We start from the raw sequence: 56,530 nt of genomic DNA, 5'->3' as shown, positions 1-56,530 counted from the left end.
GACGCGGTCGCGGGCCTCCTGACGGTTCTGCGCGAGCAGGATGAGCGGGGCCGCGTACGACGCCTGGAGCGACAGGATGAGCGTGAGGAAGATGAACGGGTACTCGTCCCAGCGGGGCCGCTCGGGACCCCACGAGGCGTTCCAGATCACCCACACGACGATGAAGATCGTCATCCAGACGAGGAACGTGGCGGTGCCCATGAAACGCGCGAAGGACTCGGCGAAGCGGCCGAACCGGTCGGAGTCGTAGCTGCGCCCGCGCAGCGTGCTGCGCAGGGTGCGGTGCCGGTCGCGTGGCTGGTCGAGACGGGAGACGCGGTCGCGGTCGTGCCGCTCCTGGCGGTCCTTGCGCTCAGCCATCGTTGGTCTCCACGGTGCGCTCGCGCCAGCCCTCGGGCAGGAGGTGGTCGAGGACGTCGTCGATGGTCACGGCGCCCAGGAGGTGGAAGTTCTCGTCGACGACGGGCAGGGCCACGAGGTCGTAAGAGGCGAGCAGGTTGGCCACGTGCTCGAGGGAGGCGTCGGGGCGCGGCCACTCGATGTCGTTGTCGGCGAGGCCGCCCACGAGGGTGGACGGCGGGTCGCGCAGCAGCGCCTGGAAGTGCACGACGCCGAGGAAGCGGCCGGTGGGCGTCTCCACGGGCGGGCGGCACACGTAGACCATGGAGGCCAGGGCCGGGCCGAGCTCGGGGTCGCGGATGCGGGCCAGGGCCTCGGCGAGCGTGGCGTCGGGGGGCAGGATGACCGGCTCCGACGTCATCATGCCGCCGGCCGTGCGCTCCTCGTACGTGAGCAGGCGGCGCACGTCCTCGGCGTCCTCGGGCTCCATGAGGGCCAAGAGGTTCTCGGCCATGGCCGGGGGGAGCTCGCCGAGGAGGTCGGCGGCGTCGTCGGGGTCCATCTCCTCGAGCACGTCGGCGGCGCGCTCGGGGTTGAGCACGCCGAGGATCTCGACCCGAGCGGTGTCGGGGAGCTCCTCGAGGACGTCGGCGAGCCGCTCGTCGTCGAGCTCGCGGACGAGCTCGGTCCGACGCTTGGGCGGTAGGTCAAGCAGGGCGTTGGCGACGTCGGCCGGCCGCATCTCGTCCATCGTGGCCAGCAGGTAGGTGGCGCCCTGGCCGGCCTCCTCACCCACGAGACCGCGGGCCTCGTCCCACTCGAGCACGTGGGTCTGGCCGCGACGGCCGAAGCGCTTGGAGCTCTCGTGGACGGCCACGTGGCTCACGAACCAGTCGCGGCGGCTGTCCTGCTCCATGGCGAGGTCGTAGACCGTGCCGGCCTTGTCGTCGGGCGTGGTGACGCTGCGGTCGAAGAGCTCGTGGATGGCGAGGGTCTCGCTGCGCCGCTTCTCGAACTTGCGCAGGTTGAGCACGCCGGTGGTGATGATCTGGCCGGAGTCCAGCGACGTGACGCGCGTGATGGGCAGGAAGACGCGGCGACGCCCCAGGACCTCCACGACGAGGCCGACCACGCGGGGGCGCTGGCGGGCCGAGCGCACGCCCACGACGACGTCGCGGAGCTTGCCGACCTGGTCGCCCGCGGGGTCGAAGACGGCCTGCCCGACGATGCGGGACAGGAAGATGCGTCCGGGGGCGGTGCTCACGACTGCACCCTACCGGCCGCGGTGCGGCCCGGTTCAGGCCTCGACGGTGCCGACGACCGGGCCTGCCGCGGCAGCTGCCGTGCGGGCCGCGGCGCGGCGCCGGGCCGGCTGCGGGCGACGCTCGGGCGCCTGCTCCTGCTCGGCCAGTGCCTCGATGAACTCGCCGATCTCGGTGATGGCGGCGCGGCCCTCAGGGACCCAGGAGGCGGCAGCCTGGAAGACGTGGACCTGGCGGTCCCACACCTGCAGGTCGCACGGCACGCCGGCAGAGACGAGACGGTTGGCCATGTACTCGGCGTCGGCGAGCAGGATCTCGTGCGAGCCGATCTGGATGAGCGCCGGCGGCATGTCGGCGAGCGGCATGTCGACCGGGCAGAGACGGGTGCCGTCGATGCCGCGACGCGTGTCCATGCGGAGCGAGACCTTGCTGAAGCGCTCGAGCGCGTGCAGCGGGAAGGTCTGGCAGCGGTCGGCGTTGCGGTGCGCGGCCTTGCGCTCCGACCCGACGTCGAGCAGCGGCGAGAGGGCGACGACGCCGGCGGGTCGGCCGAGCTCGAGGTCGATCACGGCGCGGGCGACGCTGAAGGCGAGGTACCCGCCGGCGGAGTCGCCGGCGATGGTGATGTCCTCGGCCGCGTAGCCCTGCTCGAGCAGCCAGCGGAAGCCCGTGACGCCGTCGGCGATGGACTCCGTGATGGGCTCGTGGGGCATCTGGCGGTAGCCGACGTTGAGGACGGGCTGGTCCGCCGCGTAGGAGATGCGCGAGACGAGACGGCGGTGGGTGTTGAGGCCGCACGTGAGGAACGCGCCGCCGTGGAAGTAGAGGACGGCCTTGCGGTTGCCGTGGTGGATGTCGTGCACGCCCTTGGCCATGAGCCACTCGGCCGGGCCGTCGGCGAGCTGCACCGAGCGCCAGCTGGTGCCCTCGTGGACGGGCAGCAGGCGGGCCGCGTGCTCGAGCAGGTTGGGCGGGAAGAAGTCGAACGGAAGCCGCGCCCAGGCCCCGAGGATCGGGCGTACGCTGTGCCGCAGTCCGGCACCCAGGAGACGGGACTGCAGGCTCGTGCCACGGAAGTAGCGCGGCTCTGCGGCCAGCGTGAGATGAGCACCCATGCGGGGCCTCCTGGGGGGATCAGTTGATCGTGTGTTCACAATGATGTCACTCCGAGTGACTTGCGCCACACGGAGTCGTTAGCGTACTGCCACCTCGTCCTCATCCGCAGGAGTACCCCTTCATGGCCTACATGCCACCCACGGACTCGATGTTCTTGTTCGCCGAGAGCCGTGAGCACCCCATGCACGTGGGAGGCCTGCAGCTGTTCCAGCCGCCCGAGGGCGCGGGACCCGACTTCGTGCGGGAGATGGTGGAGAACTTCCGGGGCAACGACTACGTGTCGCCCACGTTCCGCAAGCGCCCCAAGGAGCCGGTGGGCACGCTCGGCAACACGTGGTGGTCGCAGGACGACACGATCGACACCGAGTACCACGTGCGGCACTCCGCCATCCCGCAGCCGGGCCGCATCCGCGAGCTGCTCCAGATGGTCTCGCGCTGGCACGGCTCGTTGCTCGACCGGCACCGCCCGCTCTGGGAGGTCCACGCCATCGAGGGGCTCAAGGACGGCCGGGTCGCGGTCTACAGCAAGATCCACCACTCCATGCTCGACGGTGTCTCGGCCCTGCGGCTCATGCAGCGTGCGCTGAGCGAGGACCCGGAACGTCGCGACTGCGTCGCGCCCTGGTCGCTGCCGCCCCGCTCCGGAGGCGGCGGCAGGAGCCGCGGGCTCGATCCGCTCGGCCTCATGCGGGGCGGGCTCGACACGATGGGCGAGGTCGCCGGCCTGCTCCCCGCCTCGCTGAAGATCGCCAACCAGATCGTCCGCGAGGGCGACGTCACGCTGCCCCGTGCGCCCAAGACCATCCTCAACGGCCCCGTGGGCGGCGCCCGGCGCTTCGCCGCGCAGTCGTGGGAGATCGAGCGGATCCAGCGGGTCGCCAAGTCGTCGGCCACGACCCTCAACGACGTCGTGCTGGCGATGGTCTCCGGTGCGCTGCGCGAGTACCTCATCGAGCAGCACGCGCTGCCCGACGAGCCTATGACGGCGATGGTCCCGGTCTCGCTCGCGCTCCGGGCGGAGTCGGCCGGGAAGACGGAGGCCACCGGCAACTCGGTGGGCGTGATCGTCGTCAACCTCGCCACCGACCGCGAGAACGGACCCACCCGGCTCGAGGAGATCTCGTACTCCTCACGGCAGGCCAAGAAGCTGCTCGGCGGGCTCACTCCCATGCAGATCCTGGCGTTCTCGGCGTTGCAGATGGCCCCGCTCGCGCTCACGCCCGTGCCGGGCTTCGTGAAGTACACGCACCCGCCCTTCAACGTCGTGATCTCCAACGTCCCCGGCCCGAGCCAGGAGATGTACTTCAACGGGGCGCGTCTGGACGGGATGTACCCCGTCTCCATCGTGCTCGACGGACAGGCCGTCAACTTCACGCTCACGAGCCGTGCCGGCTACCTCGACTTCGGCATCATCGGGTGCCGCACGAGCGTGCCGCACCTCCAGCGTCTGCTGACCCACCTCGAGAACGCGCTCGCCGAGCTCGAGACCGCCTGGGGCTGAGGTCCGGTCGGCCGCCCGACCGCCTCGGTCGCGGGACGGGCAGACTGGGTCGGTGAACGCGTTCCTGGCCATGGTGGCCGTCCTCGGGGTCTCGGCCTCCGGACCGCTCATGGCGGGGACGCACGCGCCGGCCCTGGCCATCGCGTTCTGGCGCAACGCCGCCGCCACGGTGGTGCTCGCCCCGGTGGCCGGCGTGCGGTGCCGCGACGAGTACCGCGCGCTCGACCGCCGGCACCTCGTCCTCACGGTCCTGGCGGGAGTGATGCTCGCGGCGCACTTCGCCACGTGGGTGTCCTCGCTCAAGCTCACCACGGTCGCGGCGGCCACGGCGCTCGTGACGACCCAGCTGCTGTGGGTCGTCGCGTTCGACGCCGTCCGCGGCGTGGGGGTGCAGCGCTCGGTCGTCGTCGGCTCCCTGCTGTCGGTGGTCGGCGTGCTGGTGGTGTCGGGGGTCGACGTCTCCGTGTCGTGGCGCGCCGCCGCGGGCGACGTGCTGGCCGTCGCCGGGGGAGCGTTCGCCGCGGCCTACCTGCTGATGGGTCAGCAGGTGCGCGGCGTCCTCTCCACGACCGCCTACACGACGGCCTGCTACGGCACGTGTTCCGTGGTCCTGCTCGTGGTCTGCGTGGCCGGGGGCGTCGACCTCGGTGGGTACGCCGCTCGGGACTGGCTGCTCATCGCGGCGGTCACGGTGTGCGCCCAGCTGCTCGGCCACTCGCTCCTCAACCACCTGCTCGCGGTGATGAGTCCACTCGTGATCTCGCTGCTGCTCCTGCTCGAGGTGCCCGGGGCAGCGCTGCTCGCCGGTGTCTGGCTCGGGCAGACCCCAGCCTGGGGCGTCTACGTGGGGCTCGGGCTGATCCTGGCCGGACTGGCGGTCGTGCAGGTCACACGGGCGGACCCGGCAGCAGAGAGTACTGGCCGGTAGAGTCGGCCCGGCGCCGCCACCGGCGGCCTCGACGCAAGGAGCATTGATGGGACGTCTTGCCAGCACCGAGGGCCTCAACGAGGAGCAGACCGAGATCCTCAAGGTCATCCGAGAGTTCGTGGACGAGAAGATCATCCCGGTAGCGCAGGAGCTCGAGCACAACGACGAGTACCCCACCGAGATCATCGAGGGCCTCAAGGAGCTCGGCGTCTTCGGCCTGACCATCCCCGAGGAGTTCGGTGGGCTGGGCGAGTCCCTCCTCACCTACGCGCTCGTCGTCGAGGAGATCGCTCGCGGCTGGATGAGCGTCTCCGGCGTCATCAACACGCACTTCATCGTCGCCTACCTGCTGATGCAGCACGGCACCGACGAGCAGAAGCAGAAGTACCTGCCCAAGATGGCCGCCGGCGAGGTCCGCGGCGCCTTCTCGATGTCCGAGCCCGGACTGGGCTCCGACGTGGCCGCCATCTCCACGAAGGCCACCAAGAAGGACGACGGCAGCTACTCCATCACCGGCCAGAAGATGTGGCTGACCAACGGCGGCACGTCCACGCTCGTCGCGGTGCTGTGCAAGACCGACGAGGGTGCCGAGTCGGTCTACAAGAACATGACGACGTTCCTGGTGGAGAAGGAGCCGGGCTTCGGTGAGACCGCCCAGGGCGTCACCGTGCCCGGCAAGCTCGCCAAGATGGGCTACAAGGGCGTCGAGACCACCGAGCTCATCCTCGAGGACCACCAGATCTCCGCCGACCAGGTCCTGGGCGGCAAGCCCGGCCAGGGCTTCTTCCAGATGATGGACGGCGTCGAGGTCGGTCGCGTCAACGTCGCCGCCCGCGCGTGTGGCCTGGCCATCCGCGGCTTCGAGCTGGCCATCGCCTACGCCCAGCAGCGCAAGACCTTCGGCAAGCAGATCGCCGACCACCAGGCCGTGCTGTTCCGTCTCGCCGACATGGCCACCAAGGTCGAGACCATCCACACCATGATGGTCCGCGCGGCGCGCCTCAAGGACACCGGCAAGCGGCTCGACGTCGAGGCCGGCATGGCCAAGATGCTCGCCTCCGAGTACGCCAACGAGGTCGTCGAGGACTCCTTCCGGATCCACGGCGGCTACGGCTACTCCAAGGAGTACGAGATCGAGCGCCTCATGCGCGAGGTCAAGTTCATGCTCATCGGCGAGGGCACGTCCGACATCCAGAAGATGATCATCGGACGCGCGCTCCTCAAGGACTACAAGCTCTGATGACCGGTCGCGAGGACGTCTCCTTCGTCTCCGGCGGCACGACGTGCCGGGCCTGGCTCTACCGACCGGCCGCACCGGCGGGGGACGTCCCCGTGATCGTCATGGCGCACGGCCTCGGCGGGGTGCGCGAGATGCGTCTCGACGCCTTCGCCGAGCGCTTCGCGGCGGCGGGCTACGCCTGCCTCGTGTTCGACTACCGGCACTTCGGCGCCAGCGACGGCGAGCCGCGCCAGCTCCTGAGCGTGCGACGCCAGCGCCAGGACTGGAAGGCGGCGGTCGCGTTCGCCCGCGGGCTTCGCGACGTCGACGCCGAGCGTGTGGTGCTGTGGGGGTCCTCCTTCTCCGGCGGTCACGTCATCGCCATCGGGGCCGACGACCACCGGGTGGCCGCGGTCGTGTCGCAGTGTCCGTTCACCGACGGTCTCTCGTCCACGCTGGCCGTCCCGCCCCTCACGTCGCTGCGCCTCACGGTGCGCGCCGTGGTCGACCTCGTCGGCTCGTGGTTCGGGCGCAAGCCCCTGCTCGTCCCTCTGGCGGCGGAGCCCGGAGGACTCGGGCTGATGTCGGCGCCGGACGCGCTGCCGGGGTACGTGGGGCTGGTGCAGGAGGGGTCCACCTTCCGCAACGAGGCGTCCGCCCGGACCGCGCTCGGCATCGTCAGCTCCTACCCGGGTCGGCGCGCCAAGGCCCTGGCGGCCCCGGCGTTCTTCGTCGTGTGCGACACCGACACCGTCGCCCCCGCCAAGGCGACGCTGCGGCACGTCGCCAAGGCCCCGCGCGGTGAGGTGCTGAAGTACCCCGCCGGCCACTTCGACATCTACCGGGGCGAGCACTTCGAGCAGGTCGTCTCCGCCGAGACGGAGTTCCTCCAGCGGGTCGTGCCGGTCGCCTGAGGGCGGTGAGCCGTCCCGGGCGCCGGGACGGCGGCCCGCCCCGGGGTGCCGTGGCTACGCTGGAGGCATGCCTCCCGTGAACACCCGCACCTCCGGTCTCTTCGAGCTCGAGTTCCCCCAGTCCCTCGGGGTCTTCGACGACTACGCCTCGGCGCAGAAGGCCGTCGACTTCCTGTCCGACGAGCAGTTCCCGGTGCAGAACGTGCTGATCGTCGGCACCGACCTGAAGCAGGTCGAGCGCGTGACCGGCCGCCTCACCACCGGCCGCGTCGCTGCCGCCGGCGCCGCGTCCGGAGCCTGGTTCGGACTGTTCGTGGGGCTGCTCATCGGAGCGTTCTCCAACGAGGGATCGTGGATCGCCACCGTCCTCGGCGGACTCGGCTTCGGGCTCGTCTTCGGCACCGTGTGGGCCCTCATGGGCTACGCCGCCACGCGTGGCCAGCGCGACTTCAGCTCGGTCACCAAGGTCGTGGCCACCAAGTACGAGGTGCTCGTGGAGCACAAGTTCCGTGCCCAGGGCCTGCAGCTCCTCGCCAGGCTCCCCGGCGCGCAGGCCAACCCCTTCGCCTGACCCCCGAGCGGGGGACGGGCTGCGGTCCGGAATGATGGGCGCGCACCCGCCCGCCTCCCGAGGAGACGCATGAGCAAGACGAACGCCGGAAACTTCTTCGAGGACTTCTCGGTCGGGCAGGTGATCGAGCACGCCACGCCGCGCACCATCACCGAGGGCGACCGCGCTCTCTACGGAGCGATCTACCCCACCCGGTTCTCCATCCCTTCCTCGTCGCAGTTCGCGGCGTCCGTCGGTCTGGACCCGCACCCCGTCGAGGAGCTCATCGCCTTCCACGTCGCGTTCGGCAAGACCGTTCCCGACGTGTCCCTCAACGCCGTCGCGAACCTCGGCTACGCCGAGCTGCGGTTCCACCGCCCGGTTCTGCCCGGCGACACGCTGAGCACGCGGTCCGAGGTCATCGGCCTCAAGCAGAACTCCAACGGCAGGAGCGGCGTCGTGTACGTGCGTTCCACCGCCACCGACCAGCACGGTGAGGTCGCGATCGACTGGGTCCGCTGGGTCATGGTGCACAAGCGGGACCAGTCGCTGCCGGCGCCCGAGACGGTCGTGCCCGACCTCGCGCCCGCCGTCGAGCCGGCTGCCCTCGTGATCCCCGAGGGCCTGGACTTCACCGGCTACGACGTCGTGGCCGCCGGAGAGCCGCACCGCTTCGACGACTACGCCGTGGGCGAGAAGATCGACCACGTCGACGGCGTCACCCTCACGGACTCCGAGCACGCCCTGGCCACGCGGTTGTGGCAGAACACTGCCAAGGTCCACTTCAACGCCGAGGCCCGCCCCGACGGCAACCGCCTCGTCTACGGCGGCCACATCATCTCCCTGGCGCGCGCGCTGTCGTTCAACGGGCTGGCCAATGCGCAGCTGGTGGCCGCCGTGAACGCGGGCTCGCACGCGGCACCCGCGTTCGCCGGAGACACGATCTACGCCTGGTCGGAGGTGCTCGACAAGGCCGAGACCTCGGCACCCGGTGTGGGCGCCCTGCGGCTGCGACTCGTGGCCACGAAGGGCCGCGACGAGACCATGACCCTGCGCGGCGAGGACGGGAAGTACGCCGCAGGCGTCCTGCTCGACCTCGACCTGTGGGTCCTGGTGCCGCGTTGACCGCTCGGCTGTTCCTCGTCCGTCACGGTGAGACGGAGTGGAGCCGTGCGGGCAAGCACACCTCCACGACGGACCTGCCGCTGACGGCGGACGGCGAGCGCAGTGCCCTGGCGCTCAAGGAGGTCCTGGCGCGCGAGACCTTCGAGCACGTCCTGACGAGTCCTCGGGTCCGGGCCCGGCGCACCGCCGAGCTGGCCGGGTTCCCGGACGCCGAGGTGGAGCCCGACCTGGCCGAGTGGGCCTACGGCGACTACGAGGGCGTCACGACGCCCGAGATCCGCGAGACGGTGCCGGGCTGGACCATCTGGACCCACCCCACCCCCAACGGCGAGACGTCGGACCAGGTGGCGGCTCGCCTCGACCGGGTCGTGGCGGCAGCGCGCTCGCGCGACGGCGACACGCTCGTCTTCGCGCACGGCCACAGCCTGCGCGTGCTCGTGGCCCGCTGGCTCGGCCTCGAGGTCCAGGAGGGCCGACACTTCCTGCTCGACACCGCCACGCTGTCCCGTCTGGGCGACGACCGCGGGCAGTCGGTCGTCGAGGAGTGGAACGTGCCGGCGCGTCCCTGACTCCGCGCGACCTGCAGCGACATGCGGGCAGGTCTCTGCCAGAGTGGCCGCATGCGATCCTCGGGGAACTGGTCACGTCCGCTGCTGCCCGCGCTCCTCGCGGTCCTCGCCCTGACGCTGACAGCGTGCGGCTCCTCGGGCGAGAAGGGCGACGAGCCGGCGGCGAAGGCCTCCAAGACGACCAGCTCGCCGAAGGCACCGGCCGAGCTGACGGAGCAGTCCCTGGCCGACGCGCTTCCGGACGACGACTACTTCCCGAAGGGCAGCCTCGTCACGGTGCGGTGCCCGGGCGACGCCCCGTGCGACACCCCTCCGTACCAGGCCACCGCGGCCCTCGTCGTGAGCCCCAAGCTCCCGGCCGGGGCACAGGCGGACACGTCGGGCCTGGACGAGCGGGCCAAGTACCGCGTCGCGGGCGGCGAGTGGGACGAGGAGATCAAGCTGCGCGCCTGGCTCTACTCCACGGACGCCGAGCCGGCCGCGTACATCCAGCAGTACAGCGGTGAGCTCGAGAAGCTGGGCCGGACGGTCGACGTCGCACCGAAGAAGACCGACAACGGCTACAACTACGGGTCGCGGGGCACCCGGGAGTACAAGCCCCTCACGATCAACGGCTGGAAGGGCTTCTACCAGGTCCAGCGCGTCACCTACATCCACCTCGGCGGCCGGCAGACCGAGCCGCGGTTCGTCGTCTACGCAGCGCTCGCCAAGGGCAAGGTGTACACGCGGGTCGACACGTCCAACACCGTGCAGGGCCGGGACCAGGCGGATGCGGTGAGGGCGGTCACCGACCTGCTCGAGGACTACACTGCTCGCATCGACGGCTGACGTCCAGGCGTGTCCTAGCCTGATCCCGTGCGTATCGACCTCCACACCCACTCCAACCGCTCGGACGGCACCGACAGCCCGGCCCAGCTGGTCCGCAACGCTCGCGAGGTGGCGGGTCTCGACGTCGTGGCGCTCACCGACCACGACGCCACCACGGGCTGGGACGAGGCGGCCGCCGAGGCGGACCGGGTGGGGATCCGGCTCGTGCGCGGCATCGAGATCTCCACGACCTTCCAGGGTGAGAGCGTCCACCTGCTGGGCTATGAGCTCGACCCGACCGATGCGGCGCTCACCGCCGAGCTGGACCGCGTGCTGGGCGGTCGCGACGACCGCCTGCCGCGGGTGCTCGAGAAGCTGGCCGAGCACGGCATGCCCATCACGCTCGAGGAGGTCGCCGCACAGTCCGGGAACGCCGCTGCGTCGGGTCGTCCGCACATCGCCGACGCCATGGTGGCCAAGGGATACATCAAGGATCGCGACGAGGCGTTCGACGGCTGGCTCAACACGAACGGCCGGGCGTACGTCGAGCGGTACTCGGCTCCGCTCGTGCGCGCGGTCCAGCTGGTCAAGGCGGCCGGCGGGCGCGCGGTGGTGGCTCACCCGTGGTCGCGGGGGAGCGACCGCGTGCTCACGCCCGCGGTCTTCGGCCAGCTGCAGGAGGCCGGCCTCGACGGCATCGAGGTCGACCACAACGACCACTCCGACGCCACGCGCGCCACGCTGCGCGGCATCGCGCAGGAGCTGGGGCTCGTCGTCACCGGGTCGTCGGACTACCACGGCACCGGCAAGAGCGAGCAGTTCCGCCTCGGCGCCAACCTCACCGCGCCCGAGGAGCTCGAGCGCCTCCTCGGCTGACCCCGCTCCGCGCGAGGACCCATGACGAGGGCCGCCCGTCTGCCAGGATGTCCGGCGTGACGGAACGATGGCTCGCTGCGGCGACGGTCCTGCTGGTGCTGGCGGGGTGCTCGGTCTCCGACGCCGACGAGCAGGAGTCCTGGGACTCCCTCGACGTCGCTGCGGTCACCCGCGACAGCGTCGCCGCGGTGTACCTGATCGATCCCGACGTCAAGAACGCCGACCAGCAGAGGGGCGGCTCCATCGCGTTCCTCGACGCGCAGGGCGACGTCACGACGCTGCAGACGGGCTGGGCCGACAACGGCAGGATCGCCATGAGCGCGAGCGGTGACGTCGCGTGGGCCTCGGAGGACGACTCCTTCCTGCTGCGCGGCGAGAACCGCTATCGACATCGGCACGGCGGGGTGATGTACACCGAGGCGATGTCGATCGTCGACGGTCGGGTGGTGCAGGTCCTCGACGACGTCGAGACCACCGACGACGGCCGGACCTGGACGCGGAGCTCGCTCCCTGCCACCGGTCAGGTCGGGCTGGACGGCACGGCGGTCCTCGGTGCGAGCGACTGGGGACCCCCGGGGACGCCGCGGCGCACGCTGTGGTCGGTGGTACCGGGTGGGAGCCCGCGGAAGGTCGCGACGTGGAAGACCGCGGGAGACCCGACGGGTGAGCGGCTCTCGATGGTGAGCCGCCTGTTCGCCTCCGCCGGGCGTGCCTGGTTCCTGGAGGACGTGCGGACGTCGGACGGCTCGCGGCTGAGCCTCGCGAGCGTCGACCTGAGGACGGGGAAGTACCGCAGCACCGTGGTGCGGCGGTGGGCCGCCTCCTCCCAGTCCGAGGCCCCTCGCGGGGGAAACCACCCAGCGGGCTTCTACCAGCGGGGCCACCTCCACGAGGGTCGCCTCTTCTTCGTCGACGGCACGGGCCACGTCTGCGGAGCGAGCCTCGAGACCGCCAGGCTCTCCTGCGCGCCTCGTGTCCTCCCGGACCCTTCCGACACCGACGAGGACGCCGGGGTCGAGACGACGTGGTCCGGCGGCGAGCTGGTCATGCTCACGACGGGCGGCAGCCCTGCTCTGGAGAGGTTCGACATCGTCACGGGGAAGCGGACGAGCCGCATCGACGTGCCGGGGCTGCAGGAGTTCCTCGACGCCGAGCAGCGGAACGTGGCGTCCCTCGCGGTCCGCTAGCCGGACCGTCCGACGCCCTCAGGCGCGGAGGTCGGCGATGCGCCAGGCCAGCTGCTCGTGCATGTTCTGGGCCCACCCGGCGGACGAGAGCCGGGAGCCGAGGTGGCGGCTGACGTCCGACATCGCGCCGAGGCGCTCGGGTCCGGCGCCCGAGATCCGGCTCATGGCCGCGGCGAGCCGGCCCGCGTCGTCGCTCGGCACGGTCCAGCCGTTCTGGCCGTCCTGGACGAAGAACGGGGCGGCGCCGACCTGGTAGGTCGTCACGATGGGCAGTCCGCTGAGCGCCGCCTCGTGGAGCACGACGCCATAGGGGTCGATGCGTGAGGGGAGCACGAGGCACGACGACGTGCGCAGCAGCTCGGCCAGCTCGGCGGGCTGCTGGAAGCCCAGCATCCGTACCCCCTCCAGCCCGTCGTAGTGCGGAGCCATCTCTCCGAGCCCGGCGACGTCGAGGTCCCACGGCTCGGGCGTCGACTCGCGGTAGGTGCGGTACGCCGCGGCCAGCACGTCGGCGCCCTTGTGGTGCACGAGGCGCAGAGCGGCGACGAACCGGCGTCGACCGGCGATCTCCTCGCCCGTCCGGGGCTCCGACCCGAACACCGAGGTGTCGGCGCTGAGGGAGCCGCGGATGACCTCCCCCTCGTCGAAGCCGAGCCGCCGGGCGAAGAACTCGGTGCGGTCGCTGGGCACCATGACGGCCTCGAAGATCGAGCGCACCCACCACGGTGCGACGGCGCGGCCGATCCACTGCTTCGGGACGTTGCGCCAGACGTTGTCCATCCACAGCACGCGCAGGGTCCCGGCCGGCACGGCCTTCATGGCCTCGCGGTAGGGGCCGTAGTGCCAGGAGTGCATCAGCACCGCGTCGGGGGCGAACTCGGTCAGGAGCCGGGTGATCTCGCCGTCCGCCGGCGCGCCGCGCCAGACGTGCGAGCGGGCGTACTCGTCGACGGTATGGCTCTCGTAGGCGGTGTCGGCGACGTCGCCCTCGGTCACGACGAGCAGCTCGACGCCACGGGCGGCGAGCTCGCGGCAGGCCGCGTCGTTGAAGCCGGCCCAGCCGGAGGCGAGGATCGCGACGCGCATCGTCAGCGGACGGCCTCGACGGCCATCTGTGCGCCACCCTCGGCCGCGCGCAGGTCGAGCCCGGCCAGCTCGGCGTGGGGGCTCTCGTTCAGCTCACGCCGCGAGACGTCGGTGAAGCCGGCCCGGCGGAGCTCGGCCTCGAGGGTCTCGTAGTCGTAGACGTAGCCCATCCAGTGCTCGAACGACGCGATCGGGATGCGGACCCAGTCGAGCGGGTGCTCCACGGTCAGGCCGCTCTCCTCGTACACGGCGGCCTCGGGATCGCCCTTGGGCGCCTTGCCGGAGAGGTAGCGGTCCACGTGGGCCCGGAGGTCGGGGGTCACGAACCGGATGGCGCCGCCGGGCTGGAGGCAGCGGTAGGCCTCGGCGAACAGGGTGCGGGCCGGCTCGAGCGGGATGTGCTCGATGACGTTGTCGGAGTAGATGTACGAGACCGAGGCATCCTCGAGCGGCCACGTCGCGGTGGCGTCGAGGTAGTGCTTGGTGAACGGGCCGACGTTGGTGACGAACCACCCGGCGCGAGGAGCGTTGCCGCCGATCTCGAGCTTGAGCGGCCGCGGCTGGGTCTCCAGCTCGCGGAGCGCACGACGTCGGGCGATCGGGGTGTTGGCGGCGAGCACGACAGGGCGCGCGACGGGCTTGACGAGGGCGCGGAGGCGGGAGTTCACGCGCAAACCCTAGCCCGCCGTGACGCCGATCGTCACGACATCGCGCCGGTCGTGCGCAGGAACACCCGCCCTGGCGCGGGACGACGGCCCGGGAGGCCCTCGCACGGGGTGTCCGACACGCCCGGCCTGCTGCAGCGTGACGCTTTCGTGACGATCGGCCCGTCACGCTGGCAGGAGTCGCTCGTTGTTGAGACCATGCGTCCTGTGTCGTCCTCCGCCTCCGCGCCTGCCGCCGTCGTGCCCTCGGCCGACGCGCCGGTCGCGCTCGTCACGGGCGTGGCCGGGCAGGACGGCATGTACGTGTCGCGCCTGTTGATGGAACGCGGCTGGCGGGTCGTCGGCACCATCCGGCCCGGGTCGCGCAGCGTCGACCGGATGAGGGCCTACATCGGGGGCGTCGAGATCGTCGAGCACGACCAGCGCGACGTGGAGGGCTTCGCGGCCCTGCTGCGGCGCCACCGCCCCCGCTCGATCTACAACCTCGCCGGCTTCAGCGCGGTGCAGGCGAGCTGGCAGGCCGCGACCGAGGTCATGATGACCAACAGCGTGGCGGTCGTGGAGATGCTCGAGGAGGTCGTGCGCTTCCGAGACGAGGTCGGCTTCGCGCCGCGGTTCCTCCAGGCCTCGAGCGCGGAGATGTTCGGCCCGGAGACGGTCGGCCGGCTGACGGAGGGCATCGCGCACGACCCGCGCACGCCCTACGCGGTCTCCAAGAGCGCCGCGCACTACGCGGTCAACGCGTACCGCGACCGCCACGAGGTCTTCGGCTGCGGCATGATCCTGTTCAACCACGAGAGCCCGTTCCGCGGACGTCAGTTCGTGGCGGGGCGCATCGCGCGGCTCGCGGCGGAGGTCTCGCTGGGTCGTGACGCCCGCATCACGCTGGGCTCCCTCGACGTGGAGCGCGACTGGGGCTCGGCGAGCGACGTGGCCACCGCCCTCGTCGCCGCCCTCGACCACGAGGCGCCCGCGGACTACGTCGTGGCCACGGGGGAGAGCCGCACGCTGCGCGACATGCTGCAGGTGGCCTTCGCGGCGGTCGGTCGCGACGACGCGCTCGACCACGTCGACCTGCAGCCCTCCATGTGGAGCACCATCCAGGCCTCGAGCCTGCTCGGCGACGCCGGCCGGGCGAGGGAACGGCTCGGTTGGCAGCCGATGGTGGACTTCGAGACCCTGGTCAAGGACATGGTCCAGACCGACCTGCGTCGCCTGGCGACCGGGGTGGAGGAGTCGGCCGACTACCTCTGACGACCTTCGCCGTGACGGGCCGCACGAGTTCTGCGTGTCGCCTCCAGCAGCGATCGAGATCGATATACTTCGACCCGGCGTGCGAGCTCTCGTGACGCCCTTCCCGCGGCTTCGTCCGCGACTGATCTGTGAGGTGTGGGGACATGGCGAGAGGCACGCAGCTGGTTGCGCGTCGGGTGCGACAGACCGTGGGGAGCTTCTCCAACGGCGTGGGCGTGCTCAGCGCCATCGCTCGTCACGCGGTGACAGGCAGCCCGGCGGAGATCGAGTACAAGATCAAGGACGGCGTCAACGTCGTCATCCCCAACGAGCCAGGCGCCCGCGTGCCGGTCTACGAGATCCTGGTCGAGGACGAGTACCGCCTCGACTGGCTCACCGAGGACCTTCGTGCCGATGCCAACGTGCTCGACATCGGCGCCCACGTGGGCTGCTTCTCCGTCGCCGCCGCGCACCTCCTGCCGCAGGCTCGCGTCGACGCCTACGAGGCCTCGCCCACGACGTCGGGCTACCTGACGCGCAACATCGAGCTCAACGGCCAGACCGCTCGGGTCCACGGCAACAACCTCGCCGTCCGCGCCGAGGCCGGCACGCTCGAGATCGCCGATTACGGTGCCGCGAGCGGCCACAACGGCGTGCTGCACCTCGACGAGGAGGACGTCCCGCGCGTCTCGGTCCCCGCGGTCTCCATGCGTGAGGCCCTCACGGTGAGCGGCCGCTCGGCCGACATCGTCAAGATCGACACCGAGGGCGGCGAGTACGACATGGTGCTCGGCTCCGACCCGGCCGACTGGGCCGACGTGAGCAAGGTCGTGCTCGAGTACCACAACCTGCCGGGCCACTCCTGGGCCGAGCTGGAGGACTTCTTCGGCCGCGCCGGGCTCACCGTCGTCGACCGCAAGCCCTACGCCGACAACCTCGGCCTGGCCTGGTTGTCGCGCGGTGGGACGACCGGTCCCGCTCCCCGTCCGTGACACGGCGGCGCTGACGCCTTCGTGAGCAAGCTGCCACCGCGGCTGCAGCCGCTCTGGCCCTACGCCAAGCGCGCCCACCGCATCCTGACGTTCGCCGTCGGCCTCGTCGCGCGTCGGTTCCGTCCGTTCCTGGGTGAGCGGGCGGTGCCGCGGGGCGCCGTGACGGCGGTCGAGGGCTGGTCCCAGGTCGCCGACTCCGGCGTGGTCGTGCACGGGCTGGTCCCCGAGGCCCCGCTGGTGCGGGAGCCACCTGCCGGCGAGCCCGCGGGGCACTGGGTCTTCGCGCGGGCCGACCGCGCCGTGGTGCCGCCGTCGTTCTGCCTCGAGATCGCCGACGGCACCGTGGTGGGCGACACGGGCGCCGTCATCAGCCGTTCGGGGCTGCTCGACGCCACCACCAGCCCGTACTTCGGCACGCCCACGTGGCGTGAGCACCCGCTGTACCTCAAGGGGCGGCTGCCGCAGGTGACGCGCGTCGAGGGCGACCTCCTCGTGCTCGCGACCCGGGGAAGCGCCAACTACTACCACTTCCTCACCGACGTCCTGCCGCGCCTGGGCGTCTACGCCGACTCGGTCCCCGGCGCCGAGGAGGCACCGACGATCCTGGTGCCGCTGGCGCGCGGCTGGCAGCGCACGCTCCTCGAGATCGCGGGCTACGGCCATCTCCCCGTGGTGGAGGACGGACCCGACGTCGCGGTGCGGGCCGACCGGTTGTTCGTCCCGTCGATCCCCAACGTGCTCGAGATCGCTCCCCAGCCGGTCGTGGACTGGGTGCGGCAGCACCTGCGCCCGAGCCCCGCCGCCGACCCACGGCCGCGTCGCCTCTACGTCACGCGCGGCACGCAGCCCAACAGCCGCCGCGTCGTCCGCGAGGACGAGCTCTGGGAGCTCCTCGAGGCCCGTGGGTTCGAGAAGGTCGAGCCCGGCGGGCTCTCTCCGCAGGAGCAGATCGACGTCTTCTCCGCGGCCGAGATCATCGTCGGCCCCCACGGAGCGGCCCTGACCAACGTGCTCTTCGCGCCGGCCGGCGTCACGGTCCTCGAGCTCTTCACGGCCTCGTACGTCAACCAGTGCTACTGGTCGATCACCCGGTGCATCCCGGGCGCCCGGTACGAGTACCTCGTCGACGGCGACGTCTCCCGGTACGGCCCCGGCTCGCCCATGAACGCGATCCTGGCCGACATCGAGATCGATCCCGCCCGAGTCGTGGCCGCCGTCGACCGGCTGCTCGCGGAGCGCGACCGCGCCTGAGGAATCCGCGTCCTGCGTCAGTGCGACACGAGGAACGGGAGCCAGGCCTCGGCGAGACCTTCGGGGTTCTCGACGCCGGGGGAGTGCGCTGCGTCGAGGAGCACGACGGAGGTGCCGAGACGTTGGGCCATGCGGTCCTGCTCGTCGTGGGGCCAGGCGTCGTCGCGCTCGCCGCGGGCGACCCACGTGGGCAGGCCGACCGACGCCACGGCGTCGACCCGGTCGGGCGCGTCGACGAGCAACTGGGTGATGGCACGGATCGAGGCCCGGGCGTTGTTGGTGAAGCGCTCGGCGAGGAAGGCCTCGATGCCGGGCGGGTACGCACCGAGGGCGTCACCCTGGCGCGCCTCGTGGATCTCGAGCATCGGCCGGTCCTCGTCGAACGCCTCGACCATCCGGACCAGCGGCCGGACGGGGGAGTCGCCGAGCGCGCCGGGCCCGGTGCACAGCAGGCTCAGGGTGCGCCACGCCGAGGGATCGGCCAGGACGGCCCACTGGGCCACGAGCCCGCCGAACGAGTGCCCGAGCAGGTGTGCCGGGGTCGAGGAGACCGCGCGGCCCACGGCCACCGCGTCGGCACCGAAGCCGTGGAGGGAGTAGTCGTCGTGGTCGGTCCCGGGCGTCTCGTGCTGGCCCCTCTGGTCGTAGGCCGTGGCGTCGAGGCCCGCGGCGGCGAGGAGAGGGAGGACCTGCGTCATGTCCTCCTTGCTGCCGGTCCAGCCGGGCACGAGGAGCACGTGGCCGCGCGGCTCGGCCACGCGGACGGTGTGGGCGGCGAAGGAGCCGCGCGAGGTGTCGACGGCGGTCGGCACCACGCCGTCGGGCAGGGCCAGGGTGGTGGGCGTGCTCATCGACCGCGCTTGGCGACCCGAGCGACGAGCGGGGCGGGGGCGTAGCGCGAGATGGTGCTCAGCACCTTGTAGCGCTTGCTGGGGATGGAGAGTCGCTTGCCCTTCGCGAGGTCGGAGAGGGCGTCGCGCACGAGCCGGTCGGACTTCAGCCACATCCAGCGGGGGACGCCCGAGACGTCCATCTCGCCGCGCTGGTGGAACTCGGTGCGCACGAAGCCCGGGCACAGGGCCATGACGCGCACGCCCGCGTCGGCGTAGTGGATGTCGGCCCACTGGGAGAGGTTGACGAGCCACGCCTTGTGGGCCGAGTAGGCACCACGGGGCGTGAACGCGGCGACGCTGGCCACGTTGATGACCTGCCCGTGCCCGCGTCCGCTCATGACCTTGATGGCGGTGTCCATGAGATGCATCGGGGCGCGCACGAGGAGGTCGAGCTGACGGTCCTCGTCGGCGATGTCGGTGGTGCCGAACCAGCCGGCGAGGGAGGCGCCGGCGTTGTTGACGAGCAGGTCGACGGGCTTGGCGGTGCTGGCGAGGGCGTTCTCGACACGGCTCACCGCCTCGGGGTCGGTGAGGTCGGCCACGACCACCTCGACGTCGATGCCGTGCTCGGCGGAGAGCTCGGCGGAGATGGCCTCCAGGCGCTGCTCGTCGCGGGCCACGAGCACCAGGTCGTGGCCTTGTGCGGCCAACGCGCGGGCGAAGGAGTGGCCGATGCCTGCAGTGGGTCCGGTGATCAGGGCGCGCGTCATGGTCGCCAGCATGCCACGGGTCGGAACGATGGCATGATGGCCCCGTGACGACGACGATCAGTGTGGTGAACCAGAAGGGCGGCGTGGGCAAGACGACCACGGTGGCCTCCCTCGGCGCGGCGCTGACGGAGCGTTCGCAGCGCGTGCTCCTCGTCGACCTCGACCCCCAGGGCGGACTCACGTTCTCGCTCGGCATCGACCCCGAGGACGTCGACGTCACGGTCGGCGAGGTCCTGCTCGGCAAGGCCAAGCCCGACGACGCCATCGTGGTCACCGACGACGGCATGCACCTGCTGCCGAGCAACATCACGGTCACCCAGGCCGAGGAGGCGCTCGTCAACCGCACGGGCCGCGAGCAGCGGCTCCGGGTCGCGCTCGACAAGGTGGCCGACGACTACGACTGGATCCTCATCGACTGCCCGCCCACGCTCGGCGTGCTCACGGTGGGTGCCCTCTCGGCGTCCCAGAAGGTGCTCATCCCACTGCAGGCCGAGACGCTCGCGCACCGCAGCGTGGGCCAGCTGCTCGACACCGTCCACGACGTCAAGCAGTTCATCAACTCCGAGCTCGAGATCTGGGGGGTGCTCCCCACGATGTACGACGGGCGCACCAACCACGCCCGCGCCGTCCTCGAGGCCATCCAGGAGACGTACGACCTCCCGGTGCTGGAGCCGGCCATCCCCAAGTCGATCCGGTTCGCCGAGGCCCCGGCCATCGGTCGCAGCATCCTCGGGACGAGCCGCACCCACAAGGGTGCCGACGCGTACCGTCAGCTGGCCGCCGGACTCCTCGGCGACTGACCGACGTCGCCGGGTCCCTGACAGACCAGCGCCGCTCGGTAGACTCGACCCGTGGCACCCCGCACCCGTCCTTCGCACCGCCAGGTCCGCGCCAACCGGCGCCGGGCCGGCGCACTGGCGGGCGCGTTCGCGCTGACCCTCGTCATCGGGTCGGTCGCGCTCGTCGGCCAGGTACGCGGCGGCGCTGCCGACGCCAGCGTCTCCGGCACCTCCGCGCTGGAGTCCGTGCGGCTCGAGGCCCAGACGCAGGCCGTCGCCACGGCCGTCGCCGACCGTGCGCTGCAGGCCGAGGTGGCCAAGGCCGCCACCGCCCTGCCCGAGGGCTCGGGCGACGGGCGTCGGATCGTGTTCTCGGAGTCCAAGCAGCGCGTGTGGCTCATCGGTGACTCCGGCAAGGTCGAGCGCACCTACCTCGCCTCGGGGAGCAGGTACGACAACCTCGATCCCGGCACGTACGCCGTCCAGTCCCGCACCGAGCAGGCCACGGCGTTCGACTACTCCGGCACCATGAAGTGGTTCGTGCGCTTCACCCAGGGCAAGAACGCCCCCATCGGGTTCCACTCGGTGCCGCGCGACAACGACGGTGTCCTCGAGCAGACCAAGGCCCAGCTGGGCACCCCGCTCTCGTCGGGGTGCGTGCGGCAGTGGCCCGACGACGCCAAGGCGCTGTGGGACTTCGCTCCGGTGGGGACCAAGGTCGTCGTCACGGCCTGACCCGCGGTCGGGCACAGAAAAAGGCCTCGGCAGGCTCTGTCTGCTGAGCCTGCCGAAGCCTCCGTGTCTGGTGCCTACTCGGCGGGCTTGACCGTCTCGCCGCTGCGCGTGCGGCTGCGACGACGGCGGTTGCGGCTCTTGCTCGCGCCGCCCTCGCCGTTTTCGGAGGCCTTGACCGCCTCGCCCTGCGGTCGGTCGCCGCCGGAGCGACGCTCGGCTCCACCCTGGCGCTCGCCACCGGAACGGCGCTCGCCGTTGCGCTGGCCGCCCCCACTGCGCTGACCGCCGGAGCGGCCACCGCCCTGGCCCTCGCGAGGCTTGTCCTCCTTGGGCGACGGCGGCTTCAGGCGACCCTTGACGTTGCGGTCGATGCCGAGGTCGTGGAAGAGGTGCTCGGAGGTGGAGTACGTCTCCTGCGGCTCGTCGAACGGCAGGTCGAGCTCCTTGTTGATGAGCTTCCAGCGCTGCAGGTCGGCCCAGTCGACGAACGTGACCGCGATGCCCGAGGCGCCGGCGCGACCCGTGCGGCCGATGCGGTGCACGTAGGTCTTGTGGTCCTCGGGGCAGTTGTAGTTGATGACGTGCGTGATGCCGGCGACGTCGATGCCGCGGGCCGCGACGTCGGTGGCCACGAGGATGTTGATCTTGCCGTCGCGGAAGCGCTGGAGCGCCTTCTCGCGGGCCGTCTGCGCCATGTCGCCGTGCAGCGGCGACGCGGGGAAGCCACGGTCGGCGAGGTCGTCGGCCACGCGCTGAGCGGTGCGCTTGGTGCGCGTGAAGACGATGACGCGTCCGACGTCGTCGGCCTGCAGGATGCGGGCCACGACCTCGGGCTTGTCCATGTCGTGGGCCTGCCACACGAACTGCGCCGTGGTGGGCACCATCTGGGTGTCCTCGTGGGACTCCGCCCGAATGTTCATGGGGTGGCTCATGTGCTTGCGCGCGAGGCTCACGATGGCGCCCGGCATGGTGGCCGAGAAGAGCAGCGTCTGGCGCGAGTCGGGCGTCTTGGACAGGATGGACTCGACGTCGGGCAGGAAGCCCAGGTCGAGCATCTCGTCGGCCTCGTCGAGCACGACGGACTTCACCTGCGACAGGTCGAGCGCACCGCGGTTGGCGAGGTCGAGCACGCGGCCGGGGGTGCCCACCACGATCTCGACGCCGGTGGACAGCGCCTCGAGCTGCGGCTCGTAGGGCACGCCGCCGTAGATCACGAGGTTGCGGGTGCCGCTGTTGGCCGACGCCGTCTGGATGTCGCGGAAGACCTGGATCGTGAGCTCACGCGTGGGCGTGATGATGAGGGCCTGCGGCTTTCCGGGGCGTGCCATCTCCTGGAACGCCGGGTCGTGCGGCGCGACGGTGCGCTGGATGACGGGGATCGCGAAGGCGAAGGTCTTTCCCGTCCCGGTGCGCGCCTGGCCGATGAGGTCGGTGCCTGCGAGGGCGACCGACAGCGTCATCTCCTGGATGGGAAAGGGTTCGGTGATGCCGACGGACTCGAGCGCGTCGGCGATCTCAGGCTGCACGCCGAGATCTCTGAAGGTAGTCATTGGGGGTCAGTCTATCCGCAGGGCCACCGGGATCCCGCGCTACGCTGCGCGACATGGCCGATGACGCAGCTCGCACCCCCTCCGCGCTCGACGACCCGACGTACCGGACGGGCATCGTCGAGCTGCTCGGCGTGCTCGCCTACGGCGAGGTCACGGCCTGCTACCGGCTCGTCGAGGACGCCATGATGGCGCCCGACCTGAGGTCTTCGGTGGAGGTCGGTGAGATGGCCAACGCGGAGTTCGACCACTTCGTGAAGCTGCGCGACCGGCTCGTGGAGCTGGGGGAGGACCCCTTCGAGGCCATGGAGCCGTTCCGGCGCACCTTCGACGACTTCCACGCCAAGACCCGGCCGGCCGACTTCCTCGAGGGACTCGTCAAGGCGTATGTGGGCGACGGCCTCGCCGCCGACTTCTACCGCGAGGTCTCGGCGTACCTGGACCCCGACACCCGCACGCTCGTCGTGGAGACCATGAGCGGCACCGGCCACTCCGACTTCGTGGTCGACGCGGTGCGCTCGGCCATCGTGGCCGACCACCGCGTGGGTGGGCGGCTCGCGCTCTGGGGCCGGCGGCTCATGGGCGAGGCCCTCAGCCAGGCGCAGCGCCTCGTGGCCGAGCGCGACGCCCTGAGCGCCGTGCTGGTGGGCGGCGTCGACCACCCCGGCATGGATCTCACCGCCATCGGGCGCATGTTCACGCGCATCACCGAGGCCCACACCGAGCGCATGGAGCGCCTCGGCCTCGCGGCCTGAGCCAGGACGACGAAGGACGACGCCCCGAGGTGGCCGCGGCCACCTCGATGCGTCGTCCTGCGTGCCGTCCGGCTGCTGCTGGTCAGCTCTTGCTGGGGACGAGCCCGAAACCGACCTTGCGGCCCGCGTCGGCGGTGAAGTACAGGTAGGCGACCTTGTCGGCCGGGACCGCGACGGTGCGGCCCTTGTCGTCGGTGAGGCTGAAGACGACCTCGTCCTTGATGGACTGCTGGAGCTGCTCGAGCACCGTGTCGGGCTCGGCGTCGGTCTCGACGGACAGCTCACGGGCGGCGTTCTGCACGCCGATCTTGACCTCCATGGTCACTCTTCTCCTTGGTTCGTGTCGTGCTGGGGCTGGTCTTCTCGCGGGAACCCGCCGATGCCCCGCCAGGCCAGGTTACCGACCAGGCGGGTGGCGTCGTCCTTGCTGAGCGAGGAGGCCGACGTGAGCCAGTTGCGGGCCCCGAAGTGGCCCATGCCCACGAGGCCCAGGGCGAGGAGGTGGGCCGCCTCGGTGGGCAGGCCGGTGTCCTCGCCGATGACCTCGGCGATCGCGGCGGCGGACTCGTTGATGACCCGGTCGACCTGCTCACGGACGGTGGGGTCGTTGGTGAGGTCGGACTCGAAGACGAGGCGGAAGGCCGCACCCTCGTCGGCGACGTAGGCGAACCACAGGTCCATCACCGCGCCGACCCGTCGGCGGTTGTCCGACGTGGAGGACAGCGCCTCGCGGACGCCGGTGACGATGGTCTCGCACGAGGTCTCGATGAGCGCCAGGTAGAGGTCGAGCTTGCCGGGGAAGTGCTGGTACACGACGGGCTTGGAGACGCCGGCGCGCTCGGCGATCTCGTCCATGGAGGCGGCGTGGTAGCCCTGCTCCACGAACACCTCGAGGGCCACCTCCAGCAGCTGGGCCCGACGAGCGCTGCGCGGGAGTCGGCCGGGACGCTGCCGCTGGGGAAGGGTGTCGCTCACCTGGTCAGCCTAGTCGGCGCCGACGACGGCGCGCGGGGCGCCGTGCCCAGGCCGTCAGGCGTGGCGGCCCGTGGCCGCGACGCCGAACTCGCTCGGCGGGTCGAGACGTTGGAACATGCGCTGGAAGACCGGGCTCTGGGTGGACCAGTAGGTGAACAGGTCGACGTCGTCGAACAGCGGTCGCAGGGCGGTCTCGACGGCCAGCTCGTCGACCCCGTCGCGCACGACGTGGTACTCCACGAGGTCGGAGGCCTCCGTCTCGGACCACTGTCCGCGCAGGCGGCGCCACCGCGTGGCGAGACCGCGTCGGACCTCGCCCTGGGCGAGTCGCCACACGAAGTAGGTGCCGCGGTCGAGGACCCGGGTCACCCACGAGCGCCGCGGGTAGTAGGTGGGGTCCTGGACGCAGTAGAACCAGCCGTCGGTGGCCACCATGGTGGCGAGCCGCTCGACGAAGGAGACGTAGTCGGGGATGTGGTGCAGGAGCGCGATGCAGGTGACGGCGTCGAACGTCCGGTCCAGGTCGAAGACGGACTCGCCCGTGGTGTCGTGGAAGACCTCCACGGTCTCGACGTCCTTGTAGCGGGCGGTGAGCAGCTCGGCGCTCGCCTCGCTCACCTCGGTGACGGTGACGCGGGCGCCCGCGGCCACGAGCGTGTCGGTGAAGGTGCCGTGCCCCGCGCCGATCTCGAGGACGTGGCAGGAGCCCGTGCGCTCGATGGTGTCGCGCACCAGACGGTCGAGCCGGTGCTCCACCATGTGCCGCAGCCGGTCGTGCCGCAGGTGCGGCGAGCCCTTCACGTAGTCGTGCCCCACGCCGTGGGAGGTGTCCTGCGATGCGACGACCTGCGAGCGTTCCAGTGCCATGGCGGCTCCGTCCGAGTGGAGTGATTCCGGACACCGTAGCGGGCGCGGGCGGGGGGCCGCTGGACGACGCGGGGATGAGGGGTGTCCGCGCAGTGAACAGCCTCGGCCGGGTTCCGCGGGTCCGGGGAACAATGGGAGGCAGCAGTGGCGTTGTGATCGGTACACGCCTGACCCGACTTCCGAGGAGAACACCGTGGTCGCCCCCCTGGTTGAACCCGCCGACGAGCTGACGATCGACGAGGTCCGTCGCTACAGCCGGCACCTCATCATCCCCGACGTCGGCATGACCGGCCAGAAGCGCCTGAAGAACGCCAAGGTCCTCGTGATCGGCGCCGGCGGCCTCGGCTCGCCCGCGTTGCTGTACCTCGCCGCGGCCGGCGTGGGCACGCTGGGCATCATCGACGACGACGTCGTCGACGAGTCCAACCTGCAGCGCCAGATCATCCACGGCCAGTCCGACATCGACAAGCCCAAGGCCGAGTCGGCCGCGGCGTCGGTGGCCGAGACCAACCCGTACGTCAAGACGATCGTGCACAACGAGCGTCTCGACAACGACAACGTGCTGGAGATCTTCAGCCAGTACGACCTCATCGTCGACGGCACCGACAACTTCGCCACGCGCTACCTCGTCAACGATGCCGCCGTGATCCTCGGCAAGCCCTACGTCTGGGGCTCCATCTACCGCTTCGAGGGCCAGGTCAGCGTCTTCTGGGCCCAGGAGGGCCCGCAGTACCGCGACCTCTACCCCGAGCCGCCGCCGCCGGGCATGGTCCCGTCGTGCGCCGAGGGCGGAGTGCTGGGCGTGCTGTGCGCGTCCATCGGCTCGATCATGGTCACCGAGGCCATCAAGCTCATCACCGGCATCGGCGACCCGCTCATCGGCCGCCTCATGGTCTACGACGCACTCGAGATGCGGTACTCCACGCTCAAGATCCGTCGTGATCCCGAGGGTGTGCTGCCCACGGAGCTGCTGGGCGACTACGAGGCCTTCTGCGGCGCCATCAGCGAGGAGGCCGCCGACGCGGCTGCCGACTCCACCATCTCGGTGGCCACGCTCGACCACTGGCTCAAGGAGCGTGCCGACGGTGGCCGCGACTTCGTCCTGGTCGACGTCCGCGAGCCCAACGAGTACGAGATCAACAAGATCCCCGGCTCGGTGCTCATCCCCAAGGGCGACGTCCTCAACGGCAAGGCCTTCGACCAGCTGCCGCAGGACAAGCAGGTCGTGCTGCACTGCAAGTCGGGCGTCCGCTCGGCCGAGGCGCTCGCGGTCCTCAAGGGCGCCGGCTACACCGACGCCGTGCACGTCGGTGGCGGCGTGGTGGCCTGGGTCAACCAGATTGACCCCAGCCAGCCCACGTACTGAGCCGGCCCCATGAGCGACTTCGGGGAACGGGTGCTCGACGTCGTCGAGACCGTTCCCCGGGGTCGCGTCGTCACGTACGGGCTCATCGCCGACCTGCTCGGCGAGGGCGGTCCGCGCCAGGTCGGCCGGGTGATGGCCACGGACGGGCCGGCCGTCACGTGGTGGCGGGTGGTGCGCGCGAACGGCACGCTGCCGCCGCACCTCATGACCGACGCGCAGCTGCACTGGCGCGAGGAGCGCACCCCCGTCGTGCGGGGCCACGTCGACCTGCGTCGGGCGCTCTGGAACCCGCGCGACCCGTGATGTCCGACCGGTCTGCTGGGATGTAGTCGTGCCCCCCGAGTACCGACTGCGACGGCCCACCGCCGAGCGCGTCACGCCTCCCGCGCTGGACCCCTCCCAGCGTGCCGTCGTGGAGCACGTGGCCACCCAGGGTGGCCCCCTGCACGTGCTCGCCGGACCCGGCGCCGGCAAGACCACCACGCTCGTGGAGCTGGTGGTGGACCGCATCGAGGCCGGCGGCCTCTCGCCCGACCAGGTGCTCGTCCTCACCTTCAGCCGCAAGGCCGCCCAGGAGGTCCGCGCGCGCATCGCGCGGCGCCTGGCGCGCACCACGGCCACCACACCGGCCATGACCTTCCACTCCTTCGCCTACGCCCTGCTGCGCTCGGAGCAGGACGCCCAGGACTTCACCGACCCCATCCGGCTCCTCAGCGCGCCGGAGCAGGACGCGGTGATCGCCGAGGTCCTGGCCGGCGTGGACCCGGAGCAGTGGCCCGCCCCCCTGCGCAGCGCGCTGAGGACGCGGGGGCTCGCCACCGAGCTGCAGCGGCTCCTCGCAGCGGCTCGGGCCCAGGGACTCGACGCGCTCGACCTCGAGGAGCTCGGCGCCCGGACGGGGCGCGACGACTGGGCGGCTGCGGGCCGGTTCTTCGACGAGCTCACCTCGGTCGCCGCCCTGGCCAACACCATCGACCACACCGACCTCATCTTCCAGGCCGTCGCCCGGCTCGACGACCCGGCCGTGCGGCAGCGCTGGCGCGAGCGGCTGCGCCTGGTCGTCGTCGACGAGTACCAGGACACCGACCCGCTCCAGGTCCAGCTCCTGCAGGCCCTGGCGGGCGACGGCCGCGACCTCGTGGTCGTGGGCGACCCGTACCAGTCCATCTACGGCTTCCGCGGTGCCGAGGTGCGGGGCATCATCGACTTCCCCGGAGCCTTCCGCGACCGGCAGGGCGAGCCGGCCCGCACCATCACCCTGGAGCGCACCAACCGCTACGGCCCGGTCGTGGCGGCCGCGGTGCGCTCCGTCGTCGAGAACCGGGGCGCCCTGGGTGCGGTCGACGGACCGCAGTTCGAGCAGCTGCGCTCGCCCCGGTCCACCGTCGAGGACCCCGGTGCGGTGCAGGTGCGGACGTTCGTCTCGCCCACGGCCGAGTCCGAGAACATCGCCCTGCTGCTGCGCGAGCAGCACCTGCGGCACCAGCGCCCGTGGTCCGACATGGCGGTGCTCGTGCGCTCCTCGGCCCATCTCAGCCGTCTGCAGCGAGCCCTGCAGGCCGCCGGGGTGCCGGTCGACGTCGCGGGAGACGAGCTGCCCCTCGCGGTCGAGCCCGCGGTCCGCACGCTCATCGCCGCCCTGCACGCCGCCGACACCCTGCACGAGGGCGGTCCGCTCGACCCGGCTGAGGCCGAGGCCCTGCTCACCGGTCCGCTGGGCGGGCTCGACGCAGGCTCCCTGCGGCGCCTGGGCCGGGTGCTGCGTCGGCACGACCACGACACCTGGCCCCGGCCGTCCCGGGTGCTGGTGGCCGAGGCGTTGGCCCAGCCCGGTCTCCTGCGCACGCTGGCCGAGGACGGGCCGGCCGGGGAGGCCGTCGCCGCCGCGGGCCGGGTCGCGGTGCTGCTGGCCCGCGCCGCCGAGCAGATCGGTGCCGGCGAGTCGGCCGAGCAGGTGCTGTGGACGCTGTGGTCAGGCACCTCCTGGCCGCGGCGCCTCCAGGAGGAGGCCGAGGCCGACGGCGAGGGCTCGGCGCGGGCCCACCACGACCTCGACGCGTTGTGCGCCCTGTTCGCCGAGGCGGCCAGGGCCGAGGAGCGCCAGGCCAGGCGGTCCGTCACCGAGGTCGTCCTTGCGCTGCAGAGCCAGGAGATCCCGGCCGACAGCATCGCCCAGGCGGGCGACGCCGGCTCGGCCGTCCAGCTCATGACGGCCCACCGGTCCAAGGGGCTGGAGTGGCCGCTCGTCGTCGTCGCCGGGGTGCAGGACGGCGAGTGGCCCGACGCCCGGGTGCGCAGCAGCCTGCTCCAGCCCGACCGCATCACGCCGCAGGGCATCGGGCCGGCGCCGTCCCCTCGCTCGGCCGTGGCCGAGGAGCGTCGCCTCTTCTACGTCGCCTGCACCCGCACGAGGTCGCGCCTCCTGGTCACGGCCGTCCGCACCACCGCCGACGACGGCGACCAGCCCTCGCGCTTCCTCGCCGAGCTGCACGCCCACGTCATCGGCTCGCCCACGCTCGCCCTGCCCGAGGCGGAGGGCCGTCCCCACCGAGCGCTCTCGCTGCGCAGCGCCGTGGCGGCCCTGCGTCGACTGGGCGAGTCCACCTCCGACGACGCCGTGCAGCAGCGCGTGGCCTCGCTCCTGGCCCGGCTCGCCCAGCACCCGGCCGGCCGCCCGGCCCACCCCGACCGCTGGTGGGGCCTGGCCGAGCGCACCGAGTCCGCCGTCCCCGTGCGGGACCCCGACCAGCCCCTACGGCTCTCGGGCAGCCAGGTCTCCTCGCTCACGTCCTGCCCGTTGCAGTGGTTCCTCGACCACGAGGCCCGCGGTGGCCGCGGCACGTCGTCGGCCCAGGGCTTCGGCTCCATCGTCCATGCCATCGCGGCCGACGTCGTCGCGCACGGCGTCGATCCGGAGCCCTCCCACCTGGCGGCCCACCTCGAGGACGTCTGGAGCCAGCTGGAGTACGCACCCTGGATCGGTCGCCGGGAGAAGGCCGCCGCCGTCGAGGCTCTCGGCCGCTTCGCCGACTGGCACCGGTCCAACCCCCGCACGGTGCTCGCCGCCGAGCACCCCTTCGAGGTCGACCTCGAGGTCGAGGGCCGCGCGGTCCACCTGAGCGGCTCCATGGACCGGGTCGAGGTCGATGCCGACGGTGCTGTCCACGTCATCGACCTCAAGACCTCCAAGAACCCGCCGTCGGACAAGTCCATCGCCGAGCACGCCCAGCTGGGGCTCTACCAGCTCGTGGTGCAGCACGGCGCCGTCCCCGACGCGCCCGACGGCGGACGGCCCGGCGGCGCCGAGCTCGTGCAGCTGCGCGAGGCGGACAAGAAGAACCCGAGCCGCCCCAAGGTCCAGCCGCAGCTCGCCCCCACGCCCGACGTCCCCTTCTTCGCCGTCGAGCACCTGAGCTCCAGCGTGCGCACCATCGTCGACGAGCGCTTCGTGGCCACGGTGTCCGAGACGGCCTGCAAGTACTGCGCGTTCACCCACGTGTGTCCGGCCAAGGACGAGGGCTCGAGCATCCTCGGGCGCGGCGAGGGAGACGGCGCATGAGCATGATCCGCTCCGAGGAACACCTGTCCGAGCTCCTCGACATCCCGTTCAGCCGGCCGCAGCTCGACGCCATCACGGCGCCGCTCGAGGGCACCGGCGCCATCATCGCCGGCGCCGGATCGGGCAAGACCACGGTCATGGCGGCCCGCGTCGTGTGGCTCGTGGGCCACGACGGCGTCGCCCCCGAGCGCATCCTCGGTCTCACCTTCACCAACAAGGCCGCGGCCGAGCTGGGCGTCCGCATCCGGCGCAGCCTCGAGCTCCTCGGGGTCGAGCTCGACTCCGTCCCCACCACCTCCACGTACCACGCCTTCGCCGGTCAGCTCATCGCCGAGCACGGCCTGCGCCTGGGGGTCGAGCCCGACCTGCGCATCGTCACGGACGCCTCGCGGTTCCAGCGCATGGCGCGGGTCGTGGAGACCTACGAGGGCGACCTCGCCGAGCTCAGCACCTACGTCCCCACCCTCGTCACCCAGGCCATGAACCTCGACGGCCAGCTGTCCGAGCACCTCGTCAGCACCGAGGAGCTGCGCGAGGACTCCCTCGCCACCATCGTCGACGCCCTGTCCGACGCCAAGCCCTCGGCCGGGGCCAAGGCGGCGGCCGCTGCCGCGCGCAAGCGCATCGAGCTCAGCCACCTCGTCGACCGGTACCGGGCCGCCAAGCTGAGCGACGGGGTCATGGACTTCTCGGACCAGATGGCCTGGGGCGCGCGCCTGGCGCAGCAGCCCGGGGTGGCCGAGGCCCTGCGCGAGCGCTTCGACGTCGTGCTCCTCGACGAGTACCAGGACACCTCGGTGGCCCAGCGCGACCTGCTCCACGCGTTGTTCGGCGGCCATCCGGCCACGGCCGTCGGCGACCCCGCCCAGGGCATCTACGGCTGGCGCGGCGCGGCCACGGGCAACCTCGAGAACTTCGTGCGGGAGTTCTCCGGCGGGGGAGAGGGTCGGCACTTCTCGCTCGTGGAGACCCGGCGGTGCGCACCCGAGATCATCGGCGCCGCCAACCGGCTCGCCGCCGAGTTCTACGCCACCTCCGAGGTCGTCCAGCCGCTCGTCTCGGCGGTCCGGTCGGTCGGTCAGGTCGACGTCGCCCTGCACGAGACGGTGCAGGAGGAGATCGACGCCGTCGTGCAGGGCATCATCGAGGCCCACGAGGCCGGCACGCCGTGGCGCGAGATCGCCGTGCTGGCACGCGTCACCCGCGAGAACGGCGCCATCGTGCAGGAGCTGCGCCGCCGCGACGTCCCCTTCGAGATCGTCGGACTCACCGGTCTCCTCGACCAGCCGGAGGTGTCCGACGTCCTCGCGCTGCTCGAGGTCGTCGACGACATCACCGCCAACCCGTCGCTGCTGCGTCTGCTCACCGGTCCACGCTTCGCTGTCGGTCCTCGCGACCTGGCGCTGCTCGGACGCCGGGCCGCCTCGCTCAGCGGCCGCCGTTTCGGCCGCGACGAGGAAGCCACCCTCGCCGAGGAGCTGAGCCGTGCGGTCGAGGGCACCGACCCCACCGAGATCGTCTCGCTGGCCGACGCCCTCGACGACCTGGGCGAGCTCGGGTACTCGCCCGAGGCCCGGCGGCGGTTCACCGACCTCGCCCGCATCATCCGCACCGTCCGCGCCCACGTCGCCGACCCGCTGCTCGAGCTGGCCCGGCGGGCCGTCCGCGCCCTCGACCTCGACATCGAGCTCGAGGCCTCCCACGTCACGGGCGGCTCGGACAACCTCGCGCTGTTCCTCGACGCCGTCGCCGCGTACGGCGAGACCGACCGCTACGCCTCGCTCGGTGGTCTCGTGGCCTACCTGCGGGCCGAGGACGACTTCAACGAGGGTCTCGAGGTGTCCACCCCCACCGAGGCCGACTCGGTCAAGCTGCTCACCATCCACAAGTCCAAGGGGCTGGAGTGGGACATCGTGTTCGTCCCGCTCGTCACCAAGGACGTCTTCCCCGGGGCGCGGTCGCGACCCAACTGGACCACGACGGCCGACACCCTCCCGTGGCCGCTGCGTGGAGACCACGCCACCCTGCCGGAGCTGGCCAGCTGGTCGGCAGCCGACCTCACGGCCTTCAAGGCGGCCATCAGGCACGAGTCCCGGCTCGAGGAGCTCCGGCTGGGCTACGTCGCCTACACCCGGGCCCGCACCCGGCTCGTGGTCACCGGCCACTGGTGGGGACGCACGCAGCAGAAGTTCCGCGGACCGTCGGCCTTCCTCGAGAACACCCGCGCGTGGCTGGAGGAGCAGGGCGGCTCACCCGTCCACTGGGCGCCGCAGCCCGAGGACGACGCCACCAACCCGTTGCTCGTGCAGGTCGACGGTGTGCCCTGGCCGGCACCGGCGCCCCGCCTGGAGGCCCGGCACCGTCTCGCTGCCCTCGTGCGAGCCGAGCTCGAGTCGCCGTCGGACCTGCCGCTCCCGCTCGACGAGGAGCTGCAGCAGCTCGAGGACGACGTCGAGCTCCTCCTGCGCGAGGCCGAGACCGCGGCGCGGCTCGAGCGTGTCGTCGACCTGCCGCCCACGGTCTCGGCCACCTCGGTCCTGTCCCTCGCCCAGGACGAGCCCGGCTTCGCCCGCGCTCTCGCCCGACCCATGCCGCGCCAGCCCTCCACCGCGGCCCGCTTCGGCACCCGGTTCCACGCCTGGGTCGAGGCCTACTTCGGCCAGCTTCCCCTGCTCGACCCGTCGGACCTGCCCGGCGCGGGCGATGCCGACCTCAGGTCGGACGAGGAGCTCGACGAGGTCATCGAGCTGTTCCGGACGGGGCCGTTCGCCGACGCGGTGCCCTTCGCCATCGAGGCGCCGTTCTCCCTCGTGCTCGCCGGGCAGCAGGTCATCGGACGGATCGATGCGGTGTTCTCCACCGGCACGCCCGACGACCCGTCGTACGAGGTCGTCGACTGGAAGACCAACCGGCAGGCCACGGCGGACCCGCTACAGCTCGCGGTCTACCGGCTCGCGTTCGCCGAGCTCATGGGCCTGCCCGTCGAGAAGGTGTCGGGGGCCTTCTACTACGTCCGGCTCGGCGAGGTCGCGCGGTTCGCCCCCTCAGACCTGCCGAGCCGGCCCGAGCTCGAACGGCTCGTCACGCCGGCAGGCTGAGGGAAGGTTCCGCTGCGTCCTGCGGTCCTGGCCCGTCTCACTACGCTGGCAGGGTGAGTGACTCCCGATCGCCCTTCGCCTTCTACCGCGCCGAGCACGACCGGGCCGGACACCTGCGCAAGGACGACGCCTGGGACACGCCGGACGTCCGCGTCATGGTGATCGGCGGCGAGCACGTCGCCACCGAGCAGGGTGAGCACGAGGGCGACGGTCCTCGGCTGCGCTGGCTCGACCGGGCCGACGCACCCCCAGGCACCTTCATCTACCTGGGGGAGCGTGACGGCGCGTCGTACGCGGCCGTCATGGTCGGGGGCCGAATCGACGACGGCCTCCAGCCGGTGAGCGTGCGGATGCTGGCGCCGCTGCTCGAGGCGTCCGACCTCTCGCTCGCCGTGCACGCCGTGGGGATGGCGCGATGGCTGCAGTCCATGCCGTTCTGCCCGCGCTGCGGCTCGGCCACCGAGATCCGCTCCGCCGGACACCTGCGCCAGTGCCCTGAGTGCGGTGCGCACCACTTCCCGCGGACCGACCCTGCCGTCATCATGCTCATCACCGACGACCAGGACCGTGCGCTGCTCGGGCACCAGGCGGCCTGGCCCGAGGGCCGCTGGTCCACGCTCGCCGGCTTCGTGGAGCCCGGGGAGACCCTCGAGGACGCCGTCCGTCGCGAGGTCAAGGAGGAGGTGGGCGTCGTCGTCGGCGAGGTCACCTACGGCGGAAGCCAGCCCTGGCCGTTCCCCGCGAGCCTCATGGTGGGCTTCTTCGGCAAGGCCGTCGACACCCGCATCCAGGTGGACCACGACGAGATCGCCGAGGCGCGCTGGGTCACGCGCGAGGAGCTCAAGGCCGAGGGCGAGGCCGGAACGCTCCTGCTGCCCCCGAGCGGTGTCTCCATCTCGAGCTTCCTCGTCGAGCGCTGGTACCGGGAGCCGATCCCGGCATCCTGGTTCTGACCGCTGGGGATCGTCGCGCGAGCCGGGACCGGCCCGCGCTCGTTCCTCGCGCTCGTCCGCTGCGCGGACCCGCTCGGCTCGCCACCGCTCGCCGTACGTCTGACGACTAGGCCAGGGCGAGCTGGGCCTTGACCTGGGCGACCGAGGGGTTCGTGAGGGCGGAGCCGTCGGCGAACACGAGGGTCGGGACGGTCTGGTTGCCGCCGTTGGCCTTCTCGACGACGAGGGCCGAGTCGGGGTCCTGCTCGATGTCGACCTCGTCGAACACGATGCCCTCGCGCTTCAGCTGGCTCTTCAGGCGGTGGCAGTAGCCGCACCAAGGAGTGGAGTAGAGCGTGAACTGCGAGTCAGACATGACAACCTTCTTCAGCCGGTGATGGTGCTCGTGGAGCTTCATCCTGGTCAACGGACCGGGCGTCCGTGCAATTCCCGGTATGACAGGTGCAACTGTTTCATGACATCCTCCCAGCCATGGACCAGATGAAGCGCCGCAGCTCCGTCATGCTCATGGTCGCCATCGTCGTGGTGGGAGGGATCTTCTACCTCGTCAAGGGTGGCTCCTCGAAGGAGTCGGTCGAGCCGGGGGCCAAGAAGCCCTACGACGCGTTCGTCATGACCGTCGGGTCGGTGAAGTCCGACGGCACGTTCAGGGGTCGTGTCGAGCGCACCGGGCGGTACGCGAGCAAGGGCCTGCGTGCCGTGGGCACCAACGACTTCGTGAGTCTGCGCCTCGCCGACCTGCAGCAGCTCGAGCCCGTGCGGGACCCGTGCTGGACCGAGGAGGGGCGCCGGGCCATCGACGACCTGATCGGTGCGCGCATCTGGGTGGAGGCCACGACCGTCGAGCGGGATCGTCGCGGTCGCTTCCTGGTGTTCGCCTGGAACCGCGACGACACCTTCGTCCAGGAGCAGCTGCTCCGCGACGGGAACGCTGCCCTGTTCTCCGGCCGCCTCGACGTCCGGCACCGCGACGTGCTGGGCGCCGCCGAGGAGGCTGCCGCCAAGGGCGACGTCGGACGATGGGGCACATGCGGCTCGTCATGAGCCCGCCCACGCCGCGCTGAACCGCCCTGCGGCGAGGTGTCCCGGGCCGGTCGACGACGGCTGCGCCGCTGTCGTGGGCCCCGTCTAGGGTGGTCTTCGTGCCTCAGCCAGAAGAACTCCTCGCCGCTCTCGATCCCGAGCAGCGGGAGGTGGCGCTGGCCCTCCGCGGCCCCGTGGCGGTCATCGCCGGCGCCGGCACCGGCAAGACCCGCGCCATCACCCACCGCATGGCCTACGGCGTGGCCACGGGGCTCTACGAGCCCACCGAGGTCCTCGCGGTCACCTTCACCACGCGCGCTGCAGGTGAGATGCGCGGCCGGCTCGCGGCCCTCGGCGCTCCCACCATCCAGGCCCGCACGTTCCACTCCGCGGCCCTGCGCCAGGCGCGGTACTTCTGGCCGCAGGTCTACGGCACGGAGTTCCCCGAGATCATCTCCTCCAAGTTCTCCGTCCTCGGTCCGGCCGCCCGCCGGGTGGGGCTGCACGGAGACACCGCCCTCCTGCGCGACCTGTCGGCCGAGGTGGAGTGGGCCAAGGTGAGCAACGTCCGCATCCCCGACTACGCCGAGACGGCCCGCACGGCGGGCCGGCAGGTGGCCGACCTCCAGCCCGGGCAGGTGGCCAACGTGATGGCCGCCTACGAGGAGCTCAAGCGCGAGAACAACCGCATCGACATGGAGGACATCCTGCTCGTCACGGCGGCCATCCTCGCCGACGACGAGCGGGTCGCCGCCCAGGTCCGGCGCCAGTACCGCTGGTTCGTCGTCGACGAGTTCCAGGACGTCAACCCCCTGCAGTCCACGCTGCTGGACCTGTGGCTCGGTGGTCGCGACGACGTCTGCGTCGTGGGCGACCCGCGCCAGACGATCTACTCCTTCGCCGGTGCCTCCCCGAGGCTGCTGCGGGACTTCTCGCGGCGCTACGAGGGTGCCCAGCGCCTCGAGCTCGTGCGCAACTACCGGTCCACGCCGCAGGTGGTGGCGGTGGCCAACGCGGTGTTCCCTCGCGGGACCACGAGCGGCGGGGTCAAGCTCGAGGCGCAGCAGCCAGCCGGTGAGCCGGTCCGCTACCTGAGCCACAGCGACGAGCCCAGCGAGGCGCGCAGCGTGGCGCAGGAGATCGTCCGCCTGCACCGCAGCGGCGTCCCGTACCGGGAGATGGCGGTCCTGTACCGCATCAACGCCCAGTCCGAGGCCTTCGAGGAGGCCCTGGGCGAGGCCTCGGTCCCGTACACGCTGCGCGGTGGCGAGGGCTTCTTCCAGCGCGGTGAGGTGCGCCAGGCGGTCACGCTGCTGCGCGGCCAGGCGCGCGGCGGCGAGCAGGAGGACGGTGCGCTCGTCTCGGAGGTGAGGGCCGTGCTGGCCGCTCTCGACTACCGCGAGGAGCCGCCCGCCGGTGGCGGCGCGGTCCGCGACCGGTGGGAGTCCCTGCACGCCATCGTGTCCATGGCGGCCGACCTCGCCGAGGACAAGCCCACCGCCACGCTCGGCGACCTCGTGACCGACCTCGAGCGCCGTGCTCACGTGGCCCACGCCCCGGCCGTCGACGGCGTCACGCTCTCCACCCTGCACGCAGCCAAGGGCCTGGAGTGGGAGGCCGTCTTCTGCGTCGGCATGCACGAGGGGATGCTCCCGTACGTCCACAACCGCGGCGAGGCGCCCGAGCCCGAGCGGGTGGAGGAGGAGCGTCGGCTCTTCTACGTCGGCGTCACGCGGGCCAAGCGCGTCCTCACGGTGTCGTGGGCGCTCGCCCGCAAGCCCGGGGGACAGGCCCGGCGCAAGCCCACCCGATTCCTCGACCCGCTGCTTCCGGCCGACCACGAGTCGCGCCGGTCCGGTGCGCCCAAGCCGCGGCGCAAGACGGCCGCCGTGCTCGAGGAGCTGGATGCCGGCGACCGCCACCTCTTCGAGCGGCTCAAGACCTGGCGGGCCGAGAAGGCCGCCGACGCCAAGGTCCCCGCCTACGTCATCTTCACCGACGCCACGCTGCTCTCGCTCGTGGCGCACAAGCCGCACGACGCCCGCGAGCTCGTGGGCATCTCCGGGATCGGCCAGACCAAGCGTGAACGCTTCGGCGAGGAGGTCCTGGAGATCATCACCGGCTAGTCGGGATCGGAGAATCCCGGCAGGTTCTCGTCGAGGATCGAGCGGAAGGGCGCGGTGGCGCCCAGCTGGCTCAGGACACCGATGGCGCCGAGCCACACCCGGTGGATCAGCAGGTACTCGGGCGGCAGGTTGATCTTGAGCGAGGTGCCCATGCCCTCGATGCCGGGTGCGCTCACCCGCTGCACCTGGGCGCGGAGCCAGCCACGGCTGAAGCTGAACTCGTCGACGGTGGCCGGCTCGAAGAACGGCGCGATGAAGGCGTTGAGCACCTCGGGCTGCAGGCTCACACCGGGTCGCAGGAAGCCCTCCTCGCGCAGCCCGGCGCTCACACCCTCGGCGTCGCCGGCGATGGCGCGCCGCAGGAGCGGGCCGATGGCGGGCGGGAAGCCTTCGGGCAGGCGGGCCACGGCGCCGAAGTCGACCACACCGAGCCGGCCGTCGCCGATGATGCGGAAGTTCCCGGGGTGGGGGTCGGCGTGCAGCAGGCCCACGCGGCGCGGACCGGACAGCAGGAACTGGGCGAAGAGCAGCCCGTACCGGTCGCGGTCCTCCTGCGTCCCGGCGGAGATGATCTCGGCCAGCGAGGCCTCGCTGTCCATCCAGGAGCTCACGAGCACGCGCTCGGTGCCCGCCACCACGGTCGGCACCACGAAGTCGGGGTCGTCGGCGTACTCGGCGGCGAAGGTGCGCTGGGCGTCGGCCTCGAGCCGGTAGTCCAGCTCCTCGGCCACGCGCTCCTGCAGCTCCTTGAGCAGCGGCTTCACGTCGAGGCCCGGCGCCACGACGGCGAAGAGCCGGCTGAGGCGCGAGAGCTGCTTGAGGTCGCTCAGGAGGGCCTTGGCCGCCCCGGGGTACTGCACCTTGACCGCGACCGGCTCCTCGCGACCGTCCTCGTGCGTCCACGTGCCGCGGTGGACCTGTCCGATGGAGGCCGAGGCGGCAGGGGCGTCGTCGATGGAGAGGCGGTCGCGCCAGTCCTCGCCCAGCTCGGTGGCGAGCTGGCGGTGGACCGTGCCCGGTGGCATGGGCGGTGCAGCGTCCTGGAGCTTGGTGAGGGTCTCGCGGTACGGCCCGGCGATCTCGTCGGGGAGGGCGGCCTCGAACACGCTCATGGCCTGGCCGAACTTCATCGCGCCGCCCTTGAGCTGGCCCAGCACGCTGAAGATCTGCTCCGCCGTGCGGCGCTGCACCTCGGTGAGCACCGCCTCGGCCGGGGCGCCTCCGAGCCGACGGCCCATGCCGAGCGCCGTCCGTCCGGCGAACCCGACCGGCAGCGAGGCCAGCTTGGCTCCTCGTGCGATGGCCGAGGACGGCATCACCTTGCGTTCACGTCGGTCGTCGTCAGCCACCTGTCCAGGATAGGTCCCCTGGCCCGGACCACCCGTCGAGGAGAGCGCGGGTGCCCGGATCAGCTGCCGGCGGGGAAGAGGGAGCAGAGGCAGCGGGGATGGAACGGCACGGTGCTCCTGCTCCGCTCGCCGGGGAGCGGGCCGACGACCGACACGGCACCCAGGCTCGAGGGCCGGACGCCGCCGAGCCAGAGCTCGGCGTCGTGCGCGACCAGCAGGGCCGACTGCCAGGTCACGAGGCGGTGCGCGCGTGGAGCCACGGCGGGACCTGCGTGCCGCTCCAGCTGGGCCAGCACATGGGGCCACGTGGGGTCGGCGTCGGCGCGTCCGAGGTCGGCGCACCGCAGGCACGGGCTGCGGGTGGCCACGACCAGCGGACCGACCAGGACCGTGTCCTGGGCGAGTCGGACCACGAGGACGGCCCCGGCGCGGTCGACGAGGTCGTCGACGGCGTCGCGGGAGGGCTCCGCGGCGCACACCGCCACCACGAGAGTGTCCCCGTCGACCCGTCGGCGGCCACGTTCTCCACAGACCGTGCCGATGGCGCGGGCCAGCTCCTGCGCGTGGGGGTCGACGGCCAGCACGCTCACGGCGATCGGGGCAGCGGGGTCGGGTGCGACCGCAGGGTCGATGGCGGCGCCGCGGGCCAGCAGCTCCAGCACGAGCGCGTCGACGTCTCCCACGTCGAGCGACCGGCGACGGACGGCCCGGCGCAGCCCCGGGAGGTCGTGGACGCCGTCGAGCAGGTGCAGGAAGGCGACGAGGTCGGGCCGGTCGCGCACCAGGATTGCAGGAGAAAAGCCGATCTGCAGATGGCTCGGGTCGCGGCGGAGCACGACGCTGCCAGGTCGCAGGAGAGGACGAAGAGCCATGGGAGGCAGCCTCGCCGTCGGGTGTGCCGGAGAGCCAGCGGCGATCCACAGCGATGGGGCCGAGGGCCTGGCAGGGACGCAGACGCCGGGCCCCGGCCGGGGCCTGCCTTCCCCTGCTGACCGCGGCCGGGAGTCCCGGCTGCCGCTCACCGTAGGGGTGCCCGGGCGGGGTCGTCAACCGACCGACGGTATGGGTTGTCCACGCCTGTGGACAGATCTGGGGACAAGTTGTGCGCATCGCCGGGCGACGGTGTGGACAGCACGTGGACGAGACGTGGACGGCGTGTGACCCAGATCGCTTTTCCTGCCTGCGACGACGGCTCGTGCGCCCGATCGGGGCTGTGGACGGCACGCGTGTCGGACCGCTGTCCTAGGTTGGCACCCATGGGCGACGTAGAGATCCGGCGCAGCGCCAGGCGCAAGCGCACCATCAGCGCGTACCGCGACGGCGAGACCACCGTCGTGCTCGTTCCGGCTCACCTCAGCGCCGCGGAGGAGAAGCGTCAGGTCGAGGCACTCGTGGCCAAGCTCGACCGCAAGATCGCCCGCACCCGGCCCACCGACACCGACCTGCTCGACCGGGCGGCGCGCCTCTCCTCGCTCCACCTCGGCGGGCGTGCCCAGCCGTCCAGCATCCGCTGGGTGTCGAACATGGACAAGCGGTGGGGGTCGTGCACCTCCACCGACGCCTCCATCCGGCTCTCCGACCGGCTGCAGGGCATGCCCGAGTGGGTCGTCGACTACGTGATCCTGCATGAGCTGGCCCATCTCCTGGAGCCCAACCACAGCGCAGCGTTCTGGGCCCTGCTCGAGCCCTACCCGCACCTCGTCAAGGCGCGGGGGTTCCTCGAAGGCGTGTCCTGGCAGAGCCGATGAGCCGGCGCACGTCGTCGTCGCTCGGCTCCACCACGTCGCCGGGACCGAACCAGCGCAGGTCGGCGGACTCCTCGCTGATGACGGCCTGAGCGCCGGGGGGCGCCACGGCCAGGAACTGCACGTCGAGGTGGTGGGTGACCCGCTCGCCGGTCCCGCCGCCGCAGAAGGGCACGGCGTGCCGGGAGAGGAGCAGGGGGACCGGGTCGATCGTGAGGTCGGCGATGCCGCTCTCCTCGCGAGCCTCGCGCAGGGCAGCGCCCGCCAGCGTCCGGTCCTGCGGCTCGCAGTGTCCGCCGGTCTGGAGCCACAGACCTGCCTTGAGGTGCAGCGTCAGCAGGGCCGAGGAGCCGTCGTGCGAGAGCACCACGGCGCTCGCGGTCAGGTGGTCGGGCAGGCAGGAGCGCCACATGGCCTCGGGCTCGCGGTCCAGCACCTCGAGGTAGTCGCGCCGCAGCATCTCCTGGGCGTCGTCGGGGCCGTTCCAGGCGTTCAGCACCTGCACGGCATCGGCGTGCAGGCTCACTCGTCGTCGAGGAGCTTGCCGAGCTCGGTGTCGAAGTCGGCGTCCGTGGCAGGCTCGCGCTGGGCGAAGCCGAGCGGGTCGTCGAGGTCGTCGGCCGACGGCATGAGGTCGGGGTGGGTCCACACGGCGTCGCGGGCGGCCGGACCCTGACGGTCGCGCAGAGCCGCCCAGAGCGTGGTGGCCTCGCGCATGCGCCGGGGACGGAGCTCAAGACCCACGAGCGAGGCGAAGGTCTGCTCGGCCGGACCACCGGTGGCGCGACGGCGACGCACGGCCTCGGACAGGGCGCCCGCGGTGGGCATGGTCTCGCGGGTGGCCTGGTCGACCACCTCGTCGACCCAGCCCTCCACGAAGGCGAGCAGCGTCTCCAGGCGCGTGAGGGCCACCTGCTGCTCGGGCGTGGGCTCGGGGTCGAAGAGACCGTTCTGCATGGCCTCGGCCATGGCCTCCGGGTTGCCGGGGTCGAAGCCCTGCAGCTTGTCCTCGATGGCGCTCGTGTCGATGCGGGTGCCGCGGCCGAACTCCTCGATGGCGCCCAGGATGGCGGGCCTCAGCCACGACGCGTGCGCGAAGAGCCGGTGGTGCGCGCACTCGCGCAGCGTGACGTAGAGCAGGACGTCGGCGGCACCGATCTCGAGGCCGTCGCCGAACTCCGCGACGTTGTGGGGCAGCAGGGCGGCGTGACCGGCCGCAGCGAGGGGCAGACCGATGTCGGTGCTGGAGACCACCTCGCCGGCCAGCTCGGAGAGGGCCTGGCCGATCTGCTGGGCGAACATCGCGCTGCCCGCCTGACGCAGGATGCCGAGGAGCGGGCCGGCCATGGCCCGGGCCTCCTCGGGCAGGGCCTCGCTCATGGCGCCGACGACGTGCTCGGCGATGGGGGCCACGACCTGCTCCCACGTGCCGATGGTCTGCTCGACCCAGTCGGCGCGGCTCCAGGCCGACGTGGACGTGACGGCGGCCGGGACCTCGGTGGCGCGGTCGAGCCAGCCCTCGGCGAGCCTGACCGCGTCGTCGAGGGCGCCCACCTGGCCGCTGTGCGGCGACGGGTCGGGCCCGGCGGCCGAGAGGGCGTGACGGGCGACGTCCTTCACGACCGCGAAGTCGACCGTGCCGTCGCCCGAGCCGCTGAAGAGTCGCTGCATCTGGCCGAAGAGTGCGCCGAGGTCGGGGGCTTGGCCGCCCTGGCCACCCATGGCGGCGAAGATCTGCTCCATGGGTGTGCCCGCGAACGGGTTCTGTCCCTTCGCGGGGTCGTCTCCGGTGGGGTCGTCATGGGGCTCGTCGGGCATGGATCCAGCGTAGCGATCCCGCCCACGGGGCGCGGTCCACGCGGGTTGCCCGTCTTCTCTAGGCTGTGCGGGTGAGTGATCCCGAGCACGACGGCGAGCGCGAGCACGCCGAGGCCATGAACCTGAGCCGGCGCTACGGCACGATGGTGGCGGCCGCCATCACCCTCGTCGCCCTCACGTGCGTGGCGTTCCTCGTGCCGGTCCCGTACGTGACGCTGCGGCCGGGCCCGGTCTTCGACACCCTCGGCGACTTCGACGGCAAGCCCATGTTCACCTTCGGCAAGGGCGTCAAGACCTACAAGACCGACGGCTCCCTCGACTTCACGACCGTCTCGGTGACGCGCGCCGACAGCAGCCTGTCGCTCGTCGACGTCACCCGGGCCTACCTCGACCAGGACATCGCGGTTGTCCCGCACGACTTCGTCTACCCCGACGACCAGAGCGAGTCCGACGCCAAGACCGAGGGTCAGGCGCAGCTCACCAGCTCCAAGGACGCCTCGCGCGTCGCCGCCCTCCGCGCGGCCGGGTACACCGTCCCCGAGAAGCCCGTGGTGGCCGGCGTCGTGAAGGACAGCGCGGCAGCGGGGAAGCTCGAGGCCAAGGACCGGATCGTCACGGTCGACGGCACCAAGGTGGCGTCGTCCGCCGCCGTCGTGAAGGCCATCCAGACCGTGAAGCCCGGCCAGGTCGTGACGGTGGGCGTGGATCGCGACGGCAAGGCGCTCGACGTCGAGCTCACCACCCGCCCCGACGCCCAGGACCCCACGATCCCTCGGGTCGGCATCACGATCGCCACCACGTACGACTTCCCGATCGACATCGTCAACAACGTCGGAGACCAGGTGGGCGGACCCAGCGCCGGCACCATGTTCGCGCTCGCCATCTACGACCGACTCACGCCCGGGTCCCTCACCGGGGGGCTCCAGGTGGCCGGCACGGGCGAGATCACCGCCGACGGCACGGTGGGACCCATAGGCGGGATCCGCCAGAAGATGGCCGGAGCCGCTGCAGCGGGCGCCGAGGTGTTCCTCGCACCCGCCTCCAACTGCGACGAGGTGCGCGGGGCCGACCTGCACGGGCTCGAGGTCGTGAAGGTCTCCACGCTCAAGGACGCCATCACCGACCTCCGGGACCTGGCCCAGGACAAGGACGCGACGGTGCCGCGGTGCTAGGCGGCGAGGGGCCGGTGGAGCCCACGCCCGACGGACCCGTCGAGCCGCTGCCCAGCACGCCGGCTCGGCTCGTCGCGCTCGAGATCGAGCAGCACGTCGGCGACGACGGCTGGGACCAGCGCCCCCGGCTCTTCGCCCTCGTCCGCACCGCGCTGCTCGCCCAGCAGGAGCCGGGGCTCGCGATGCAGCTGGCCGTCTCCCTGCGCGACAACCCCGACGGCCTCACCCCCATCGAGCAGGAGGACCTGCCACCCGGCGCCACCTTCGAGGACGCGCTCGAGAGCATCGTCTGGCCCGACGTCGTCGACGGCTGTGCTGCCGTCATCGAGCGCGTCATGCTGCCGCCGGGCGCCGAGGACGAGCTGCCCGAGGACCCCGCTGCCCTGGCGGAGGCCGTGGCCGCCCATCCGGAGCGACGCGACGTCCGGCTCGTCGCCGTCGTCACGCGAGACGGCGAGCGTCACAGCGCCGTGCGCGGCCGCGAGCCCCACGGCGCCCAGCTCCTCGAGGGACCCGACCTGGTCCCCGGCCTCGTCGAGGCCCTGTCGCGCACGTTGACCTGACCTCCCAGCCGTTCGCCTGACGGCTGTGTCCTAGGACTCATGACCTAGGATTCAGCCAAGGCCGCCCACCTCGGAGCTCCGGGGAGCTCACGTCCGAGCCCCCCACCTGGAGCCCCCTACCCAGGAGCACTGTGAGCGACATCTTCGGTACCCCCCAGCCCCGTCCCCGCCCGGGCGGAGGTGGAGGTGGAGTGGACAAGCGCCGGCGCGTGCTCGTCCCCACCCTCGTGACGCTCGCCGTCCTGCTGTTCCTCGGGTCGGTCTTCACGAGCGTCTGGACCGACCGCCTCTGGTTCCGCTCGGTCGGCTACTCCGACGTCTTCAAGACGGTGCTCCTCACCCGCCTGAGCCTCTTCCTGGTCCTGGGCCTGCTGTTCAGCCTGTTCGTGGCGCTCAACGTCTACCTCGCGTACCGGTTCCGGCCCGCGGCACCGCCCATGCGGCGCGACGACCCGGCCTTCCGGTATCGCCTCGCGCTCAACCCGGTGAAGATCCCGGTGCTGGTCGCGGCCACGATCGTCATCACGGGTTTCGCCGGCTCGGTGGCCTCCAGCCGCTGGGACACGTTCCAGATGTGGCGCAACGGCGGCTCGTTCGGCATCAAGGACGCGCAGTTCGGCAAGGACGTCGGCTTCTACACCTTCGACTACCCCTGGCTGCGGTTCCTCTCCTCGTACTCCTTCGCGATCATCGTCGTGAGCATCCTGGCCGTCGTCTTCGTGCACTACGTGTGGGGCGCGGTCCGCTTCTCGGGCCGCGGGCCCACCTTCACGAGGGCCGCCCAGGTGCAGCTCTCGGTCCTCATCGGCCTCGGTGTGCTGCTGCGCGCGCTCGGCTACTGGCTCGACCGCTACGCCCTCGTCATCAAGTCCTCGGGCCTGGTCGACGGCGCCACCTACACCGACATCAACGCGCGGCTCCCCGCACGCAACATCCTGATCATCGTCGCCATCCTGTGCGCGATCCTGTTCTTCTCCTCCATCATCATCAAGTCGTGGATTCTGCCCGGCATCGGCCTGGGGCTCATGCTCCTCACCTCGGTGCTGCTCGGCGGCATCTGGCCGTACGCCATGCAGTCGTTCCAGGTGAACCCGTCCGAGCCCGACAAGGAGGGCCCGTACATCGCGCGCAACATCGAGGCCACCCGAGAGGCCTACGGCGTCGCCGACACCCAGCGACAGCAGTACGACGCCAAGACCGCGCTGACGCCGCAGGAGCTCAACCAGTCCGCCGAGTCCCGTGTGAGCAGCCGCCTGCTCGATCCCACGCTCGTCTCGGAGGCCTTCCAGCAGCTGCAGCAGGTCCGTGGCTACTACACGGTCCCCAGCACGCTCGACGTCGACCGGTACAAGCTGGGCGACAACCCGCAGCCGCAGGACGTCATCATCGCGGCCCGCGAGCTGAGCCTCGCCGGCCTGCAGAGCAGCCAGCGCAACTGGAACAACGACCACACCGCGTACACGCACGGCTACGGCATCATCGCCGCACGGGGCAACCAGCGCGGCGACCAGGGCGATCCGGCGTGGGTCGAGAAGGACATCCCGCCGCAGGGCGACATCCCCACCAAGATCCCGCCGCGGATCTACTTCGGCGAGCAGTCGCCGTCGTACTCCATCGTGGGTCGCGCCTCGGGCGACGCGCCCATCGAGGTCGACATCCCCGGTGGCGGCTCCGACGACGACACCGACGTCAAGGACGTCAGCAAGAACACCTACGACGGCAAGGGCGGCGTGCCCATCGGCTCCTCGTTCAACAAGCTGCTCTACGCGTTCAAGTTCGCCGAGCCCAAGATCTTCCTGTCGGGCCGCGTCAACGAGAACTCCAAGATCCTCTACGACCGCGAGCCGCGCGAGCGGGTCAAGAAGGTCGCCCCGTGGCTCACCCTCGACGGCGACTCCTACCCGGCGGTCGTCGACGGCCGCCTCGTCTGGCTCGTCGACGGCTACACCACGAGCAACTCCTACCCGTACTCCGAGCACCGCTCGCTGCGGACCGCCACGTCGGACTCGCTCACCGACGGCCAGACCCAGGCCGCGCTGCCGACCGACGAGGTCAACTACATGCGCAACTCGGTCAAGGCCGTGGTGGACGCGTACGACGGCACCGTGAAGCTCTACCAGTGGGACACGAAGGACCCCATCCTGAAGACGTGGATGAAGGTCTTCCCGGGCGTGGTCGAGAAGAAGTCGGCCATCTCCGAGGGCCTGCTCGAGCACCTGCGCTACCCGGTCGACCTCTTCAAGGTGCAGCGCGACGTGCTGCAGCGCTACCACGTGACCGACCAGCAGGCGTTCTACAACGACGACCAGCGCTGGAAGGTCCCCGCGGACCCCAACAAGAAGAGCACGCTGCAGCCGCCGTACTACCTGACGATGAGCCGCCCGGGCCAGACCGACCCGGAGTTCTCGCTCACGACGGTGTTCCAGCCCAACAACCGCAACAACCTGGCGTCGTTCGTGTCGGTGAACTCCGAGGCCACGAGCGACGACTTCGGGAAGCTGCAGATCCTCGAGCTGCCCAGCACCAACGTGATCGACGGACCGAGCCTCGTGGCCAACTCCATCGGCACGGACAAGGGTGTCTCGTCGGCGCTGCTGCCGTTCGAGCAGAGCAAGCAGGCCAACATCAAGCGCGGCAACCTGCTCACGCTGCCGGTCGGCGGCGGACTGCTCTACGTCCAGCCCGTCTACATCGAGCGAAACTCCACGGCCGGCTCCTACCCGGTGCTGCAGTTCGTGGCGGCGTCGTTCGGCGACAAGGTCGGCTTCGGCCAGACCCTGGAGGAGGCGCTCCGTGTGGCCCTGGGCCTGGAGGAGGGCACCATCCCGGCCGACGACGAGGACGCCCCCGCGGCCGAGGACGACGGTGGGACCTCCACGAGCAAGACCACGTCGCAGTACCTCGAGGACGCCTCGCAGGCCTACAGCGCCGCACAGACGGCCCTAAAGGACGGCAACCTCTCGGAGTACCAGGACAGGATCCGCGAGATGAACACGGCGGTCGAGAACGCCCAGAAGGCGCTCAAGAAGTAGCCACGCACGACACGACCCCCGCAGGAGGCCCTGCGGGGGTCGTGTCGTTCTCGAGATGACCTATCGCGCGAGGAAGTCGAGCAGCGCGGCGTTCAGCTCCTCGGAGTGGCTCACGTTGAAGCCGTGGGGACCGCCCTCGACGACGTGCAGGGTCGCGTCCTTGACGGCCTCCGCCGTCCGCCGGCCGGAGACCTCCAGGGGCACGATGGCGTCGGCGTCGCCGTGGATGACGAGCACGGGGACGTCGATCTTCGTCAGGTCGTCGCGGAAGTCGGTACGACCGAACGCGTCGATGCAGGCGACGAGCGCCTCCTGCCTGGCGGGCTGGGCGAGGTCGAGGGCCTGCTGACGCTGGTCCTCGGTGACCTTGAGCTCGCCGTCGGCGCTGAAGAAGTTGCGCGTGAAGCCGTCCAGGAAGCCCGCCCGGTCCTCGTCGGCACCGGACTTCATGCCCTCGACGTCCTCGTCGGCGAGGCCGCCCTCGGGGTTGTCGTCGGTCTTGAGGAGGTACGGGGGGACCGCACCCGCGAAGACCGCTGAGCGGATGCGCTCCGAGCCTCGGGTGCCGAGGTAGCGAGCCACCTCGCCGCCGCCCATGGAGAAGCCGACGATCGTGGCGTCGGAGACGTCGAGGTGGTCGAGCAGGCCGGCCAGGTCCTCGCTGAAGGTGTCGTAGTCGTAGCCCGAGTCGGGCTTGTCCGACGCGCCGAAGCCGCGACGGTCGTACGTGATGACGCGGTAGCCGGCAGCGGTGAGCGCCGGGACCTGCTCGGACCACGAGGCGCCGCTGAGGGGCCAGCCGTGGATGAGCACGACGGCGCGGCCGTCTCCGCCGGAGTCGGTGTAGCTGAGGGTGATGCCGTTGGACTGCGTCGTAGGCATGAGAGCCCTTCCAGTGGGGGAGGTGGTGGGACTCTCTCGACGCTAGTTGCGCAGGTCGGACCTGCAACCCGGGACGGCCCTGCGACCAGGATGTTCAGGGAGTGTTCAGGCCGCGACGGCGCTGGCGCCGGCGATGCGGTAGCTGTCGCCCTCGGGCTCGAGGGTCAGCGTCACTTCCTCGGTGCGGTTCTTGCCTTGGTAGGTGTAGCTGTAGACGTAGGTGACGTCCATCCGGTCGGGGTGCGGCGTGATGGACGTGACGCGCACGTTGCTCACCTTGCCCCAGAACGCGCGGTAGCCCTCGAGGCCTCCGCTCGCGCGCTGGTAGGCGGGGGTCAGCAGCGCGTAGCCGCGCTCGGGGTTGTTGCCGGCGGTGTCGAGGTAGTCGGTGGCGAAGGACTCGAGCGACGCGGCGGCGCTCGAGGGCGAGGCCTCGGCCGAGGAGGGGCCCGGGTCCTGCGTCTGGCTGGCTGTGGTCTCCGGCTCGTCGCCGCCCCCGCGGTTGAGGGCGAAGGCGGTGCCGAGGACCGCCACCACGGCCACAGCGGCGGCGACTCCCCGCAGGAAGGTGCGGCGCTCGGGACTGGTGGGGGCCTCTCGGGCGGCGCGCGCCGGGATGGCCCGGGTGGGCTCCGGCAGGTCCATGGGGGCCTCGGGGGCTGCGGGGACGACGGCGATCGGTCCGGTGGCCTGGTCGGCGTCGTCCTCGAGCGCGGCCAGCCGACCGGCCAGGGTGGCGGCGGTGGGCCGTTGACCCGGCTCGCGTCGCAGGCACGCCGCCACGAGCCAGGCCAGCGGGTGGCCGTCGGGTAGCTGCGGCGGGGCCTCGTCGACGATGCGCTCGAGCATGGCCAGAGGGTCGTCGCCGCCGAACGGCCGCTCGCCGGTGGCGGCGTGGAAGACCGTGGCCCCGAGCGACCACACGTCGCTCGCGTGCGTGGCCGAGGAGCCCTCGGCCACCTCGGGCGCGAGGTAGCCCGGGGACCCGGTGACGATCCCGGTGCTCGTGAGCGCCGTGTCGGAGATGGTGCGAGCCACGCCGAAGTCGGTGAGCTTGGGCATGCCCTGCGGTGTGAGCAGGACGTTGGACGGCTTCACGTCGCGGTGGACGATGCCGGCCGTGTGGGCCGCGGCCAGCCCGTCGACGATGTTGCGGACCAGGGGAGTGAGGCGGTGCTCCGGGACGGGTCCGGACTCGCGGACCAGCTCGGCGAGGCTCCGTCCTTCGACGAGCTCCATGACGAGCCACTCGCGCCCGTCCTCATCGTCGGCGACGTCGTAGACGGCCACGACGGAGGGGTGGCGGACGCTGGCCGAGAGCCTCGCCTCACGCTCGGCGCGGGCCGTGTCAGGACGGTCTGTGCCGGGGGTGAGGCCCAGCTGCTTGAGCGCGACGTCGCGCCCGAGCACGTGGTCGTGCCCGAGCCACACGTCGCCCGTGCCGCCTCGTCCGATCTTGCGGACGAGCTCGTATCGATCGTCGATCATTCGTCCCCCTGTCGCTCTACGGTAGGGGGTCCACCCACCAAAAGCCCGTTCACATGACCCCGATTTGGATCGTGGCGCAGCACCGGGTAATGTTGACCAGGCCGACGCGGGGTGGAGCAGCTCGGTAGCTCGCTGGGCTCATAACCCAGAGGTCACAGGTTCAAATCCTGTCCCCGCTACGAATGGAAGTCCCGGAAGTGCCAGATCACCTGGCATCTCCGGGATTTTCTGCATCCAAGGACAATGCGGCGATGTGGGCTTGTCGGAACCGCGCCAGGCGATGTCGGAGGAGGGGTGACCTCGGCCTCCCGCCTCCGCTGGTCAGAGCTCTGGGCACGACAGCTAGACGAACACGCCTGCCGTACCGATGCGTACGCGGCGGCGTGCCGCGTCGCGGTCGTCGTGGAACCGGTCCAGACCCCACGACAGAGTGGTGGCCAGCTCGAAGACCTCTGCTGCCGTGATGTCCGGATGTGCCGTTCCGGAGGCCTTCGCCGCGTCGAGCAAGGCGTCGGTCCGCAGGAGCAGCGGGTTGGTGGCGGAGTTCATGGAGGAGTCGGGGTCGCCCTGAGCGGTGGCGACGCAGTACGGCAGGTCGTGCCAGATGCGGAGCTGCCAGACGAGGTGGAACAGCCACTCGGAGAGCGCCTCCTTGGCGGGGAGATCTCGGGCGAAGGTGTCCGACTCGGTGAGTGCCTCCTCGACGTTGGCGCGCAGAACGGCCGCGAGCAGGTCGTCGCGGACGGGAAAGTTCCGGTAGAGGGTGGCGTTTCCGACCCCGGCGCGCACGGCGATGCCGTCGAGGGGCGCCAGCACGCCCTCGGTCTCGAAGACCTCGCGGGCAGCGGCCAAGATGGCGTCCCGATTGCGGCGGGCGTCGGCGCGGAGGGCGCGAGAAGGCTGCGTCGAGGCATCGGTGTCGTTCGTCACGAGCGGCCTTCCTTGATATCTGGGGATGTCCCCCACATAATGAAATGGGGAGCGTCCCCACATGTCTTAGGAGTATAGATGAACCGGTCTCTCGACAACAGCACCGTCCTCGTCACCGGGGCCAACGGTGGCCTCGGCACGGAATTCGTGCGGCAGGCGCTCGAGCGCGGCGCTGCCAAGGTCTTCGCGGCCGCGCGCAACCCGCACGAGTGGGATGACGCGCGCGTCCAGGCCCTGCGGCTCGACCTCACCGACATCGACAGCGTCGCCGCCGCAGCTGTCGCCGCGGCGGATGTCAATGTCTTGATCAACAACGCCGGCATCGCCCCTGAGGGCGACTCGATCCTCGGTCCCGAGGAGCGGCTCCGCGAGATCTTCGAGACCAACTTCTTCGGCACCATGAGAGTCGCCAACGCGTTCAGCCCGGTCATCGTCGCCAACGGCGGCGGAGCGATCCTGAACATCCTGTCGGCTGCGGCATGGATCAACATCCCGACCGGCTACGCGGCCTCGAAGGCGGCTGCGTGGTCAGCCACCCACGCACTGCGGACCGCGCTCAAGGGGCAGGGTGTGCACGTCGCGGGTCTGCTGGTCGGCATGGTCGACACCCCCATGTCGGCTCGCTGGGACGTGCCCAAGGTCAGCGCCGAGAGCGTCGTGGAGCAGGCGTACGACGGTCTTGCTGCCGGAGCCATCGAGATCCTGGCCGACGAGTCGACGCAGTTGCTGAAGTCGCAGCTGGGTACGCCTGCCGAGCAGCTGTACCCGTGGCTCGATGAGATGATCGGCGGGTTCGTGGCCTGAGTCCCGCCTCCCGCCGTCCCGCGTGGTCGGGCTGAACTGACACGGCCTGGATTTCCCGAAACGCGCGTCGGCGTGAGGCGGCGGAGCGAGCCGATCAGCGCCGCCTCGTCTCAGTCGGCCTCGAGGGCGTAGACGTACTCAGCGGTGTCGCGGTCGCGGTGCGCCGTCCAGTAGAGCGGTGCGATGGCTGCTGCGGAGGCCCTCTCGGGCCCGGAGTCGATCAGCAGGTTGATCGCGATGTACGCAGCGTGCACGCCCGAGCCGGCCAGGGCGCCGCTCAGGTTGACGGCCCAGTTGCGCAGCGCTGCCGACGCGGCGTTGATGTTGCCCATCATCGGGTTCGGGCTGATCGAGCCTCCGCCCGTCGTGAACAGCAGCGTGCCGGACTCGCGCCCCAGCATCTCGGGCAGCACCTCTCGGACCGCCGCGATGGCCGAGTACAGGTAGAACTCCAGCTGAGGGGCCATCGAGTCGACCGTGAGGTCCAGCGCGCCGACCATCTCGAGTCCCGGCACCGGCGCGTGCGGCGCGGGCGAGAACTCGAGCACGTCGATCGACCCGAAGGTCTCCTTGGCGGCGGTGAGGGCGGCGGCCAGGCTGTCGCGGTCCATCACGTCACCGACGAACCCGCGCGTCTCGATGCCCTCGTCACGCAAGGTCTGGGCGAGCTCGTCGAGGCGGCTCTGCGTGCGGGAGATGAGTGCCACGGAGAATCCCTCCTGCCCGAAGACGCGGGCGATGGCGAGTCCGAGACCGGGTCCGGCTCCGACGATGGCGATGGTGCTCATGGTGTTCTCCTCGATAGGTAGGAAAGGTGGAAGGCAGGCCCGGCCATGCGGATCCGGGAAGCGTCAGGACCTCGAGGCGAGGTGCGCGGCACTCGCCGTCCGGGCCGCAGCTTCTCGTCGGCTTCTCAGGAGCATCGCGGTCAGGGTGAGCAGGATGCCTGCCGCTGCCCAGACGCTCAGCCGGATGATCGGAGCGGACACGGCGGCGCCGTCGAAGTATTGGACCGACCGCAGGAGGTCGAGGGCGTCACCCTGGGGGAAGACGTAGTAGAGGGCCTGGAAGAAGCCGTTCAGCACGTGGACGCCCAGGGGGCCGCCCGAGGACGTGTTGCCGAGGACCACGAGAGCGATCGTCAAGGCCAACGCCGCGATCGTCCCGCCGAGGGCGGCGACGCCTGTCACGGCTCCTCCGATGGCGAGCCCGGTCAACCACAGGATCGCGAACACGGACCACGGGTCGACGGCCACCGCGCCGAGGACGACGTCGATCCACAAGGTGATCAGTGCCGCGAGGACCCCTGCGTACAGGACGAGGACGATGCTGCGCTCGCCGAACTTCTTCGCTGTGTCGACCGTGCCGAGGATCCGCCCGAAAACCGTCGCACCGAGCGCTGCGCCCAGCCCGGCGAACAGGATCGCGTAGAACTCGATCGATCCGACGGGATCCTTGGCCGGCAGGGGAGCGAGGTCGGAGGTCGTGTTGGCGACGTCCAGCTCTACCGCGAGCGACCCACCGATGCCGGCGATCGCCTGGCCGAGGGCACGGCCACCGCCGCTGGCGATGTAGGTGGTGACGCCACCGTCGGTGCTTCGAGCGGGGAGGACGACGGCGCCGTCCGCCTCTCGGTCGAGCACCGCGGCCCGCGCCTGCGCCGCCGACGCCACGACGGTGACGTCGAAGGAGCTCTGCTTCTCGAGAGCCGCGATCGTGCCGGCATCGCCGGCGACAGCAAGCTGGACGTTGTGGGGCTTCGGGTTGCCGAACGCGCTCGAATAGCTGGTCAGCATCGCCATGGCGAGGAGCAGGATCGCGAACCCCCCGAGAAGCACGTCGCGATAGCGGTGGGTCGATCCCGGTCCCTCGGACGTCAGCGAGCCTCCTGCTGCAGCAGCCTCGAAGTCTGGGTGCACCGGAGCTTCTCGTCGTGATGCCGGCTCTGCTGACTGCCTCATGGGGTCCTTTACATGTGTCAAGTACATGACGAATGTACATTAGCGGTCCGCGGCTGGCAAGATGGGTGCATGACCCAGGAGACGACGCCACTTCCACCCAAGGAACATCGTGTGGACCCGCGAGTCACCCGCACCCGTGCTGCACTCATCCGGGCGCTGGCGGGTCTCGTGTCCGAGTCGCCGAAGGGGGAGCCGATCTCGATGAGTGCGGTCGCTCAGCGGGCAGGTCTGAGCCGGCAGGCGCTGCACAACCACTACAGCAACGTCGGCGACCTCGCGACTGACCTCTGGATCAGCAGGCTGCTCGACGGCTGGCTGTCCCTCGACGAGGTGGCGGCGAACCTCGTCCCTGCCCTCACCGAAGCCGTTCGGGAGCGCGGGATCGAGCCGCTTCTCGCCGCCGGGCGGGCAGACCGTGAGTTCTTCGACAAGCTCCGCGCCATCCCACGCGGCGAGCGGGTCGCCGAGGTCCTCGCGGCGGCGGTGACCACGTGGCTGACGGGGTCGAACCATGACCACGACCAGTCAGAGATCACCCTCACCGACGATGCGCGGGTCTTCGCCATCGGTGGCATGGTCGCGCTCGTCTCCACCTGGCAGATGGCCGACACTCCGCCGAGCACCGCCCAGCAGGTCACGACACTTCGAGGGTTCGCGGCCGCCGTTGCGGCTGCCTCTGCCGGCTGAGGCGGTCCGTCGCACCTGAGCGCGCAGAACGTGCCATGCGCGTGCTTCGCGGCGGCGGCCAGGGGCACGAGGTCCCTGGCCGCCGCCGGCGTCAGATGGCTGGCTCAGCCGGAGACCGTCGACCGACGGCGGGCGAGGAGCAGCGCGCCCCCGGCCAGTAGGGCCAGTCCGACGAGCAGCACCGCCAGACGCGCTCCGCCGGTGTTGGGCAGGATGGCGTCGATGATGTTCGAGCGGGCCTTCTTGTCGGTGGCGGAGACCACGGACTTGAGCGGGAGCTGCTCGTTGGCGGACTCGACGACTCCGGCGGTCGAGGTCGGGTCGTCGGTCGGCTCCGCGGGGGTGGACGTCGCGGAGCCCTTGCAGCCGGCGTCGATGATGGCCTGAGCGCCCGGCCCCCAGTTCTGGCCCGGGAACGAGACGGTCTTGCCGTGCTTCACGTACGTGAACGGCGGGATGATGTCGCCCGTGTGGTTGGTGTGACCCGGGGTGATGGCGTTCACCGAGGTGGTGATGGCGTGACCGTTGTCGGGGTTGCCCGGGGGGACGTGGCAGAAGGTGATCTTCTTGTTCTCGTTCTCCGAGCGCGGGCTGGCGTTGTCGCCGGCCGCGTCCCCGTTGCCGTTCGCGCCGCCCGTGCCGTCTCCGTTGGCCCCCAGGTTCTTCTTGACCTGACCGGGCAAGCACACGAGCAACATCTTCATGAAGCTCGACCTGGATCCCGACGACGACAGGTCCAACCGCCGTGTCATGGCCGTGGTCACCTACCTCCAGTCGTCCTGAGGTCGAACCTCGCCGTGAAGGCCAGGAGGCTGCGTCCGGACGTCGTGGTCGAGGACGTCGACCCAGCAACGGTGCCGGTCCGGGCCCGTACCACGCGCCGTCGCGGTGATCGATCTTGTTCACGATCTGGGCCCCGCGTTGCCTCAGGCCACCGTTGCGGTCAGACTGTCCGGAGCCTGTCGCAGGGCGAGCCCCGAACTGACTGCCTACCTCCAGAACCGCGAGGACCGCATGATCGAGTACTTGTCCATTGCCTTGACGACTCCGACGCCGGCCGGCCGCCGATGATCGAGTTCCGCGGTGTCACCAAGCGCTTCCCTGACGGCACGGAGGCGGTCGCGGACTTCAACCTCGTTCTTCCGTCCCGCAAGACCACGGTCTTCGTCGGGTCCTCGGGCTGCGGCAAGACGACGCTGCTGCGCATGATCAACCGGATGATCGATCCCACCGAGGGCCAGATCCTCATCGACGACGTCGACGTCGCCTCGCAGGACAAGGTGAAGCTGCGCCGCTCGATCGGCTACGTGCTCCAGGCCTCGGGCCTGCTGCCGCACCGCAAGGTGATCGACAACGTCGCCACCGTGCCGGTGCTCAAGGGCACCCCGAAGGCCGAGGCTCGGGCGGCGGCGCTCGAGCTGCTCGACAAGGTCGGGCTCGACCGCTCGCTGGCCGACCGGTACCCGCGTCAGCTCTCCGGCGGCCAGCAGCAGCGTGTGGGCGTGGCGCGGGCCCTGGCCAGCGACCCCAACGTGCTGCTCATGGACGAGCCTTTCGGCGCCGTGGACCCGATCGTGCGCGACGACCTCCAGGTGGAGCTGAACCGGCTGCAGCGTGAGCTGGGCAAGACCATCGTCTTCGTCACCCACGACATCGACGAGGCCTTCGTGCTCGCCGACCAGGTCGTGATCCTCAGCAAGGGCGGCGTGATCGCCCAGGCCGGCACGCCGGCCGAGATCCTGGCCGCACCGGCGAACGACTTCGTGGCCAGCTTCATCGGAGCCGACAAGAGCAAGCGCGACCTGCACCTGCAGCAGCGTGAGGGCGACGGTGGCCTGACGCTCGTCGTCGACGGCGACGGGCGGCCCCTGGGTGTGCTCGGATCGGACCAGACCGGCTCGAGCTCGTCGTGACCTGGACGTTCGACAACCTGGACCTCATCCGGGAGCTGACGATCAACCACATCCGGCTCTCGATCGTCCCGATCGTGCTGAGCTTCGTGCTCGCCATCCCGCTCGGCTGGCTGGCCAACCGCACGCGCTTCTCGCGGGCCGTCGTGATCACCGGCGGAAGCCTGCTCTACACGATCCCGTCGCTCCCGCTGTTCGTGGTCCTGCCGCTGATCCTTCCCACCCAGGTGCTCGACGAGACCAACCTGGTGGTCGCGCTCACGATCTACGGCGTGGCCGTGATGGCCCGTTCAGCCGCCGACGCCTTCGCCTCGGTCGACGCCACCACGATCGACTCGGCCGACGCGATCGGCTACTCCACCTCGGGCCGCTTCTGGCGGGTGGAGCTGCCCCTGGCCGGTCCGGTGCTGCTCGCCGGGATCCGGGTGGTCTCGGTCAGCACGATCGCCCTGGTCTCGGTCGGGGTCATCATCGGCTCGAGCAACCTCGGCAGCCTGTTCCGCGAGGGCAAGCAGCGCGGCATCCTGGAGGAGGTCGTCGTCGGCATCGTGATGAGCCTGCTGCTGGCACTGATCTTCGATGTCATCATCGTGCTGATCGGGCGTGTCCTGATGCCGTGGTCGCGGGAACAGGCCGCCCCCGTCAAGCGGATGCCTGACCTCCACCTGGCTGCGGGCACAGGGGGCGACTTCTGATGGAGCTGCTCTTCAGCGCGATCGGCTGGATCTTCGACGGGTCCCACTGGAAGGCCGGGAGCCAGAACCCGTTCCCGATCCAGGACCGGCTCGTGGAGCACCTGCTCTACACCTTCGTCTCCGTGGGGATCGCGGCGCTCATCGCGTTGCCCCTCGGCTTCTTCATCGGGCACACCGGGCGAGGTCGCCAGTTCGTGATCGCGTTCACCGGCGCGATGCGCGCCCTGCCGACGCTCGGCCTGCTGTTCTTCCTCCTCATGGTCTTCGGCTACTTCCTGAGCTATGACACCGCACCGATCGTGGGCGCCACGATCGCCTTCGTGATCCTGGCCATCCCGTCGATGCTGGCGGGCGCCTACTCCGGCCTCGAGGCCGTGGACCGGCAGGTCATCGACGCGGCCCGCGCCAACGGCATGACGGAGTGGCAGATCCTCACCAAGGTCGAGATCCCGCTGGCGCTGCCTCTCATCATCGGCGGCGTGCGGGCT

Annotated in this window: 54 protein-coding genes and 1 tRNA gene (2 of these 55 only partly in view); 33 read left to right on the top strand and 22 right to left on the bottom strand. The window is 71.1% G+C overall.

What is annotated here, in order from left to right:
• The 3 genes in view from ASD11_RS10495 to ASD11_RS10485 are tightly spaced (at most 33 nt apart) and all read right to left on the bottom strand, a layout consistent with a single transcriptional unit that may run on beyond the window.
• On the bottom strand, positions 1–360 hold the 5' portion of the coding sequence (locus tag ASD11_RS10495; protein ID WP_056286797.1) for a DUF1003 domain-containing protein. Its footprint begins 222 nt before the window's first position; 360 of the gene's 582 nt are visible here — the first part of the coding sequence; the start codon lies at positions 358–360; its stop codon lies beyond the left edge, outside the window.
• Positions 353–1,603 carry a magnesium transporter MgtE N-terminal domain-containing protein gene (locus ASD11_RS10490; RefSeq protein ID WP_056286794.1) on the bottom strand — a complete coding sequence of 417 codons (1,251 nt, stop codon included), beginning with the start codon at positions 1,601–1,603 and terminating at the stop codon, positions 353–355. Before ASD11_RS10490 ends, ASD11_RS10495 begins: the two co-directional genes overlap by 8 nt.
• Before the next feature lie 33 nt (positions 1,604–1,636).
• Entirely contained in the window at positions 1,637–2,716 is a 1,080-nt protein-coding gene (locus tag ASD11_RS10485; RefSeq protein ID WP_200940119.1) for an alpha/beta hydrolase, read from the bottom strand.
• A 122-nt stretch (positions 2,717–2,838) separates the two neighbouring features.
• On the opposite strand from ASD11_RS10485, the gene ASD11_RS10480 reads away from it, so the two are divergent.
• The 10 genes from ASD11_RS10480 to ASD11_RS10435 all read left to right on the top strand — a co-directional run bounded on the left by ASD11_RS10480 (position 2,839) and on the right by ASD11_RS10435 (position 12,393).
• Positions 2,839–4,218: a WS/DGAT/MGAT family O-acyltransferase gene (locus ASD11_RS10480; protein ID WP_082554286.1), complete on the top strand. Its 1,380-nt coding sequence runs from the start codon at positions 2,839–2,841 to the stop codon at positions 4,216–4,218.
• 52 nt (positions 4,219–4,270) lie between these two features.
• Positions 4,271–5,146 carry a DMT family transporter gene (locus tag ASD11_RS10475; RefSeq protein WP_156464682.1) on the top strand — a complete coding sequence of 292 codons (876 nt, stop codon included), beginning with the start codon at positions 4,271–4,273 and terminating at the stop codon, positions 5,144–5,146.
• Between the two features lie 46 nt (positions 5,147–5,192).
• A complete protein-coding gene (locus tag ASD11_RS10470) occupies positions 5,193–6,386 on the top strand; it encodes an acyl-CoA dehydrogenase family protein (RefSeq protein WP_056286790.1) in 1,194 nt (397 codons plus the stop codon).
• Positions 6,386–7,279 carry an alpha/beta hydrolase gene (locus ASD11_RS10465; RefSeq protein WP_056286787.1) on the top strand — a complete coding sequence of 298 codons (894 nt, stop codon included), beginning with the start codon at positions 6,386–6,388 and terminating at the stop codon, positions 7,277–7,279. The genes ASD11_RS10470 and ASD11_RS10465 overlap by 1 nt, the downstream gene beginning before the upstream one ends.
• A 67-nt stretch (positions 7,280–7,346) precedes the next feature.
• Positions 7,347–7,850, top strand: coding sequence for a general stress protein (locus ASD11_RS10460; RefSeq protein ID WP_056286785.1), 504 nt, complete (start codon positions 7,347–7,349; stop codon positions 7,848–7,850).
• A 69-nt stretch (positions 7,851–7,919) separates the two neighbouring features.
• The gene (locus tag ASD11_RS10455; RefSeq protein ID WP_056286781.1) at positions 7,920–8,954 is read left to right on the top strand and encodes a MaoC family dehydratase; all 1,035 of its coding nucleotides are present in this window, start codon (positions 7,920–7,922) and stop codon (positions 8,952–8,954) included.
• Positions 8,951–9,523 carry a histidine phosphatase family protein gene (locus ASD11_RS10450; protein ID WP_056288737.1) on the top strand — a complete coding sequence of 191 codons (573 nt, stop codon included), beginning with the start codon at positions 8,951–8,953 and terminating at the stop codon, positions 9,521–9,523. Before ASD11_RS10455 ends, ASD11_RS10450 begins: the two co-directional genes overlap by 4 nt.
• A 51-nt stretch (positions 9,524–9,574) precedes the next feature.
• Positions 9,575–10,351: a hypothetical protein gene (locus ASD11_RS10445; RefSeq protein ID WP_056286778.1), complete on the top strand. Its 777-nt coding sequence runs from the start codon at positions 9,575–9,577 to the stop codon at positions 10,349–10,351.
• Positions 10,352–10,378: 27 nt separating this feature from the next.
• Entirely contained in the window at positions 10,379–11,206 is an 828-nt protein-coding gene (locus ASD11_RS10440) for a PHP domain-containing protein (protein ID WP_056286774.1), read from the top strand.
• Between the two features lie 56 nt (positions 11,207–11,262).
• Positions 11,263–12,393 (top strand): hypothetical protein, encoded by a 1,131-nt coding sequence (locus ASD11_RS10435; RefSeq protein ID WP_156464681.1) that lies wholly within the window; start codon positions 11,263–11,265, stop codon positions 12,391–12,393.
• An 18-nt stretch (positions 12,394–12,411) separates the two neighbouring features.
• On the opposite strand, the gene ASD11_RS10430 is transcribed toward ASD11_RS10435, so the two are convergent.
• Entirely contained in the window at positions 12,412–13,479 is a 1,068-nt protein-coding gene (locus ASD11_RS10430; RefSeq protein ID WP_056286771.1) for a glycosyltransferase family 4 protein, read from the bottom strand.
• Between the two features lie 2 nt (positions 13,480–13,481).
• Positions 13,482–14,147 (bottom strand): class I SAM-dependent methyltransferase, encoded by a 666-nt coding sequence (locus ASD11_RS10425; RefSeq protein ID WP_056286770.1) that lies wholly within the window; start codon positions 14,145–14,147, stop codon positions 13,482–13,484.
• 204 nt (positions 14,148–14,351) lie between these two features.
• On the opposite strand from ASD11_RS10425, the gene ASD11_RS10420 reads away from it, so the two are divergent.
• The 3 genes from ASD11_RS10420 (at position 14,352) to ASD11_RS10410 (ending at position 17,620) form a co-directional block, all read left to right on the top strand.
• Entirely contained in the window at positions 14,352–15,398 is a 1,047-nt protein-coding gene (locus ASD11_RS10420) for a GDP-mannose 4,6-dehydratase (RefSeq protein ID WP_162246475.1), read from the top strand.
• 143 nt (positions 15,399–15,541) lie between these two features.
• Positions 15,542–16,369, top strand: coding sequence for an FkbM family methyltransferase (locus tag ASD11_RS10415; RefSeq protein WP_082554284.1), 828 nt, complete (start codon positions 15,542–15,544; stop codon positions 16,367–16,369).
• A gap of 21 nt (positions 16,370–16,390) precedes the next feature.
• Positions 16,391–17,620, top strand: a complete 1,230-nt coding sequence (locus tag ASD11_RS10410) for a glycosyltransferase family 61 protein (protein ID WP_056286763.1) — start codon at positions 16,391–16,393, stop codon at positions 17,618–17,620.
• A gap of 17 nt (positions 17,621–17,637) precedes the next feature.
• On the opposite strand, the gene ASD11_RS10405 is transcribed toward ASD11_RS10410, so the two are convergent.
• Complete coding sequence (locus ASD11_RS10405) at positions 17,638–18,471, bottom strand: alpha/beta fold hydrolase (protein WP_056286760.1); 834 nt, start codon at positions 18,469–18,471, stop codon at positions 17,638–17,640.
• A complete protein-coding gene (locus ASD11_RS10400; protein WP_056288735.1) occupies positions 18,468–19,223 on the bottom strand; it encodes an SDR family NAD(P)-dependent oxidoreductase in 756 nt (251 codons plus the stop codon). The genes ASD11_RS10405 and ASD11_RS10400 overlap by 4 nt, the downstream gene beginning before the upstream one ends.
• Before the next feature lie 44 nt (positions 19,224–19,267).
• On the opposite strand from ASD11_RS10400, the gene ASD11_RS10395 reads away from it, so the two are divergent.
• Together ASD11_RS10395 and ASD11_RS10390 are read left to right on the top strand one after the other, a co-directional pair.
• Positions 19,268–20,023 (top strand): ParA family protein, encoded by a 756-nt coding sequence (locus tag ASD11_RS10395; protein ID WP_056286758.1) that lies wholly within the window; start codon positions 19,268–19,270, stop codon positions 20,021–20,023.
• Between the two features lie 51 nt (positions 20,024–20,074).
• Positions 20,075–20,737: a L,D-transpeptidase gene (locus ASD11_RS10390; protein ID WP_056286754.1), complete on the top strand. Its 663-nt coding sequence runs from the start codon at positions 20,075–20,077 to the stop codon at positions 20,735–20,737.
• A 74-nt stretch (positions 20,738–20,811) separates the two neighbouring features.
• Here ASD11_RS10390 and ASD11_RS10385 read toward each other — a convergent pair whose 3' ends face one another.
• The gene (locus ASD11_RS10385; RefSeq protein ID WP_056286753.1) at positions 20,812–22,287 is read right to left on the bottom strand and encodes a DEAD/DEAH box helicase; all 1,476 of its coding nucleotides are present in this window, start codon (positions 22,285–22,287) and stop codon (positions 20,812–20,814) included.
• A 53-nt stretch (positions 22,288–22,340) separates the two neighbouring features.
• Here ASD11_RS10385 and ASD11_RS10380 point away from each other — a divergent pair, with 53 nt between their 5' ends.
• A complete protein-coding gene (locus ASD11_RS10380; RefSeq protein WP_056286750.1) occupies positions 22,341–23,039 on the top strand; it encodes a ferritin-like fold-containing protein in 699 nt (232 codons plus the stop codon).
• An 82-nt stretch (positions 23,040–23,121) separates the two neighbouring features.
• On the opposite strand, the gene ASD11_RS10375 is transcribed toward ASD11_RS10380, so the two are convergent.
• The 3 genes from ASD11_RS10375 to ASD11_RS10365 are packed head-to-tail and all read right to left on the bottom strand — an operon-like array spanning position 23,122 to position 24,881.
• Positions 23,122–23,358: a DUF3107 domain-containing protein gene (locus ASD11_RS10375; RefSeq protein WP_056286747.1), complete on the bottom strand. Its 237-nt coding sequence runs from the start codon at positions 23,356–23,358 to the stop codon at positions 23,122–23,124.
• Between the two features lie 2 nt (positions 23,359–23,360).
• Positions 23,361–24,014 (bottom strand): TetR/AcrR family transcriptional regulator, encoded by a 654-nt coding sequence (locus tag ASD11_RS10370; RefSeq protein ID WP_056286744.1) that lies wholly within the window; start codon positions 24,012–24,014, stop codon positions 23,361–23,363.
• Positions 24,015–24,068: 54 nt separating this feature from the next.
• Positions 24,069–24,881 (bottom strand): class I SAM-dependent methyltransferase, encoded by an 813-nt coding sequence (locus ASD11_RS10365; RefSeq protein WP_200940118.1) that lies wholly within the window; start codon positions 24,879–24,881, stop codon positions 24,069–24,071.
• 193 nt (positions 24,882–25,074) lie between these two features.
• Between ASD11_RS10365 and moeZ the strand changes: the two genes are divergently transcribed.
• The 5 genes from moeZ to nudC are packed head-to-tail and all read left to right on the top strand — an operon-like array spanning position 25,075 to position 33,857.
• Positions 25,075–26,247: an adenylyltransferase/sulfurtransferase MoeZ gene (gene moeZ, locus ASD11_RS10360; protein ID WP_056286741.1), complete on the top strand. Its 1,173-nt coding sequence runs from the start codon at positions 25,075–25,077 to the stop codon at positions 26,245–26,247.
• A gap of 9 nt (positions 26,248–26,256) precedes the next feature.
• Positions 26,257–26,550 (top strand): MGMT family protein, encoded by a 294-nt coding sequence (locus ASD11_RS10355; protein WP_056286737.1) that lies wholly within the window; start codon positions 26,257–26,259, stop codon positions 26,548–26,550.
• Positions 26,551–26,578: 28 nt separating this feature from the next.
• Entirely contained in the window at positions 26,579–29,806 is a 3,228-nt protein-coding gene (locus ASD11_RS10350; protein WP_056286733.1) for an ATP-dependent helicase, read from the top strand.
• Positions 29,803–32,904 carry an ATP-dependent DNA helicase gene (locus tag ASD11_RS10345; RefSeq protein WP_082554283.1) on the top strand — a complete coding sequence of 1,034 codons (3,102 nt, stop codon included), beginning with the start codon at positions 29,803–29,805 and terminating at the stop codon, positions 32,902–32,904. The genes ASD11_RS10350 and ASD11_RS10345 overlap by 4 nt, the downstream gene beginning before the upstream one ends.
• Before the next feature lie 53 nt (positions 32,905–32,957).
• The gene (gene nudC, locus ASD11_RS10340) at positions 32,958–33,857 is read left to right on the top strand and encodes an NAD(+) diphosphatase (RefSeq protein WP_235503296.1); all 900 of its coding nucleotides are present in this window, start codon (positions 32,958–32,960) and stop codon (positions 33,855–33,857) included.
• A gap of 106 nt (positions 33,858–33,963) precedes the next feature.
• On the opposite strand, the gene ASD11_RS10335 is transcribed toward nudC, so the two are convergent.
• Positions 33,964–34,212 (bottom strand): mycoredoxin, encoded by a 249-nt coding sequence (locus tag ASD11_RS10335; RefSeq protein ID WP_056288728.1) that lies wholly within the window; start codon positions 34,210–34,212, stop codon positions 33,964–33,966.
• A 116-nt stretch (positions 34,213–34,328) separates the two neighbouring features.
• On the opposite strand from ASD11_RS10335, the gene ASD11_RS10330 reads away from it, so the two are divergent.
• Together ASD11_RS10330 and ASD11_RS10325 are read left to right on the top strand one after the other, a co-directional pair.
• Positions 34,329–34,901, top strand: coding sequence for a thermonuclease family protein (locus ASD11_RS10330; RefSeq protein WP_056286727.1), 573 nt, complete (start codon positions 34,329–34,331; stop codon positions 34,899–34,901).
• A 98-nt stretch (positions 34,902–34,999) separates the two neighbouring features.
• Entirely contained in the window at positions 35,000–37,006 is a 2,007-nt protein-coding gene (locus ASD11_RS10325) for an ATP-dependent helicase (protein WP_056288726.1), read from the top strand.
• Here ASD11_RS10325 and ASD11_RS10320 read toward each other — a convergent pair.
• Positions 37,003–38,355, bottom strand: coding sequence for an ABC1 kinase family protein (locus ASD11_RS10320; RefSeq protein ID WP_235503295.1), 1,353 nt, complete (start codon positions 38,353–38,355; stop codon positions 37,003–37,005). The two genes, ASD11_RS10325 and ASD11_RS10320, sit on opposite strands and share 4 nt — an antisense overlap.
• 59 nt (positions 38,356–38,414) lie before the next feature.
• Positions 38,415–39,227: a hypothetical protein gene (locus ASD11_RS10315; protein ID WP_156464679.1), complete on the bottom strand. Its 813-nt coding sequence runs from the start codon at positions 39,225–39,227 to the stop codon at positions 38,415–38,417.
• A gap of 384 nt (positions 39,228–39,611) precedes the next feature.
• On the opposite strand from ASD11_RS10315, the gene ASD11_RS10310 reads away from it, so the two are divergent.
• The gene (locus tag ASD11_RS10310; RefSeq protein ID WP_056286720.1) at positions 39,612–40,103 is read left to right on the top strand and encodes a M48 metallopeptidase family protein; all 492 of its coding nucleotides are present in this window, start codon (positions 39,612–39,614) and stop codon (positions 40,101–40,103) included.
• On the opposite strand, the gene ASD11_RS10305 is transcribed toward ASD11_RS10310, so the two are convergent.
• Together ASD11_RS10305 and ASD11_RS10300 are read right to left on the bottom strand one after the other, a co-directional pair.
• Positions 40,057–40,626 (bottom strand): NUDIX hydrolase, encoded by a 570-nt coding sequence (locus ASD11_RS10305; protein WP_056286717.1) that lies wholly within the window; start codon positions 40,624–40,626, stop codon positions 40,057–40,059. The genes ASD11_RS10310 and ASD11_RS10305 overlap by 47 nt on opposite strands.
• Positions 40,623–41,918 carry a zinc-dependent metalloprotease gene (locus ASD11_RS10300; RefSeq protein ID WP_056286714.1) on the bottom strand — a complete coding sequence of 432 codons (1,296 nt, stop codon included), beginning with the start codon at positions 41,916–41,918 and terminating at the stop codon, positions 40,623–40,625. Before ASD11_RS10300 ends, ASD11_RS10305 begins: the two co-directional genes overlap by 4 nt.
• A 71-nt stretch (positions 41,919–41,989) precedes the next feature.
• On the opposite strand from ASD11_RS10300, the gene ASD11_RS10295 reads away from it, so the two are divergent.
• The 3 genes from ASD11_RS10295 (at position 41,990) to ASD11_RS10285 (ending at position 46,685) form a co-directional block, all read left to right on the top strand.
• Positions 41,990–43,090 carry a YlbL family protein gene (locus ASD11_RS10295; RefSeq protein WP_235503294.1) on the top strand — a complete coding sequence of 367 codons (1,101 nt, stop codon included), beginning with the start codon at positions 41,990–41,992 and terminating at the stop codon, positions 43,088–43,090.
• A gap of 14 nt (positions 43,091–43,104) precedes the next feature.
• Positions 43,105–43,653, top strand: coding sequence for a PPA1309 family protein (locus ASD11_RS10290; RefSeq protein WP_200940117.1), 549 nt, complete (start codon positions 43,105–43,107; stop codon positions 43,651–43,653).
• 191 nt (positions 43,654–43,844) lie between these two features.
• Positions 43,845–46,685: a UPF0182 family membrane protein gene (locus tag ASD11_RS10285; RefSeq protein WP_235503293.1), complete on the top strand. Its 2,841-nt coding sequence runs from the start codon at positions 43,845–43,847 to the stop codon at positions 46,683–46,685.
• 60 nt (positions 46,686–46,745) lie between these two features.
• Here the strand turns inward: ASD11_RS10285 and ASD11_RS10280 are convergent, their stop codons facing one another.
• Both ASD11_RS10280 and ASD11_RS10275 read right to left on the bottom strand, forming a co-directional pair.
• A complete protein-coding gene (locus ASD11_RS10280; protein ID WP_056286706.1) occupies positions 46,746–47,567 on the bottom strand; it encodes an alpha/beta fold hydrolase in 822 nt (273 codons plus the stop codon).
• 105 nt (positions 47,568–47,672) lie between these two features.
• Positions 47,673–49,055 (bottom strand): serine/threonine-protein kinase, encoded by a 1,383-nt coding sequence (locus ASD11_RS10275; protein ID WP_056286703.1) that lies wholly within the window; start codon positions 49,053–49,055, stop codon positions 47,673–47,675.
• A gap of 105 nt (positions 49,056–49,160) precedes the next feature.
• On the opposite strand from ASD11_RS10275, the gene ASD11_RS10270 reads away from it, so the two are divergent.
• A tRNA-Met gene (locus ASD11_RS10270) sits at positions 49,161–49,234 on the top strand.
• 163 nt (positions 49,235–49,397) lie between these two features.
• On the opposite strand, the gene ASD11_RS10265 is transcribed toward ASD11_RS10270, so the two are convergent.
• Positions 49,398–49,985 carry a TetR/AcrR family transcriptional regulator gene (locus ASD11_RS10265; RefSeq protein ID WP_056286700.1) on the bottom strand — a complete coding sequence of 196 codons (588 nt, stop codon included), beginning with the start codon at positions 49,983–49,985 and terminating at the stop codon, positions 49,398–49,400.
• Positions 49,986–50,063: 78 nt separating this feature from the next.
• Here ASD11_RS10265 and ASD11_RS10260 point away from each other — a divergent pair, with 78 nt between their 5' ends.
• Positions 50,064–50,789 carry an SDR family oxidoreductase gene (locus tag ASD11_RS10260; protein WP_056286696.1) on the top strand — a complete coding sequence of 242 codons (726 nt, stop codon included), beginning with the start codon at positions 50,064–50,066 and terminating at the stop codon, positions 50,787–50,789.
• Between the two features lie 110 nt (positions 50,790–50,899).
• Here ASD11_RS10260 and ASD11_RS10255 read toward each other — a convergent pair whose 3' ends face one another.
• Together ASD11_RS10255 and ASD11_RS10250 are read right to left on the bottom strand one after the other, a co-directional pair.
• Positions 50,900–51,577 (bottom strand): SDR family NAD(P)-dependent oxidoreductase, encoded by a 678-nt coding sequence (locus ASD11_RS10255; RefSeq protein WP_056286693.1) that lies wholly within the window; start codon positions 51,575–51,577, stop codon positions 50,900–50,902.
• A gap of 63 nt (positions 51,578–51,640) precedes the next feature.
• Positions 51,641–52,627, bottom strand: coding sequence for a hypothetical protein (locus ASD11_RS10250; RefSeq protein WP_156464678.1), 987 nt, complete (start codon positions 52,625–52,627; stop codon positions 51,641–51,643).
• Positions 52,628–52,861: 234 nt separating this feature from the next.
• Between ASD11_RS10250 and ASD11_RS10245 the strand changes: the two genes are divergently transcribed.
• Complete coding sequence (locus ASD11_RS10245; protein ID WP_056286688.1) at positions 52,862–53,437, top strand: TetR/AcrR family transcriptional regulator; 576 nt, start codon at positions 52,862–52,864, stop codon at positions 53,435–53,437.
• 104 nt (positions 53,438–53,541) lie between these two features.
• On the opposite strand, the gene ASD11_RS10240 is transcribed toward ASD11_RS10245, so the two are convergent.
• Positions 53,542–54,141 carry an LPXTG cell wall anchor domain-containing protein gene (locus ASD11_RS10240; protein WP_056286685.1) on the bottom strand — a complete coding sequence of 200 codons (600 nt, stop codon included), beginning with the start codon at positions 54,139–54,141 and terminating at the stop codon, positions 53,542–53,544.
• Between the two features lie 363 nt (positions 54,142–54,504).
• On the opposite strand from ASD11_RS10240, the gene ASD11_RS10235 reads away from it, so the two are divergent.
• The 3 genes in view from ASD11_RS10235 to ASD11_RS10225 are tightly spaced (each overlapping or abutting the next) and all read left to right on the top strand, a layout consistent with a single transcriptional unit that may run on beyond the window.
• A complete protein-coding gene (locus tag ASD11_RS10235; RefSeq protein ID WP_056286681.1) occupies positions 54,505–55,350 on the top strand; it encodes an ABC transporter ATP-binding protein in 846 nt (281 codons plus the stop codon).
• The gene (locus ASD11_RS10230; RefSeq protein WP_056286678.1) at positions 55,347–56,042 is read left to right on the top strand and encodes an ABC transporter permease; all 696 of its coding nucleotides are present in this window, start codon (positions 55,347–55,349) and stop codon (positions 56,040–56,042) included. Before ASD11_RS10235 ends, ASD11_RS10230 begins: the two co-directional genes overlap by 4 nt.
• A protein-coding gene (locus ASD11_RS10225; RefSeq protein WP_056286675.1) for an ABC transporter permease crosses the window boundary here: on the top strand, positions 56,042–56,530 show its 5' portion. 273 nt of this gene lie beyond the right edge of the window; the window shows 489 of its 762 coding nt (coding positions 1–489); the start codon lies at positions 56,042–56,044; its stop codon lies off the right edge, out of view. Before ASD11_RS10230 ends, ASD11_RS10225 begins: the two co-directional genes overlap by 1 nt.

The sequence above is a fragment of the Aeromicrobium sp. Root495 genome (assembly GCF_001426755.1).
Lineage (GTDB): Bacteria > Actinomycetota > Actinomycetes > Propionibacteriales > Nocardioidaceae > Aeromicrobium.
The sequence above is the reverse complement of the archived record's forward strand: the minus strand, read 5'-3'. Positions and strand labels throughout refer to the sequence as shown.

Bases quoted from the DNA above. Each gene is read 5' to 3' on its own strand.
- ASD11_RS10380 (WP_056286750.1), top strand. From the start codon at position 22,341: ATGGCCGATGACGCAGCTCGCACCCCCTCCGCGCTCGACGACCCGACG.
- ASD11_RS10345 (WP_082554283.1), top strand. From the start codon at position 29,803: ATGAGCATGATCCGCTCCGAGGAACACCTGTCCGAGCTCCTCGACATC.
- ASD11_RS10405 (WP_056286760.1), bottom strand. From the start codon at position 18,471: ATGAGCACGCCCACCACCCTGGCCCTGCCCGACGGCGTGGTGCCGACC.
- ASD11_RS10480 (WP_082554286.1), top strand. From the start codon at position 2,839: ATGGCCTACATGCCACCCACGGACTCGATGTTCTTGTTCGCCGAGAGC.
- ASD11_RS10355 (WP_056286737.1), top strand. From the start codon at position 26,257: ATGAGCGACTTCGGGGAACGGGTGCTCGACGTCGTCGAGACCGTTCCC.
- ASD11_RS10375 (WP_056286747.1), bottom strand. From the start codon at position 23,358: ATGGAGGTCAAGATCGGCGTGCAGAACGCCGCCCGTGAGCTGTCCGTC.
- ASD11_RS10275 (WP_056286703.1), bottom strand. From the start codon at position 49,055: ATGATCGACGATCGATACGAGCTCGTCCGCAAGATCGGACGAGGCGGC.
- ASD11_RS10280 (WP_056286706.1), bottom strand. From the start codon at position 47,567: ATGCCTACGACGCAGTCCAACGGCATCACCCTCAGCTACACCGACTCC.
- ASD11_RS10430 (WP_056286771.1), bottom strand. From the start codon at position 13,479: ATGCGCGTCGCGATCCTCGCCTCCGGCTGGGCCGGCTTCAACGACGCG.
- ASD11_RS10465 (WP_056286787.1), top strand. From the start codon at position 6,386: ATGACCGGTCGCGAGGACGTCTCCTTCGTCTCCGGCGGCACGACGTGC.
- ASD11_RS10255 (WP_056286693.1), bottom strand. From the start codon at position 51,577: ATGAGCACCATCGCCATCGTCGGAGCCGGACCCGGTCTCGGACTCGCC.
- ASD11_RS10310 (WP_056286720.1), top strand. From the start codon at position 39,612: ATGGGCGACGTAGAGATCCGGCGCAGCGCCAGGCGCAAGCGCACCATC.
- ASD11_RS10330 (WP_056286727.1), top strand. From the start codon at position 34,329: ATGGACCAGATGAAGCGCCGCAGCTCCGTCATGCTCATGGTCGCCATC.
- ASD11_RS10460 (WP_056286785.1), top strand. From the start codon at position 7,347: ATGCCTCCCGTGAACACCCGCACCTCCGGTCTCTTCGAGCTCGAGTTC.
- ASD11_RS10260 (WP_056286696.1), top strand. From the start codon at position 50,064: ATGAACCGGTCTCTCGACAACAGCACCGTCCTCGTCACCGGGGCCAAC.
- ASD11_RS10365 (WP_200940118.1), bottom strand. From the start codon at position 24,881: ATGGCACTGGAACGCTCGCAGGTCGTCGCATCGCAGGACACCTCCCAC.
- ASD11_RS10300 (WP_056286714.1), bottom strand. From the start codon at position 41,918: ATGCCCGACGAGCCCCATGACGACCCCACCGGAGACGACCCCGCGAAG.
- ASD11_RS10315 (WP_156464679.1), bottom strand. From the start codon at position 39,227: ATGGCTCTTCGTCCTCTCCTGCGACCTGGCAGCGTCGTGCTCCGCCGC.
- ASD11_RS10415 (WP_082554284.1), top strand. From the start codon at position 15,542: ATGGCGAGAGGCACGCAGCTGGTTGCGCGTCGGGTGCGACAGACCGTG.
- ASD11_RS10470 (WP_056286790.1), top strand. From the start codon at position 5,193: ATGGGACGTCTTGCCAGCACCGAGGGCCTCAACGAGGAGCAGACCGAG.
- ASD11_RS10445 (WP_056286778.1), top strand. From the start codon at position 9,575: ATGCGATCCTCGGGGAACTGGTCACGTCCGCTGCTGCCCGCGCTCCTC.
- ASD11_RS10235 (WP_056286681.1), top strand. From the start codon at position 54,505: ATGATCGAGTTCCGCGGTGTCACCAAGCGCTTCCCTGACGGCACGGAG.
- ASD11_RS10485 (WP_200940119.1), bottom strand. From the start codon at position 2,716: ATGGGTGCTCATCTCACGCTGGCCGCAGAGCCGCGCTACTTCCGTGGC.
- ASD11_RS10455 (WP_056286781.1), top strand. From the start codon at position 7,920: ATGAGCAAGACGAACGCCGGAAACTTCTTCGAGGACTTCTCGGTCGGG.
- ASD11_RS10400 (WP_056288735.1), bottom strand. From the start codon at position 19,223: ATGACGCGCGCCCTGATCACCGGACCCACTGCAGGCATCGGCCACTCC.
- ASD11_RS10335 (WP_056288728.1), bottom strand. From the start codon at position 34,212: ATGTCTGACTCGCAGTTCACGCTCTACTCCACTCCTTGGTGCGGCTAC.
- ASD11_RS10240 (WP_056286685.1), bottom strand. From the start codon at position 54,141: ATGAAGATGTTGCTCGTGTGCTTGCCCGGTCAGGTCAAGAAGAACCTG.
- ASD11_RS10385 (WP_056286753.1), bottom strand. From the start codon at position 22,287: ATGACTACCTTCAGAGATCTCGGCGTGCAGCCTGAGATCGCCGACGCG.